This window comes from Streptomyces sp. NPDC046303, assembly GCF_055588085.1.
Genome location: NZ_JBVJFA010000033.1, coordinates 1 through 57,671, shown reverse-complemented (window position 1 = coordinate 57,671; position 57,671 = coordinate 1). Strand labels below are relative to the sequence as shown.

The 57,671-nt window shown below is 72.1% G+C and carries 43 protein-coding genes and 3 pseudogenes (1 of these 46 running past the window's edge); 28 read left to right on the top strand and 18 right to left on the bottom strand.

Translation table 11 applies throughout. The annotated features are described in order from the left end of the window. Together ACZ6I1_RS28095 and ACZ6I1_RS28090 are read left to right on the top strand one after the other, a co-directional pair. Positions 1-44, top strand: the end of a protein-coding gene (locus ACZ6I1_RS28095) for a cellulase family glycosylhydrolase (RefSeq protein WP_469291703.1). 1,489 nt of this gene lie to the left of the window's left edge; 44 of the gene's 1,533 nt are visible here — the last part of the coding sequence; its start codon lies beyond the left edge, outside the window; the stop codon is at positions 42-44. A gap of 15 nt (positions 45-59) precedes the next feature. Beyond that, positions 60-1,859 carry a glycoside hydrolase family 6 protein gene (locus ACZ6I1_RS28090; protein ID WP_469291702.1) on the top strand — a complete coding sequence of 600 codons (1,800 nt, stop codon included), beginning with the start codon at positions 60-62 and terminating at the stop codon, positions 1,857-1,859. Between the two features lie 51 nt (positions 1,860-1,910). Here the strand turns inward: ACZ6I1_RS28090 and ACZ6I1_RS28085 are convergent, their stop codons facing one another. Next, on the bottom strand, positions 1,911-3,113 hold the full coding sequence (locus ACZ6I1_RS28085) for a hypothetical protein (RefSeq protein WP_469291701.1): 1,203 nt from the start codon (positions 3,111-3,113) through the stop codon (positions 1,911-1,913). 178 nt (positions 3,114-3,291) lie between these two features. Here ACZ6I1_RS28085 and ACZ6I1_RS28080 point away from each other — a divergent pair, with 178 nt between their 5' ends. The 15 genes and pseudogenes from ACZ6I1_RS28080 (at position 3,292) to ACZ6I1_RS28010 (ending at position 21,501) form a co-directional block, all read left to right on the top strand. After that, positions 3,292-4,116: an NAD-dependent epimerase/dehydratase family protein gene (locus ACZ6I1_RS28080; RefSeq protein ID WP_469291700.1), complete on the top strand. Its 825-nt coding sequence runs from the start codon at positions 3,292-3,294 to the stop codon at positions 4,114-4,116. A 135-nt stretch (positions 4,117-4,251) separates the two neighbouring features. Next, positions 4,252-4,893 carry a GntR family transcriptional regulator gene (locus tag ACZ6I1_RS28075; protein ID WP_469291699.1) on the top strand — a complete coding sequence of 214 codons (642 nt, stop codon included), beginning with the start codon at positions 4,252-4,254 and terminating at the stop codon, positions 4,891-4,893. Next, positions 4,890-5,801 carry a dihydrodipicolinate synthase family protein gene (locus ACZ6I1_RS28070; protein WP_469291698.1) on the top strand — a complete coding sequence of 304 codons (912 nt, stop codon included), beginning with the start codon at positions 4,890-4,892 and terminating at the stop codon, positions 5,799-5,801. The genes ACZ6I1_RS28075 and ACZ6I1_RS28070 overlap by 4 nt, the downstream gene beginning before the upstream one ends. After that, positions 5,798-7,538 (top strand): annotated as a pseudogene (gene araD, locus ACZ6I1_RS28065) (L-arabinonate dehydratase). Before ACZ6I1_RS28070 ends, araD begins: the two are co-directional and overlap by 4 nt. A 78-nt stretch (positions 7,539-7,616) precedes the next feature. Then, on the top strand, positions 7,617-8,582 hold the full coding sequence (locus ACZ6I1_RS28060; RefSeq protein ID WP_469291697.1) for a carbohydrate ABC transporter permease: 966 nt from the start codon (positions 7,617-7,619) through the stop codon (positions 8,580-8,582). Further along, positions 8,531-9,406, top strand: coding sequence for a carbohydrate ABC transporter permease (locus ACZ6I1_RS28055; RefSeq protein WP_469291723.1), 876 nt, complete (start codon positions 8,531-8,533; stop codon positions 9,404-9,406). Before ACZ6I1_RS28060 ends, ACZ6I1_RS28055 begins: the two co-directional genes overlap by 52 nt. Further along, on the top strand, positions 9,403-10,584 hold the full coding sequence (locus ACZ6I1_RS28050) for a Gfo/Idh/MocA family protein (protein ID WP_469291696.1): 1,182 nt from the start codon (positions 9,403-9,405) through the stop codon (positions 10,582-10,584). Before ACZ6I1_RS28055 ends, ACZ6I1_RS28050 begins: the two co-directional genes overlap by 4 nt. Then, positions 10,581-11,420, top strand: coding sequence for a DUF6807 domain-containing protein (locus ACZ6I1_RS28045; protein ID WP_469291695.1), 840 nt, complete (start codon positions 10,581-10,583; stop codon positions 11,418-11,420). Before ACZ6I1_RS28050 ends, ACZ6I1_RS28045 begins: the two co-directional genes overlap by 4 nt. Further along, positions 11,417-13,081 carry a glycoside hydrolase family 43 protein gene (locus ACZ6I1_RS28040; protein WP_469291694.1) on the top strand — a complete coding sequence of 555 codons (1,665 nt, stop codon included), beginning with the start codon at positions 11,417-11,419 and terminating at the stop codon, positions 13,079-13,081. The genes ACZ6I1_RS28045 and ACZ6I1_RS28040 overlap by 4 nt, the downstream gene beginning before the upstream one ends. Then, positions 13,078-14,418, top strand: coding sequence for an ABC transporter substrate-binding protein (locus tag ACZ6I1_RS28035; protein WP_469291693.1), 1,341 nt, complete (start codon positions 13,078-13,080; stop codon positions 14,416-14,418). The genes ACZ6I1_RS28040 and ACZ6I1_RS28035 overlap by 4 nt, the downstream gene beginning before the upstream one ends. A 50-nt stretch (positions 14,419-14,468) precedes the next feature. After that, a complete protein-coding gene (locus ACZ6I1_RS28030; protein ID WP_469291722.1) occupies positions 14,469-15,218 on the top strand; it encodes a rhamnogalacturonan acetylesterase in 750 nt (249 codons plus the stop codon). A gap of 2 nt (positions 15,219-15,220) precedes the next feature. Continuing rightward, on the top strand, positions 15,221-16,528 hold the full coding sequence (locus ACZ6I1_RS28025) for a pectate lyase family protein (RefSeq protein WP_469291692.1): 1,308 nt from the start codon (positions 15,221-15,223) through the stop codon (positions 16,526-16,528). Positions 16,529-16,576: 48 nt separating this feature from the next. Then, a complete protein-coding gene (locus ACZ6I1_RS28020) occupies positions 16,577-17,719 on the top strand; it encodes a pectinesterase family protein (protein WP_469291691.1) in 1,143 nt (380 codons plus the stop codon). 26 nt (positions 17,720-17,745) lie between these two features. Further along, the gene (locus ACZ6I1_RS28015; RefSeq protein ID WP_469291690.1) at positions 17,746-18,873 is read left to right on the top strand and encodes a right-handed parallel beta-helix repeat-containing protein; all 1,128 of its coding nucleotides are present in this window, start codon (positions 17,746-17,748) and stop codon (positions 18,871-18,873) included. Positions 18,874-19,062: 189 nt separating this feature from the next. Continuing rightward, the gene (locus tag ACZ6I1_RS28010; RefSeq protein WP_469291721.1) at positions 19,063-21,501 is read left to right on the top strand and encodes a SpoIIE family protein phosphatase; all 2,439 of its coding nucleotides are present in this window, start codon (positions 19,063-19,065) and stop codon (positions 21,499-21,501) included. Between the two features lie 51 nt (positions 21,502-21,552). On the opposite strand, the gene ACZ6I1_RS28005 is transcribed toward ACZ6I1_RS28010, so the two are convergent. Together ACZ6I1_RS28005 and xylB are read right to left on the bottom strand one after the other, a co-directional pair. Then, a complete protein-coding gene (locus tag ACZ6I1_RS28005; protein ID WP_469291720.1) occupies positions 21,553-22,713 on the bottom strand; it encodes an ROK family protein in 1,161 nt (386 codons plus the stop codon). A 72-nt stretch (positions 22,714-22,785) separates the two neighbouring features. Continuing rightward, positions 22,786-24,216, bottom strand: a complete 1,431-nt coding sequence (gene xylB, locus ACZ6I1_RS28000; protein WP_469291689.1) for a xylulokinase — start codon at positions 24,214-24,216, stop codon at positions 22,786-22,788. A 94-nt stretch (positions 24,217-24,310) separates the two neighbouring features. On the opposite strand from xylB, the gene xylA reads away from it, so the two are divergent. Further along, positions 24,311-25,483 carry a xylose isomerase gene (xylA, locus tag ACZ6I1_RS27995; protein ID WP_469291688.1) on the top strand — a complete coding sequence of 391 codons (1,173 nt, stop codon included), beginning with the start codon at positions 24,311-24,313 and terminating at the stop codon, positions 25,481-25,483. A gap of 63 nt (positions 25,484-25,546) precedes the next feature. On the opposite strand, the gene yicI is transcribed toward xylA, so the two are convergent. The 4 genes from yicI to ACZ6I1_RS27975 form a co-directional block, all read right to left on the bottom strand. After that, positions 25,547-27,829: an alpha-xylosidase gene (gene yicI / locus ACZ6I1_RS27990; RefSeq protein WP_469291687.1), complete on the bottom strand. Its 2,283-nt coding sequence runs from the start codon at positions 27,827-27,829 to the stop codon at positions 25,547-25,549. Next, the gene (locus ACZ6I1_RS27985; RefSeq protein ID WP_469291686.1) at positions 27,826-29,226 is read right to left on the bottom strand and encodes a GH1 family beta-glucosidase; all 1,401 of its coding nucleotides are present in this window, start codon (positions 29,224-29,226) and stop codon (positions 27,826-27,828) included. The genes yicI and ACZ6I1_RS27985 overlap by 4 nt, the downstream gene beginning before the upstream one ends. 68 nt (positions 29,227-29,294) lie before the next feature. After that, a complete protein-coding gene (locus ACZ6I1_RS27980; protein ID WP_469291685.1) occupies positions 29,295-30,278 on the bottom strand; it encodes an acetylxylan esterase in 984 nt (327 codons plus the stop codon). A 99-nt stretch (positions 30,279-30,377) separates the two neighbouring features. Further along, positions 30,378-33,245 (bottom strand): glycoside hydrolase family 3 C-terminal domain-containing protein, encoded by a 2,868-nt coding sequence (locus tag ACZ6I1_RS27975; RefSeq protein ID WP_469291719.1) that lies wholly within the window; start codon positions 33,243-33,245, stop codon positions 30,378-30,380. A 210-nt stretch (positions 33,246-33,455) separates the two neighbouring features. On the opposite strand from ACZ6I1_RS27975, the gene ACZ6I1_RS27970 reads away from it, so the two are divergent. The 3 genes from ACZ6I1_RS27970 to ACZ6I1_RS27960 all read left to right on the top strand — a co-directional run bounded on the left by ACZ6I1_RS27970 (position 33,456) and on the right by ACZ6I1_RS27960 (position 37,224). Next, entirely contained in the window at positions 33,456-34,271 is an 816-nt protein-coding gene (locus ACZ6I1_RS27970) for an extracellular solute-binding protein (RefSeq protein ID WP_469291684.1), read from the top strand. A 462-nt stretch (positions 34,272-34,733) separates the two neighbouring features. Further along, entirely contained in the window at positions 34,734-36,242 is a 1,509-nt protein-coding gene (locus ACZ6I1_RS27965; protein ID WP_469291683.1) for a glycoside hydrolase family 43 protein, read from the top strand. Between the two features lie 223 nt (positions 36,243-36,465). Next, positions 36,466-37,224, top strand: a complete 759-nt coding sequence (locus ACZ6I1_RS27960; RefSeq protein WP_469291682.1) for a X2-like carbohydrate binding domain-containing protein — start codon at positions 36,466-36,468, stop codon at positions 37,222-37,224. Positions 37,225-37,362: 138 nt separating this feature from the next. On the opposite strand, the gene ACZ6I1_RS27955 is transcribed toward ACZ6I1_RS27960, so the two are convergent. The 5 genes from ACZ6I1_RS27955 to ACZ6I1_RS27935 all read right to left on the bottom strand — a co-directional run bounded on the left by ACZ6I1_RS27955 (position 37,363) and on the right by ACZ6I1_RS27935 (position 43,811). Further along, positions 37,363-38,454, bottom strand: a complete 1,092-nt coding sequence (locus tag ACZ6I1_RS27955; RefSeq protein ID WP_469291681.1) for an aldose epimerase family protein — start codon at positions 38,452-38,454, stop codon at positions 37,363-37,365. A gap of 109 nt (positions 38,455-38,563) precedes the next feature. Then, entirely contained in the window at positions 38,564-40,072 is a 1,509-nt protein-coding gene (gene araA, locus ACZ6I1_RS27950) for an L-arabinose isomerase (protein WP_469291680.1), read from the bottom strand. Beyond that, a complete protein-coding gene (locus ACZ6I1_RS27945; RefSeq protein WP_469291679.1) occupies positions 40,069-40,755 on the bottom strand; it encodes an L-ribulose-5-phosphate 4-epimerase in 687 nt (228 codons plus the stop codon). The genes araA and ACZ6I1_RS27945 overlap by 4 nt, the downstream gene beginning before the upstream one ends. Continuing rightward, the gene (locus ACZ6I1_RS27940; protein WP_469291678.1) at positions 40,752-42,578 is read right to left on the bottom strand and encodes a ribulokinase; all 1,827 of its coding nucleotides are present in this window, start codon (positions 42,576-42,578) and stop codon (positions 40,752-40,754) included. The genes ACZ6I1_RS27945 and ACZ6I1_RS27940 overlap by 4 nt, the downstream gene beginning before the upstream one ends. Before the next feature lie 243 nt (positions 42,579-42,821). Next, the gene (locus tag ACZ6I1_RS27935) at positions 42,822-43,811 is read right to left on the bottom strand and encodes a LacI family DNA-binding transcriptional regulator (protein ID WP_469291718.1); all 990 of its coding nucleotides are present in this window, start codon (positions 43,809-43,811) and stop codon (positions 42,822-42,824) included. 428 nt (positions 43,812-44,239) lie between these two features. On the opposite strand from ACZ6I1_RS27935, the gene chvE reads away from it, so the two are divergent. The 3 genes from chvE (at position 44,240) to mmsB (ending at position 48,221) form a co-directional block, all read left to right on the top strand. Then, on the top strand, positions 44,240-45,334 hold the full coding sequence (gene chvE, locus ACZ6I1_RS27930) for a multiple monosaccharide ABC transporter substrate-binding protein (protein ID WP_469291677.1): 1,095 nt from the start codon (positions 44,240-44,242) through the stop codon (positions 45,332-45,334). Between the two features lie 100 nt (positions 45,335-45,434). After that, positions 45,435-46,982, top strand: coding sequence for a multiple monosaccharide ABC transporter ATP-binding protein (gene mmsA / locus ACZ6I1_RS27925; RefSeq protein ID WP_469291676.1), 1,548 nt, complete (start codon positions 45,435-45,437; stop codon positions 46,980-46,982). Between the two features lie 3 nt (positions 46,983-46,985). Beyond that, positions 46,986-48,221: a multiple monosaccharide ABC transporter permease gene (mmsB, locus tag ACZ6I1_RS27920; protein ID WP_469291675.1), complete on the top strand. Its 1,236-nt coding sequence runs from the start codon at positions 46,986-46,988 to the stop codon at positions 48,219-48,221. Between the two features lie 53 nt (positions 48,222-48,274). On the opposite strand, the pseudogene ACZ6I1_RS27915 reads toward mmsB, so the two are convergent. Next, positions 48,275-48,854 (bottom strand): annotated as a pseudogene (locus ACZ6I1_RS27915) (phytanoyl-CoA dioxygenase family protein); the annotation flags it as partial. A gap of 268 nt (positions 48,855-49,122) precedes the next feature. Here ACZ6I1_RS27915 and ACZ6I1_RS27910 point away from each other — a divergent pair. The 4 genes and pseudogenes from ACZ6I1_RS27910 to ACZ6I1_RS27895 form a co-directional block, all read left to right on the top strand. Next, positions 49,123-49,449 (top strand): annotated as a pseudogene (locus ACZ6I1_RS27910) (AraC family transcriptional regulator); the annotation flags it as partial. 192 nt (positions 49,450-49,641) lie between these two features. Then, positions 49,642-50,586, top strand: coding sequence for an expansin EXLX1 family cellulose-binding protein (locus ACZ6I1_RS27905; protein ID WP_469291717.1), 945 nt, complete (start codon positions 49,642-49,644; stop codon positions 50,584-50,586). A 103-nt stretch (positions 50,587-50,689) separates the two neighbouring features. Next, complete coding sequence (locus ACZ6I1_RS27900) at positions 50,690-51,223, top strand: SigE family RNA polymerase sigma factor (RefSeq protein ID WP_469291674.1); 534 nt, start codon at positions 50,690-50,692, stop codon at positions 51,221-51,223. Next, positions 51,220-52,026, top strand: coding sequence for a hypothetical protein (locus tag ACZ6I1_RS27895; RefSeq protein ID WP_469291673.1), 807 nt, complete (start codon positions 51,220-51,222; stop codon positions 52,024-52,026). The genes ACZ6I1_RS27900 and ACZ6I1_RS27895 overlap by 4 nt, the downstream gene beginning before the upstream one ends. A gap of 82 nt (positions 52,027-52,108) precedes the next feature. On the opposite strand, the gene ACZ6I1_RS27890 is transcribed toward ACZ6I1_RS27895, so the two are convergent. The 5 genes from ACZ6I1_RS27890 to polX all read right to left on the bottom strand — a co-directional run bounded on the left by ACZ6I1_RS27890 (position 52,109) and on the right by polX (position 57,514). Continuing rightward, a complete protein-coding gene (locus tag ACZ6I1_RS27890; RefSeq protein ID WP_469291672.1) occupies positions 52,109-53,185 on the bottom strand; it encodes a ferritin-like domain-containing protein in 1,077 nt (358 codons plus the stop codon). A 45-nt stretch (positions 53,186-53,230) separates the two neighbouring features. After that, positions 53,231-53,731 (bottom strand): hypothetical protein, encoded by a 501-nt coding sequence (locus ACZ6I1_RS27885; protein ID WP_469291671.1) that lies wholly within the window; start codon positions 53,729-53,731, stop codon positions 53,231-53,233. Position 53,732: 1 nt separating this feature from the next. Further along, complete coding sequence (locus ACZ6I1_RS27880; protein WP_469291670.1) at positions 53,733-55,040, bottom strand: tyrosinase family protein; 1,308 nt, start codon at positions 55,038-55,040, stop codon at positions 53,733-53,735. A gap of 96 nt (positions 55,041-55,136) precedes the next feature. After that, positions 55,137-55,703, bottom strand: a complete 567-nt coding sequence (locus ACZ6I1_RS27875; protein WP_469291669.1) for a hypothetical protein — start codon at positions 55,701-55,703, stop codon at positions 55,137-55,139. Between the two features lie 83 nt (positions 55,704-55,786). Continuing rightward, complete coding sequence (gene polX / locus ACZ6I1_RS27870) at positions 55,787-57,514, bottom strand: DNA polymerase/3'-5' exonuclease PolX (RefSeq protein WP_469291668.1); 1,728 nt, start codon at positions 57,512-57,514, stop codon at positions 55,787-55,789. Positions 57,515-57,671 lie beyond the last annotated feature (157 nt).

Genomic DNA, 57,671 nt, shown 5'->3' with positions numbered 1-57,671 from the left:
CATTCGGCACCGGGCTGCGCGACCATCTGCGCGCCCTGAACTGAAAGGCACCCCACGAAATGAGCCGCACATCCGCACGCACGACCAGCCCCACGACCCCCCGCCGCACGACCCGCCGCAGCACCAGCCGCACCGCCTTGCTGGCGGCCCTCAGCCTCGTCACGGCCGCCGGAGCCACCGCCACCGTGTTCGGTACCTCCGCGGGCGCCGCCGCCGCGGGCTGCAAGGTCGAGTACCAGATCACGAACCAGTGGAACACGGGCTTCGGCGCCAACGTCATCGTCACCAACACCGGTGACCCGGTTGCCGCCTGGACGCTGGAGTGGTCGTACGCGGGCAACCAGCAGGTCACCCAGGGCTGGAACGCCGGCATCACCCAGTCCGGGGCGGCCGTGACCGCCAAGAACGCCTCCTACAACGGGTCGCTGGCCACGGGCGGTTCGACGTCCTTCGGCTTCAACGCCTCGTACAGCGGCACGAACGCCGTCCCCGCCACCTTCAAGCTCAACGGCGTCACCTGCAACGGTGCCACCGAGCCGACCACCCCGCCGACGACTCCGCCGACGACTCCGCCGACGACCCCGCCCACCACTCCGCCGCCCGCCGGCAGCAAGGTCGACAACCCGTACGCCGGCGCCAAGATGTACGTGAACCCCGAGTGGTCCGCCAAGGCCGCCGCCGAGCCGGGCGGCACCAAGGTGTCGAACCAGCCCACCGGCGTCTGGCTGGACCGCACCGCCGCCATCGCGGGCGCCAACGGCGGGATGGGGCTGCGCGCCCACCTCGACGCCGCCCTGGCACAGAAGGGCAGCGGCGAGCTCGTCGTCCAGCTGGTGATCTACAACCTGCCCGGCCGCGACTGCTCCGCACTCGCCTCCAACGGCGAACTGGGTCCCACCGAGATCGACAAGTACAAGACCCAGTACATCGACCCGATCGCGACGATCCTCGCCGACCCCAAGTACGCGGGACTGCGGATCGTCACCGCCGTCGAGATCGACTCCCTGCCCAACCTGGTCACCAACGTCTCCGGGCGGCCCACCGCCACCCCCAACTGCGATGTGATGAAGGCCAACGGCAACTACATCACGGGCGTCGGCTACGCACTGAACAAGCTCGGCTCGATCGCCAACGTCTACAACTACGTGGACGCCGGCCACCACGGCTGGCTCGGCTGGGACGACAACTTCGGCCCCTCCGCGGAGATGTTCAAGCAGGCGGCCACCGCCGAGGGCTCCACGCTGTCCAAGGTCCACGGTTTCATCGTGAACACGGCCAACTACAGCGCCCTGAAGGAAGACCACTTCAAGATCGAGGACTCCGTCAACGGCACCTCCGTGCGCCAGTCGAAGTGGGTCGACTGGAACCGTTACACCGACGAACTGTCCTACGCCCAGGCCATGCGGACCAAGCTCGTTTCCCTGGGCTTCGACGCCAACCTCGGCATGCTGATCGACACCTCCCGCAACGGCTGGGGCGGCACCGCCCGCCCGACCGCACCCGGGGCGCTGACCAGCGTCGACACGTACGTCAACGGCGGGCGCTACGACCGGCGCTTCCACCTCGGCAACTGGTGCAACCAGTCGGGCGCCGGGCTCGGCGAGCGGCCGCAGGCAGCGCCGGCGGCGGGCATCGACGCGTACGTGTGGATGAAGCCGCCGGGCGAGTCGGACGGGGCGAGCAAGGAGATCCCGAACGACGAGGGCAAGGGCTTCGACCGCATGTGCGACCCGACCTACACGGGCAACGTGCGCAACGGAAACAGCATGTCCGGGTCGCTCCCGGACGCCCCGCTCGCGGGCCAGTGGTTCTCGGCCCAGTTCCAGGAGCTCCTGAAGAACGCCCACCCGGCGCTGTGACGCACCGGCCGTGAGGGCGGAGCCGTACGGAACCTCCGGGTTCCGTACGGCTCACGCGCTCCGCAGGGCGGCGAGGAGGTCCCGCAGGCGGTCGAGGCCGGCCGGCGGGACCAGGCCCAGGTGGTAGAGGTGTGCCTCGCCGAGGCCCGCGGCCAGATGGCGGGTGGCCATGTGGCGGGCTGCCATGTGGCGGGCGGCCGGCGCGCCGGGGCTCGCGCCGTCCGCGGGCAGTGTCTCGGGGCGGAAGTAGCCGCCGACGGCGGTGGCCGGCGGCACCAGGTCGCGGAGGGCGGCGATCGGACCTGCGCCGGGCCCTGCTCCGGGCTCGGACCCGGCCGCCCAGCAGTTGGCGACCACCGCGTCGATCCCTTCGGCCAGGCTCCGCCCGAGGGGCGCGAAGGCCCCGGTGGCCCAAGGGGAGGCGGAGCCGTGCACGGTGATGCGGATCCCGGCCGCGACCGAACGCGCGGCGGCGACCAGGCGGGTGTGCAGAGCCGAAGCCGAGGTGTCGGCGCACTCGCGCAGCACGGCGGCCGTCTGTGCCCCGAGGGCGTCCTCCGGACTCTTCGGCGGCCGGGCCTGCCCGAGGGCCGCACGGACCTGGGCCGCGACGCGTTCGGGATCGAGGCCCGCTGCCCGCTGGACGCGCCGGCAGGAGGCGCAGAAGCACAGCGAGAGCAGCTCCCGCTGCACGGGGGTCCACTGCGCGAACTCGGTCTTGTCGTGGTGTCCGCCGTGATCGACTCCCAGCGGACCGGCAGCTTCCAGGATCAGGCCGTCGGCCTCACCGGTCAGGGCGACCTCGTGCACGAGGGTCGCGCAGTAGTCGGCGACCTCGGGTGCCTGCGGGCACAGGGCGTAGGGGTACGGCTCGTCGAAGGCGTTGCGCCGCACGAGGTCCGGATTCTCGCGCCCCAGCAGGCTGTTGTGGGTGAGGACGGTCCATGCGGAGACCCGTAGCCCTGCCGTGCCGAGCGCCTTCCTGGCCACGGCGAAGGAGTCGGGGGCCGTCCAGCCGGGAACGCGCGGCACGAGTCTCATGCCCTGCCAGGCGGCGGGGCGGATCGGGACGTAGCAGGCGGCGTGTTCGGCGTCCACCAGCCGGTGTCGCGGGTGGAGCGGCGTGGCGGCGCGGGTGCTGTGGTAGTTCGCGGCCACGGCCACGGTCTCCACACCGATCTCGCGGGCCCGGCCGACGGCCGCCGGATCACCGGCGAAGTCCCAGGGATACGCGTAACCGGTCGCCGTGACCATGGGAACCTCACCGTCTGTGCGGGGAATGCGAAAACGCTCGGACCGGTGAACTCGGGCCGTGGCCGGGAGCGTTGCGAACAGTAGGCAGCCGCCGGCGGCATCGTCAAGCAGCCGCCCGGCGGGACGCTCTTGCGGGAACGCTCCTCCATGCGTTCACATATGTGACTACGTTCTGCGTATGGAGACTTCACACACGCGCACGCCCCGCACCGTCCTGCTCACCGGCGCCGCCGGCGGCGTCGGCACCCTGATGCGGAATCTGCTGCCCGCCTACGGCTACGAGCTCCGGCTGCTCGACGTGGTGCCGGTCGACGGTGCACCGGACGCGATCATCGCCGACCTCGCCGACGGCGGGGCACTGCGGGAAGCCGTCCGCGGCGTCGACGCGGTCGTTCATCTCGCCGGGATATCCCTGGAGTCCACCTTCGAGAAGGTACTGGCCGCCAACGTCACCGGACTGCACCACCTGTACGAGGCCGCCCGCGAGGAGGGGGTGCGCCGCATGGTCTTCGCCTCGAGCAACCACGCCGTCGGCTTCACCCCGCGGCCGCGCGGGGCCGACCCGCTGGTCCCCGTCGACACCCCGCGCCGGCCCGACAGCTTCTACGGATTGTCCAAGTGCTTCGGCGAGGACCTGGCCCAGCTCTACTGGGACCTCCACGGGGTGGAGACGGTATCGGTGCGGGTCGGCTCCTGCTTCCCCGAGCCGACCACCGTCCGGATGCTGTCGCTGTGGCTGAGCCCCGGCGACTGCGCCCGGCTCCTCCACGCCGCGCTCACCGCGGAGAGCGTCGGGCACACCGTGGTGTACGGCTCCTCCGCCAACTCCCGGCTGTGGTGGGACCTTTCCTCGGCGCGGGCCATCGGATACGAGCCGCAGGACGATTCGGAGCGGTTCGCGGAGCGGCTCCTCGCCGAGCAGGGGGTCCCGGACGAGGGCGACCCGGACGACCTCTACCTGGGCGGCCGGTTCTGCACCGACCCGCCGCGCTGGCCGCACTGACGACCGCCGTCCGGTAAGCGCTTTCCACGACTCATGCGCGAAGCATTGACGTAACGCCAACTGCCGCTTAGCTTCTCGTCATTGCACTTCGTACATCATATATGAGACGCGATACACGAGATCTGAGAGTGCGTCATGGCCTTCGCCCCGAGCCCCATCCCGTCCCGCACCCAGTACGTTCTGGAGGCGATCAAGCACGACATCCTCACCGGCGTCCTGAGCCCTGGTCAGGCCCTCGTCGAGACCGAACTCGCCGCTCGTTTCGGGATGTCCAAGACCCCGGTCCGAGAGGCGCTCAAGACCCTCGCCGGCAGCGGGCTGGTGGTGGTGAGCCAGTACAAGGGCGTCACCGTGCGCATGGTGGACGCCGACATGGCCCGCGAGGTGTACGACGTACGACTGCTCCTGGAGCCCGAGGCGGTCCGCCGCACGGTGGCCTCGCGCGCCCCGCTCGACGCGGCGCGCGAGGCACTCCTGCGGGCCGCCGGCGCCGAGGACCCGGCCGAACGCTCCCTCGCCAACCGCGCGTTCCACCGGGCCCTCTACCTGCCCTGCGGAAATCCCCTGCTCGGCCGGATGCTCGACGAGGTCCGCGACCAGGCCGCCCTCGTCTCCACCGTCGCCTGGGCCGCCATCCCCTCCTGGGAGCAGGAGGCCGCCGAACACGAGGAGATCCTGCGGCTCGCGGCCGCCGGCGACGCGGACCGGGCCGGCCGGGCCCTCCACGACCACATCGCCTCCTTCGTCCGGCGCGCCTTCCCCCAGGACGGCGAGTGACCATGGCGACGTTCGAGCACCTGAAGACCGCACTGGCCGATGTCGTGGCCATCCCCGTCACGCCCTTCACCGCGGCCGGCGATCCGGACACCGCCGCACACCGCACCCTGCTCCGCCGGTTGATGGACGGCGGGGTGCGCGCGCTCACCCCGAACGGCAACACCGGCGAGTTCTACGCCCTCACTCCCGAAGAGCGCCGCCTGGTCACCGAGTTGACCACCGAGGCGGCGGCCGGACGGGCCGCGGTCCTGGTCGGCGTGGGCCACGACGTGCCGACGGCGCTCGCAGCCGCCCGGCACGCCCGCGCCTGCGGAGCGCAGATGCTGATGGTGCACCAGCCCGTGCACCCGTACGTCTCCGAGGACGGCTGGGTCGACTACCACCGGGCCATCGCCGAGGCGGTGCCCGAACTCGGCATCGTCCCCTACATCCGCGACCCCCGACTGGACGGAGCGCGCCTCGCGGAGCTGGGCGACGCCTGCCCGAACGTGATCGGCGTGAAGTACGCCGTCCCGGACGCGGCCCGGTTCGCCGGCTTCGCCCGTGACGCGGGGCTCGAGCGTTTCGTCTGGGTGGCGGGGCTCGCCGAACCGTACGCCCCCTCCTACTTCGCGGGGGGCGCGACGGGCTTCACCTCCGGCCTGGTCAACGTCAGCCCTCCGCTCTCCCTGGAGATGCTGTCCGCTCTGCGGGCCGGCGACTATCCGGCCGCCATGAAGGTGTGGGAGCGCATCCGCCGCTTCGAGGAGCTGAGGGCCGCCAACGGCAGCGCCGACAACGTGACCGTCGTCAAGGAGGCGCTCGCCTCGCTCGGGCTGTGCCGGCGCGACATCCGGCCGCCCAGCCGGGAGCTGCCCGTGGCCGCGCGCGCCGAGGTCGCCTCCATAGCCGCCGGATGGCAGTCATGAGCGGGCAACCCGACCAGCCCGACCGGCCCGACCGGCTGCGCAGCCACCAGTGGTACGGCACGGACGGACTGCGTTCGTTCAGCCACCGCGCCCGCACGCGCCAGCTCGGCTACCTCCCCGAGGAGCACATGGGCAAGCCGGTCGTGGCGATCCTCAACACCTGGTCCGACATCAACCCCTGCCACGTCCACCTCCGGGACCGCGCGCAGGCCGTGAAGCGGGGCGTGTGGCAGGCCGGGGGGCTTCCCGCTCGAATTCCCGGTCTCCACCCTGTCCGAGACCTTCCAGAAGCCGACGCCGATGCTCTACCGCAACCTCCTCGCGATGGAGACGGAGGAGCTGCTGCGCTCCTATCCGGTCGACGGCGCGGTTCTCCTCGGCGGCTGCGACAAGTCGACCCCGGCGCTCCTGATGGGCGCGGCCTCGGTGGACCTGCCGGCCGTCTTCGTGCCGGCCGGGCCGATGCTCCCGGGCCACTGGCGGGGCGAGACCCTCGGTTCCGGCACGGACATGTGGAAGTACTGGGACGACAAGCGGGCGGGCCTGATCGGGGACTGCGAGATGGCGGAGCTGGAGAGCGGGCTGGCCCGCTCCCCCGGCCACTGCATGACGATGGGCACGGCTTCCACGCTCACCGCCGCCGCCGAAACCCTCGGCGTGACCGTGCCCGGCGCCTCCTCCATCCCGGCGGTCGACTCGGGCCACGACCGGATGGCGGCCGCCTCCGGGATGCGGATCGTGGAACTGGTACGGCAGCAGCGGCCGCTGTCCACGATCCTGAGCCGGGACGCGTACGAGGACGCGGTCGCCGCCGTCCTCGCGCTCGGCGGGTCCACGAACGCGGTGATCCATCTGATCGCCATGGCCGGCCGTTCGGGGGTCAGGCTCACTCTGGACGACTTCGACCGCATCGCGCGGACCGTGCCGGTGCTGGCCGATGTCCGCCCCGGTGGGCGGTTCCTCATGGAGGACTTCCATTTCGCCGGCGGCATGCCCGCATTCCTCTCGCGCCTCACCGACGTGCTGCACCTGGACCGGCCGACCGTCTCCCACGACACGCTGCGCGAGCAGCTCGCCGGCGCTCGCGTGCACAACGGCGAAGTGATCCGGGAGCGCGAGCGGGCGCTCGCCCCCGAGGGCGGGGTCGCGGTGCTGCGCGGGAACCTCTGCCCCGACGGCGCGGTCATCAAGCACATCGCCGCCGAGCCGCACCTGCTGAAGCACACCGGTCCGGCCGTGGTCTTCGACGACTACCGGACGATGCAGCGGACCATCGACGACCCGGAGCTCGGGATCACCGCGGACCACGTCCTCGTGCTGCGGGGCTCAGGGCCGAAGGGCGGCCCGGGGATGCCGGAGTACGGGATGCTGCCGATCCCCGAGCAGCTGCTGGCGCAGGGCGTACGGGACATGGTCCGGATCTCCGACGCCCGGATGAGCGGCACGAGTTACGGCACGTGCGTGCTCCACGTCGCGCCCGAGTCGTACGTCGGCGGGCCGCTCGCCCTCGTCCGCACGGGTGACCTGATCACCCTCGACGTGGAAGCCCGGAGGCTCCACCTGCACGTTGCGGACGAGGAGTTGGCGCTTCGGCGGGCGGCCTGGACCCCGCCGCCGGTCCGCTACGAGCGCGGCTACGGGGCGCTCTACACCGAGCAGATCACCCAGGCCGACACGGGATGCGACTTCGAGTTCCTGGCCCGGCCGGGGACGACCCCCGACCCCTACGCGGGCTGATCTCCCTCCGCGGGCCGGTCCCCTTTCGCGCGGCCGACGCATCCGCCTGTCCGAAACACCGAGAACGGAGCCACCGTCATGGCCTCAGCTGTGACCCGACCCCCTCAGGCCCCGAAGGCCCCCCAGGTCTCCCGCGCGCGCCGGGTCCACGGCCCCCGCCGCACGGGAGCCGCCCCCCGCCGACTGCCGTACCTGCTGATCGCCCCCGCGGGGCTGCTGATGCTGGGCTTCATCGCCTATCCCGTCCTCAGCGTCTTCTACTACAGCCTCCAGCACTACAACCCCACCAAACCCTGGCGGAACGGCTTCGCCGGCTTCGACAACTTCGTGCGCGTCTTCACGGACGACCCGCACTTCTGGGGGACGCTGACCTTCAGCGCGAAGTGGGTCGCCGTCGAGGTGACCCTGCAGCTCCTGTTCGGCCTCGCCCTCGCGCTGATCGTCAACCAGACGTTCGCGGGCCGCGCCCTGGGCCGGGCGCTGGTGTTCTCCCCGTGGGCGGTCTCCGGGGTGCTGACCTCGGCCATCTGGGTCCTGCTCTACAACTCCCAGACGGGCATCACCCGCTACCTCGCGGACATGGGAATCGGCGAGTACGGCACGTCCTGGCTGTCCGACACCTCCACCGTGTTCCCGGCGGTGGTCCTCGCCGAACTGTGGCGGGGGGTCCCCTTCTTCGCGATCCTCATCCTCGCCGACCTCCAGTCCGTACCGCGGGACCTGTACGAGGCCGCCGAGGTCGACGGGGCCGGCCGGCTGCGGCAGTTCCTCCACATCACGCTGCCGCACCTGAGGGACGCGATCATCCTGTCCACCCTGCTGCGGGCGGTGTGGGAGTTCAACAACGTGGATCTCCTGTACACCCTCACCGGCGGCGGTCCCGCCGGTGAGACGACCACGCTGCCCCTGTACATCGCCAACACCAGTGTCGATGCCCACAACTTCGGATACGCCTCCGCCCTCACGACGGTGGCGTTCGTGATCCTTCTCTTCTGCTCGATGGTCTATCTGCGCCTGAGCAAGTTCGGAGGCGACAGCAAGTGAAACGGCGGCGTGCCTGGGACGAGGTCCCCCGGTGGCAGATCCATCTGCCGCTCGGCATCTATCTTCTCTTCACCCTGGTCCCCTTCTACTGGATCCTGCTGTTCGCCCTCCGGCCGGCCGGCTCCACCTCGCTGGTGCCGTGGCCCATGACCGGCGACCACTTCGAGAAGGTGTGGACCGAGCGGAGCTTCGCCACCTTCTTCCAGAACAGTCTGCTCATCGGCCTCGCGACTCTGGTGATGACCACGGTGATCGCGCTCACCGGCGGCTATGCGCTGGCCCGCTTCGATTTCCGGATCAAGAAGGGCTTCATGCTGGCCCTGCTGTGCTCGCAGTTCGTACCGGGCGCGCTGCTGCTCGTACCGCTGTTCCAGACCTTCGCCGGCCTGCGGATGATCAACTCTCTGGGCAGCGTCATCATCGCGGAGACGGTCTTCCAGCTCCCCTTGTCCATGATCCTCATCAGCGGCTTCATCAAGAACGTGCCGTACTCCCTGGAGGAGGCGGCCTGGGTGGACGGCTGCAACCGCTTCGCCGCGTTCCGGATCGTCGTCCTGCCGCTGCTGCGGCCGGGTCTGGTCGCGGTCGGCTCCTTCGCCTTCGTCCACGCCTGGAACCACTTCCTCTTCGCGCTGATGTTCCTCAGCAGCCAGGACAAGCAGACCATCCCGGTCGGCCTCAACACCCTCATGGGCGCGGACAGCGTGGACCTGGGTGCGCTCGCCGCGGGCGGCGTGATCGCGGCGGTGCCCGTCGTGATCGTGTTCGCCTTCATCCAGAAATGGCTGGTCACCGGCTTCAGCGCAGGGGCGGTGAAGGGATGAGCGACGCCCCCGGCACCCCACGCACCCGCACCCCCCTGCCCGTGGTCCTGGCGGGTGCCCGCGGCCACGGCCGTGCGCACCTGCGGGGGATCCGCCGGCTCGAGCGCCTGGGCCTGGTCCGCCTCGCCGGCGTCTGTGAGCTGCGGCCGCTCGACGCGGATGAGCTGGACGGGTTCGCCGCTCCCGAGCAGTCCTCGGACTTCGACGCGCTGATGGCCTCCACCGGCGCCCGGATCGCGGTGTTGTCCACGCCGATCCAGACCCACACCGATCTGGCCCTGACCGCCGCCCGCCACGGCGCGCACATCCTGCTGGAGAAGCCTCCGGCGCCGTCGTACGCGGAGTTCCGCCGGATGGCGGACGGAGTGGCGGCGGCCGGCGTGGCCTGTCAGATCGGCTTCCAGTCCCTCGGCTCGCATGCCGTTCCCGCCATCAGGCGGCTCATCGAAGAGGGTGCGATCGGCGAACTCGCCGGGATCGGTGCGGCCGGCGCGTGGGTCCGCGACGAGGCGTACTTCCGGCGCGCGCCCTGGGCCGGCCGCCGGCGTCTGGACGGCGTCGACGTCGTCGACGGAGCCCTGACCAACCCGCTGGCCCACGCCGTCGCCACCGCTCTGGCCCTCGCCGGCAGCACGCGGGCCGAGGACGTCGTATCCGTCGAGGCCGAGCTCGTGCGCGCCAACGCCATCGAGTCCGACGACACCTCCTGCGTCCGGATCGTGACCACGGCGGGCGGCCGGCTCACCGTCGCGGCGACCTTGTGTGCGGAGACGGACGCCGAGCCGTACGCGGTGGTCCACGGCAGCCGGGGGCGCATCACCTTCTGGTACCGGCAGGACCGGGTGCTGCTCCAGCGGGCCGGCCACGGCCCGGAGGAGACCGTCCACGGAAGGACCGATCTCCTGGAGAACCTCGTCGGCCATGTGACCGGCGGCGAGGCACTGTGCGTACCGCCCGTGGAGACCGGCGCGTTCATGCGGGTGGTGGAGGCGGTCCGGCTGGCGCCCGACCCCGTGGCGCTGCCGGACGCGTACTGGCACACCGAGCCGGGCCCGGGCGCTCCGCGCCGGGTCGTCGACGGGATCGACGCACTCGTCGACACGAGCGCCCTCACGCTCAGCCTCTTCTCCGAGCTGGGCGCCCCCTGGGCGCCGGCGCACAGGGCGGGGAGCCGATGAACGCGGCGTTCGTCCTGCGCTGCGCCGGCCGCCCGGTGGCCCGCTACACGGCCCGCCCGGACCTGGCACCGGACCACTCCCCCCGGCCCTTCCTGCATCCCGTCACCACCCTGGAAGGGGTCCGGGTCACCGAGCTGATGCCCGAGGACCACCCGCACCACCTCGGTGCGGGCGTGGCCGTGCCCGATGTGGCGGGCCACAACTTCTGGGGCGGGCGGACCTTCGTCCGCGACCGGGGGCCGACCGCGCTCGACAACCACGGCGTGCAACGGCACGACGGCTTCACGCTCCGCGCCCCGGACCGGTTCGCGGAAGACCTGAGCTGGACGGCCGGCGGCCGGGTGCTCCTGCGCGAACGCCGCACGGTGACGGCGGTGGCCCTGAGCGCATCGGCCTGGGCCCTGGACTTCACCTTCGCCCTCACCGGGGTGCCGGGCCGGGGTCTGTCCCTCGGCAGCCCGGCCACCAACGGACGACCGGGCGCGGCCTACGGCGGCTTCTTCTGGCGCGCACCCAAGGAGGCGGCGGCGCCCGCGGTCTTCAGTGCGGACGCGGACGGCGAGGAGGCCGTACACGGCTCCCGTGCCGACTGGGTCGCGGTGGCCGGCCAGGGCTGGAGCCTGGTCTTCGCCGGCGCGACCGAGGAGACCCGGCGCGATCCCTGGTTCCTGCGTGCCGCCGAGTATCCGGGCGTGGGCTCCTCCCTCGCGCATGACCGGCGGCTGGCCGTCGCGGCCGCAGACACCGTCGTACGGCGGGTGGTCACCGTCGTGGCCGACGGACGCCTGGGGCGGGCCGAGGCCGCGGCGCTGGTGCGCGAGGCGGTCGGGTCATGAGCCGTACCGCGCCGGACCCGTCGCGCACCGGGGATCTCGGAGACGGGACGTACCGCAATCCCGTCCTGGCCGCCGACTGGTCCGATCCCGACGTGCTGCGGGTCGGCGAGGACTACTACCTCACCGCGTCCAGTTTCGGCCGTGCGCCGGCCCTTCCCCTGCTGCACTCCCGCGACCTCGTCGGCTGGACGCTCATCGGACACGCCCTGGACCGGCTGCGCCCGGAGGCCGCGTACGCCTCGCCCCGGCCCGGCGGGGGCGTGTGGGCACCCGCCCTGCGCCATCACGACGGCCGGTTCCGGATCTTCTGGGGGGATCCGGACCACGGTATCTGGCAGGTCGACTCCCCGTCCGTGCACGGCCCGTGGAGCGCTCCGCACCTGGTGAAGGCGGGCCGGGGACTCATCGATCCCTGCCCGCTGTGGGACGAGGAGACGGGCGAGGCGTACCTCGTGCACGCCTGGGCGAAGTCCCGCTCGGGCGTCAGCAACCGGCTGACCGGCCACCGGATGAGCCCGGACGGCAAGGAGCTCCTGGACGGGGGAACGGTGATCGTCGACGCCGACCGGATCCCCGGCTGGTTCACCCTGGAGGGGCCCAAGCTCTACCGCCACGACGGGTGGTTCTGGATCCTCGCCCCGGCCGGCGGCGTGGCCACCGGCTGGCAGGGCGCCTTCCGGTCGCGTTCCTTCTTCGGCCCGTACGAGGAGAGGGTCGTCCTGCAGCAGGGGGACACGGACGTCAACGGGCCGCACCAGGGCGGCTGGGTCCGCACCCAGAACGGCGAGGACTGGTTCCTGCACTTCCAGCAGCGCGGGGCGCAGGGGCGGCTCGTCCATCTGCAGCCGATGCGCTGGGACGCCGACGGGTGGCCGGTGCTCGGCAGGGCGGGCGTACCCGTCCGCGTACACGCCAAGCCCCGCCTTCCCCGGCAACCGCCGTCGTCGCCGGCCGGTGACGACGCCTTCCCCGGCGGGCGGTACGGACTCCAGTGGCAGTGGACCGCCAACCCGGCGCACGGCTGGACCACCCGGCACTCCGGCGACGGGCTGCGGCTGGCCTGCGTCCGCACGGAGCAGGTCGAGGACCTGCGGGCGCTGCCGCATGTGCTCACCCAGCGCATGCCGGCCCGTGCCTGCACCGTCGAGGTCGATCTGCGGCTCGACAGCCGGGAACCCGGCGCCCGGGCGGGTCTCGTGGTGCTGGGCGGGGCGTACGGCTGGATCGGACTCCAGCGCGACACCGACGGCAGGGAAAACACCGACAGCACTGGCAGCACCGGCAGCACGGTCCGGCTGGTGCACCGGTTCGCTCCGGCCGACGCCGGGCGGGAGCGGGACGCGGCACGGGCCCGGCCGGCGCCCGGCGGCCGGGCGCGGCTGCGCATCGAGCTCACCGCGGACGCGCGCTGCCGGTTCTCCTTCGACACGGGCACGGGCTTCACCCCCTCCGGCGAGGTCTTCGCCGCCACCCCCTGGGGGTGGACCGGTGCGCTGCTCGGCCTGTTCGCCGGCGCCCCACCGGGCTCCGGCCCCGCCGGGACGGCGGTGTTCACCGCGTTCCGCATCACCCCTGGACCCCCCACTCCCCCACCGCATGACCTCCCCGCGAGACCCCGCGCGACCCCGCGAGACCCCTCGAGAGAAGAGAGCCGACGATGACCAGCTTCCGTGAAGTGCGGCGCAGAGCCGTCCGCGCCCTGGCCCTGACCACCGTGCTCGCCCTGACCGCGACCGCCTGCGGAGACGACGGCAGCGGCGCGGCGGGCGACAAGGGCGGCGAGGGTCCGGGCAAGGGAGAGATCACCTTCTGGGACAACAACGGCGGTGTCCGCACCGACGTCTGGAAGGCGATCATCGAGGACTTCGAGAAGCAGAACCCCGAGATCACGGTGAACTACGTCGGGATCGCCTCGACGGAGGTGCAGTCCAAGTACGACACGGCCATCCAGGGCGGCGGCCTGCCGGACGTCGGCGGTCTCGGAGCGGCGATGCTCGCCGGTATCGCCGCGCAGAACGCCTTGGAGCCGCTCGACGAGCGGGTCGACGGCAGTGCGCTCAAGGGCAAGCTCAACGCGGGCATGGTCGAGAGCGTGAAGTCCGCGGGGGGCAAGGGCACGCTCTTCACCGTTCCCACCTCCGCCAGCAACGGTGTCCTCTACTACCGCACCGACCTGTTCGAGGCTGCCGGCCTGCCGGCGCCCGACACCTGGTCGGCGTTCTACGCGGCAGCCGACAAGCTGACCCGGAAGGACGCGAACAAGTTCGGCTACACCATCCGCGGCGGCGCCGGCTCCATCGCCCAGGCGCTGGACGCCATGTACGGCCAGAGCGGGGTCACCAGCTTCTGGAACGGCGACACGACCACGGTCAACGACCCGGCGAACGTGGCCGCGTTGGAGAAGTACGCCGGCCTGTACAAGAACAACACCCCGGCGGCCGACGTCAACAACGACTTCACCAAGATGGTCGCCCAGTGGGACAGCGGCGAGATCGGCATGCTGAGCCACAACCTGGGCTCCTACAAGGATCATGTGAAGGCGCTCGGCCCGGACAAGTTCCGGGGCGTCCCGAACCCGACCACCGACGACGGCAGGCGGGTGCAGGTCTCCCACCCGGTCGACGGTCTCGCCCTGTTCTCGTCGAGCAAGAACAAGGCGGCGGCCTGGAAGTTCATCGAGTTCGCCGCCTCCCACGCCTCCAACAGCAGGTGGAACGAGTCGGCGGGCGCGATCCCGGCCAACACCGAGGCGGCCCGGGACGCCTGGATCCAGAAGGCCGAGCCGACCAAGCTCGCCGCGGAGGTCCTCTTCAGCGGCAAGGCCACGATCGTGCAGCTGCCGTACTACCTGCCCGACTGGAACACCATCTCCAAGGCCGACAACGAGCCCGCCTTCCAGAAGGTCCTGCTCGGCACGTCCACGCCGAAGGAGTTCCTGGACGGGCTCGCCGAGCAGCTGAACGCGGCGCAGGCCGAGTGGAAGGCGCAGAACCGGTGACCCTCACCCGCCGCCGGGCGGTCACGGCCGGGACGGGCCTCGCGCTCGCCCTGGCCGCCGCCCCCGCCACGGCCGCCCCCCGCCACGACAGGCGCATGCGCACCCTCCACATCGCCGGCGACTCCACGGCAGCGCAGAAGTACGCCGATGCCGCCCCGGAGACCGGGTGGGGCATGGCACTGCCCTTCTTCCTGCACCGGCACCTGACGGTCGCCAACCACGCGGTCAACGGCCGCAGCACCAAGAGCTTCATCGACGAGGGCCGGCTGACCGCGGTCCTGGACGTGATCCGGCCCGGAGACCTCCTGCTGATCCAGTTCGGCCACAACGACCAGAAGGCCGCGGACCCCACGCGCTACACCGAGCCCTGGACCACCTATCAGGAGAACCTGGGCCGGTACGTCGACGGCGCGCGCGAGCGCGGGGCGCTGCCGGTCCTCGCCACGTCCGTCGAGCGGCGCAGGTTCGGCGCCGACGGCACCGCCCTGCGCACCCACGGGGAGTACCCGGCCGCGATGCGGCAGGTGGCCCGGGAGGAGGACGTGGCCCTCGTCGACGTCCAGGAGCTGTCCTTGGCGCTCTGGCAGGAGCTCGGCCCGGAGGCGACGAAGGCGTACTTCAACTGGACGCCGACGGAGCAGGACAACACCCACTTCAACCCGCCGGGTGCGATCGCCGTCGCCCGGATGGTCGCCACGGGACTCCTGCGCACCCGCGCCCTCGCCCCGCACGACACCCGCCGCCTCGACGAGGAAGTCCCCGCGCGATGGATCACCTGGCCCGATTCCGAGGAGAGCTGAGCATGCGACACACACGGGTATGGGCGGTGGGCGCCGCCGCCCTCGTCCTGGGCGTCACCGGTCCCGCCTCCGCCGCGCACGCCGGGCCTGACGGGCCTGCCGGGCCTGCCGCGACCGACCCGGCCCGCCAGGTCCTTCCGGCCGGTGACGGCTGGGCGTCGGACGGGACGGGAACCAGCGGCGGCGCCGCGGCCGCCGCCTCCCGCGTCTTCACCGTCACCACCTGGGAGGAGTTCCGTGCGGCGCTCGCCGTCCCGGGCACCGAGCCGCGGATCGTCAAGGTGGTGGGAACGCTGAACGCCACCGCTGCCGGCTGCGCGGCCTTCGAGGCTCCGGGGTACGGACTCGAGGCGTACCTCGCCGCCTACGACCCCGCGGTCTGGGGATACGAGACCGAGGTCAGCGGGGAGCAGGAGGACCTGCGCGCGGCCTCCGCCACGGCGCAGGGGAAGGCCGTCAAGGCGTACGTCCCCGCCAACACGACGATCATCGGGGTGGGCAGGGGCGCCGGCATCACCGGCGGCAGCCTCCAGATCCAGGGCGTCGACAACGTCGTCGTGCGCAACCTGACCGTGGAGAGCCCGCTCGACTGCTTCCCGCAGTGGGATCCGACGGACGGGCCGAGGGGGGCGTGGAACTCCGAGTACGACAGCGTGGTCGTGTACGGCTCCACCCACGTGTGGATCGACCACAACACGTTCACCGACGGCGCCCACCCGGACAGTTCGCTGCCCTCGTACTACGGTGAGCCGTACCAGCGGCACGACGGCGAGCTGGACATCGTGCGCGGAGCCGACCTGGTCACCGTCTCCTGGAACGTCTTCGCCGACCACGACAAGACCCTGATGATCGGCAACAGCGACGGTGCGGGCGCCACCGACCGCGGCAGGCTGCGCACCACCCTCCACCACAATCTCTTCGAGAACGTCGTCGAGCGGGCGCCGCGGGTCCGCTTCGGCAAGGTCGACGCGTACAACAACCACTTCGTCGTGCCGGGTCCGGCCTACTCCTACAGCTTCGGTATCGGAATCGAGTCCCGGCTCGTCGCGGAGAAGAACGCCTTCACGCTCGCCGGGGGCGTCCAGGCCGGAAAGATCCTCAAGAAGTGGAAGGACGCCCCGGTCACCACTGCGGGGAACGTCGTCAACGGCCGGCGGGTCGACCTCCTCGCGGTCCACAACGCCCAGTTCCCCGGCGAGGTCCTGCGCGCCGACGCGGGCTGGACGCCGTCCCTGCGCACGCGGGTCGACGTGCCGCAGGCCGTGCCGGGCCTCGTCGGCCACCGCGCGGGCGCGGGCCGACTGCGCTGACCCGTCCGGCCGCCCCTCTCCCCCTTTCCGCAGCGAAGGAGCTCCCCCATGCCCTCGCACCACCCGCGGGCCGTCCTCGGCCGCCGTTCCCTGCTCACCGCCGGCGCCGGCGCGGCGTTCGCGCTCGCCCTGGCCGCCGGTCCGGCCGCCGGTCCCGCCGCCGCCCTCGCCGGGGGCGGTGCCTTCGGCCGGTTCGGTTCGCCCGCCGCCCGGCTCACCGAGCGCACCCTGTACGTCCACCCGGGCGGTCTCGGAGACCACACCACCGTCCAGGCCGCGGTGAACGCGGCGGACGGGCCCGGCTGGACGCTGGTCCTCGCTCCGGGCACGTACCGGGAGACCGTCGCCGTCAGCCCCGCCCGCACCGCCATGACCTGGATCGGCGCGAACGAGAACCCCCGCGACGTGGTCGTCGTGTACGACAACGCGGCCGGCACGCCCCGGCCCGGCGGCGGCACGTACGGCACGACCGGATCGGCGACCACCACCGTCCAGGCGGACGGTTTCACCGCGCAGTGGATCACCTTCGCGAACGACTTCCTGCGCACGGACCTGCCCGGGAACCCCGGCACGCAGGCAGTGGCGATCAAGGTGCAGGGCGACCGCTCGGCCTTCTTCCACTGCCGGTTCCTCGGACACCAGGACACCCTGTACACCGACTCGATGGCGTCGGCCACCGTGGCCCGCCAGTACTTCGCGCACTGCTACGCGGAGGGCGACGTCGACTTCGTCTTCGGCAGGGCCCGGGCGGTGTTCGAGCACTGCCACTTCCGTACCCTGCTCCGCACCGATCTGGCGGGCGCCCCGTACGGCTTCGTCTTCGCGCCCTCCACCGCCCGCGGCAACCCGTACGGTCTGCTGGCCGTCCGCTGCCGGGTGACCAGCGAGGCACCGGACGGCTTCTACAAGCTGGCCCGGCCCTGGGTTCCGGGCTCGGACCCGACCGCCTGGCCGGCCCTGGTGGTCCGCGAGAGCGTTCTCGGTCCGGGCATCGACGCCACCGCCCCGTACGCGAACATGCGGGACGCCCATCCGTGGCAGGCCCAGCGCTTCGCGGAGTACCGCAACACCGGTCCCGGCGCACAGACCGGCGTCCCGCAGAACCGGCCCCAACTCACCGCCCTGCAAGCCCGGTCGGCCACCCGGGAGAACCACCTCGACGGCTGGCGGCCCCAGCCCGCCCATTCCTGACCACCCCACGAGAGGACCCGCACGTCATGTCTCGCGACGGAACCAAGCGCAGCGCCCTCATCATCGCCCTGTCCCTCCTCGCGGCCACCGCCGGTCTCGGCGCGCTGGCCGCCCCCGCCCATGCCGCGACCGTCGTCGTCGACACCTCGACGGAACTGGCCGGTGCGCTCAAGAACGCGACGCCCGGCACGGTCGTCCAGGTCCGCGGCGGCACCTACTACCCGACCGCCACCCTCCAGTCCACCGCCAACGGCACGGCGAGCAGCCGCATCCGGCTCCAGCCCTACGGCTCCGAGACGGTCAAGATCGACGGCTCGAAGCTGCCCGCCGGGTCCTGGATCTTCAAACTGTCCGCCGACTACTGGAGCGTCTCCGGCATCACGTTCCAGAACTCCCCCGATAGCGCCGTCGTCTGCACCTCCTGCACCGGCACCGAGTGGTCCGGGATCAGGACCATCAACGGCGGCGACTCGGGCTTCACGCTCACCGGCGCGGACACGAACAACAACACCGTCAGGAACCTTGATTCGTACGGTCATTACGATGCGGCCAACCACGGCGAGAACGCCGACGGGCTCGCCGTCAAGTTCGGTTCGGGCACCGGCAACCTGATCACGGGGGCACGGCTCTTCAACAACTCCGACGACGGCATCGACCTGTGGTCGTGGTCCAGCCCGGTGAGGATCGAACACACCTGGGCGTACGGGAACGGCAAGAACCGCTGGTCGGACTCCGCCTTCGCGGGAGACGGCAACGGCTACAAGCTGGGGGGCGACGGCGAGGTCGTCGCGCATGTCGTCAACAACGCGGCGGCCTGGGACAACGCGGGCAACGGGTTCACCGAGAACAGCAACAGGGGCGCCATCGTCCTGAACCGTACGACCGCCTACGCCAACGGGAAGTGGGGCTACTACTTCGCGACGGGGGCGGCCCGGCTCGCCCGGAACCTGGCCGTGGACAACGGCTCGGGGCTCGCCAAGCGGGGCTCCTCCGTCGTCTCGGCGGCCAACAACTGGGACGCGGGGGTCGTCACCCCGCCCTTCCTCGGCACGGACGCCACCAGCGCGTACGGCGCCAGGAAGTCCGACGGTTCGCTGCCGGCGACGACGTTCCTGACGACGGGTTCGACGACGATCGGCTCCACGATGAACTGACGGGCGCGGGAGGGAGCCGTACGAAGGCATCCGGCCCCGTACGGCTCCCGGCCGCGGCCCCCCAGGCACCCTCCGGCGCTGCGGACGCGCTGCGGCTGCTGTGGGGCCGCGGCGGATCTAGGCTGGAAGCAGGCGTTGGAAACCGGCCTGGCGAGCACGGCCGTCCGGACGGAGGCGTGGCGCGTGGAGATGCCCGGCGAGCAGGACGCCCCCGTGGCCGCTGTGGTGGTGGACCCGGACGGCGTGGTGAGCGGCTGGAGCGAGGGCGGGCGGCTGTTGCTGGGCTGGACGGCGGAGGAGACGGTCGGGCGCCCCGTGAGCGACCTGTTCGCCGATCCGCCGCCCGGCTTTCCCGAAAGCCCTGGCAGCGGGCCCGATCCCACGGGATTCGTTCCCCTGCGCCACCGGGACGGTTCCACGGTGGACGCCGTGGTGACGGCTCACCCGCTGCACGGCGGCGACGGCCGGCCGCTGGGCCACGTGGTGACCGTCCAGCGCTGGGGGCGCCGCCCGGTGATCGCCGACCGGGCCTTCGAGCAGTGCCCCTTCGCTCTGGGTGTGTACGACCCCGAGCTGCGGTTCCTGTGGGTCAATGCCTCCGCGTGCCGGGTGATGGCGCATTCCGAGGAGCAGGTGCTCGGTGAGAAGTACCGCGAGCTGTTCCCCGAGCTGGACGACAGGGCGTACACCGACCGGCTCGCCGAGGTGGCCAGGACCGGCGAGCCCGCGCGTCTCATCACCGTCTTCCGCCCGCTCGGCAGCGCCCATGCCCATGCGTGGGCCACCAGCATGTGGCCCGTGCGGGACGCCGAGGGCACGGTCCGGGCGGTCGCCAACTGGGGATTCGACATGAGCGCCGAGTACTGGGCCCGGCAGCGGCTGCTCACCCTCAACGAGGCCAGCAGCGGGATCGGCCGGACGCTGGACGTGCTCGGCACCGCCCGGGAACTGGCCAGAACCCCGGTCCCGGGATTCGCCGACCTCGTCACCGTCGACCTCTTCGACGAGGTGCTGCGCGGAGAGGAACCGCCGCCCGCCCCCGTTTCCGCCCCCGTTTCCGGCCCCGGCGAGGCCATCGCGCTCAGCCGTGCCGCCCGGCACGGTGCGGAGGAGGACACCGGCCGGAGTCCCGGGCCCGCGATGCCGGTCGGTCACGCTCCCGATTCCGTCGCCGCGCGCTGCATGGCCACCGGCAGGTCCACGGTCGAGCTCGCCGCGGAACCCAGCCAGGGCGGCGAATGGGCCTTCGGGCCGGGACTCGCCGCCGACCCGGCCCACTGGCCGCCGGGCAACCCGTTGATCGACGAGTCCATCGCCGCGGAGGGGCTGACGGGCCGGATCACCGTGCCGCTCCGGGCGCGCGGCGCACTGCTCGGCGTCGTCGCGTTCGCCCGCGGGGCCCGGCCCGAGCCCTTCACCGCCGATGACCTGATCCTCGCCGAGGAGCTGACCGCGAAGGCGGCCGTCGCCCTCGACAACGCCCGCCGGTACTCGCGCGAGCGCACGACCGCGCTGACCCTGCAGCGCAGCCTGCTGCCGCAGCGGCTGCCGAGCCAGGAGGCGATCGAGGTGGCCTCCCGCTACCTGCCCGCCGGAACGGGCGCGGGAGTGGGCGGTGACTGGTTCGACGTCATTCCGCTGTCCGGTGCCCGGGTCGCCCTGGTCGTCGGCGATGTCGTCGGCCACGGCCTGCACGCCTCGGCGAGCATGGGCCGGCTGCGCACGGCGGTCCGTACCCTGGCCGACGTGGACCTGCCGCCGGACGAGCTGCTGACCCACCTGGACGACCTGGTCATCCACCTGTCCGGCGATCTCCAGCCCGGCAGTCACATGGAGACGACCGGCGAGTCCGGGGCCACCTGCCTGTACGCCGTCTACGATCCGGTCTCCCGGCGCTGCACGCTGGCGAGCGCCGGCCATCCGCTGCCGCTGGTCATCTCCCCGGACGGCACCGTGATCCCGGTGTCCGCACAGCCGGGACCGCCGCTCGGCCTCGGCGGGCTGCCGTTCGAGGCGACCGAGTTCGAGCTGCCCGAGGGCAGCCTGCTCGCCCTCTACACCGACGGACTGGTGCAGAGCCGCGAGCGCGACGCCGACCAGGGGACCACCGAACTGCAGCGGGTCCTGAACCGGCCGGCCGCCTCCCTGGAGGCCCTCTGCGATACGGCGGTGGACGCCCTGCTCCCCGACGGCCGCACCGACGACGCCGCCCTGCTGCTCGCCCGTACGCACGCGCTGGATCCCCGTCACGTCGCCGACTGGGACGTCGAGCCCGATCCCGCGCAGGTGCCGCGCATCAGGAAGTCCGCCGTCGATCAGCTGGACGCCTGGGGCCTGGAGGAGGCGGCGTTCGTCACCGAGCTGGTCGTCAGCGAGCTGGTCACCAACGCCATCAGGTACGGCGAGCCGCCGATCAGGCTGCGGCTGATCCGCGACACCTCGCTGATCTGCGAGGTCTCCGACGCGAGCAACACCGCTCCGCACCTGCGCCGGGCGCGCATCTTCGACGAGGGCGGCCGGGGCCTGCTGCTCGTCGCCCAGCTCACGCAGGGCTGGGGCACCCGGCAGACCACGAAGGGCAAGACGATCTGGTGCGCGCAGACCCTCACCGGGCCCGTGCCGCGCTGAGTCCGCGACCGGCGCGCCGCCGCCCCCTGCCTGTCGGCCGGGCGGCTCCGTTCAGCGGACGGGCAGACGCGTGGGGTCGGCCATGATCTTCTGGACGGTCGACAGTGCCGCGCCCAGGACCGGTCCGCGCCGCCCCAGGGCGGAGGGGCGCACCGACTCCGGGGTCCAGGGCCGGACGGTGACCCGGGCGGCCAGTTCGGCGCGTACCGGCGGGAGGAGCCAGTCGGCGAGTTCGGCGTAGGCGCCGCCCAGGACGAGTCCGTCCGGGTCGATCAGGTTCACCGCCGAGGCGAGGGCGAGGCCCATGGCCCGCCCCGCGCGGTCCAGGGCGCGCAGGGTGGCCGGGTCACCGGCGGCCGCCCGCCCGGCCAGCAGGGCCACCGGGTCGCCGTCGTCCCCGATCCCGGCTTCGCGCAGCACGGCCGCTTCGCCCGCGTACTGCTCCAGGCAGCCGCGTGCTCCGCAGGCGCAGCGGGGGCCCTCCGGATGGACGGGCAGGTGGCCGAGTTCGCCGGCGAAGCCGCGGGCGCCGCGGAACAGCTGCCCGCCGATGACCAGGGCGGCTCCGATTCCGGCCTCGGCGGAGACGTGTACGAAGGTCTCGGCGGAGTGTCCCTGGTTCCACTGCTCGGCCAGCGCCCCGAGGTTGGCCTCGTTCTCCGGTTCGGGCACGGTGCCGGGGTCGGGCCAGTGGTCGGCGGGGCGGACGGCATGCCAGCCGAGGTTGGGCGCGTTCTCGATCAGCCCGCCCGTCCCGCTCGTCCCGTTCGGCACGACCCCCGGTACGGCCAGGACGCGGCCCTCGACGCGCAGTCCGAGGGCTGCTGCGCCGGCCTCCGCCTCGGCGGCCAGCGCGGCGGCCTCCGCCAGCACCTGCCCGGCCGGCCGGCCCGCGTTGGCCCGTTCCACCCGGTGCCAGACCCGGGGTTCCCCGCGCAGGTCCACGACGCAGGCGGCGAGGTGGGTGACGCCGATCTCCAGGCCGAGGCCGGCGGGACCGCGATCGCTCAGGGCGAGCGCCCGACCGGGGCGGCCGACCCGTCCGCTGGGCGCGGTCTCCGTCTCGGTCAGGGCTCCGCGGCCGATGAGCTCGTCGACCATGGAGGAGACGGCCGGCCTGGTCAGGCCCGTGTGGCCGGCGACGTCCGCCCGGGAGAGCGGGCCGTGCGCGGCGACCGCGCCGATGACCACCGCGAGGTTCTGCCGGCGCATCCCCTGCTGCGAGGCGGGCGCGACCTCCTGGCTCCCGCTCGCCCTGCCGATCCCCGTCACGAACCGACCCTCCTATCGCTGTGTCGGCGGGACTTCCTGCAAGGTCCGCGCCCGACGCAGCGTATCGGTGATCCGTTCGAGCGCGTCGTCGTCCCGGGGCACGGGCTCCAGCACCCGGCCTTCCGCGGTGCGCCAGCGGCGGGCGACGGCGTCGGCGGGCTCCCCGGTGAGCAGTGCGGCGGCCTGGGCGGCGGCCCCGAGTGCGACCAGTTCCCGGGCCTCCGGCACCTGCACCGCCCGGCCGGACAGCCGCAGGACGGTCCGCTGCCAGGCCCGGCCGCGGGCTCCGCCGCCGATCAGCAGCAGTGGTTCGTCGGGGGCGGGGTTCTCGCCTCCGGCACGCAGTACGCCGTCCAGGGCCGCGAGCAGGGCGTGGGCGGCGCCGTCGTAGGCGGCCTGGAGCAGCTGGCCGGGCGTGGTGTCGTGGCGCAGCCGGTGGACCAGGCCGGAGGCGCCGGGGAGGTCCGGAGTGCGTTCGCCGTCCAGGTAGGGAAGCACCACCACCGTGCCGCCTTCTTCGACGTCCTCGCGGTCGCGGCCGATCAGGGCGGCGAGGCGGTCGACGGCGAGGGTGCAGTTGAGGGTGCAGGCGAGCGGCAGCCAGCCGCCGAGGGCGTCGGCGAAGCCGGCGACGGTTCCGCTCGGGTCGGCGGGCCGGGTCCGGCCGACGGCGTAGACGGTGCCGGAGGTGCCGAGGCTCAGTACGGGTCGTCCGGGTGTCAGGCCGAGCCCGAGGGCGGCGGCCATGTTGTCGCCGGTCCCCGTGGCCACCAAGGCGCCCTGGGGCAGGGGCATCCCGGCGCGGACGACGCCGGCCCGGGCACCCGGCGCGAGGACCGGGGGCAGCAGTGCGGGGTCGAGTCCGATCCGGCCGAGGATGTCCTGGTCGTAGCCGTCCGGGCCCCACCAGCCGGTTCCCGACGCGTCACCGCGGTCCGTGACCGCCTCACCGGTCAGGCGCTCCGTGAGGTAGTCGTGGGGGAGCCGGACGGCTGCGACGCGGTCGGCGGCGGCGGGTTCGCCGGCGCGCAGCCAGGCCCACTTGGCGGCGGTGAAGGCGGCCGTCGGAACGCTGCCGGTGCGCCGGGCGAGTTCCGGCGTACCGAACGCGGCCCGGAGTTCGGCGGCCTGCGGGGCGGAGCGGACGTCGTTCCACAGCAGCGCCGGGCGCACCGGGCGGCCGGCCGTGTCGAGGGTGACCAGGCCGTGCTGCTGGCCGGCGATCGAGCAGGCGGCGGCGCGGTCCGCCCAGCCCGTGCCCGCCACCGCCTCCCGCAGCGCCCGCCACCACTGCTCGGGGTCGCTCTCCCGTGCGGCGCCCGCGCTGACGTCGTGCGCGGCGCGGCCCTCGCCCAGGACGGTGCCGTTTTCCAGGTCGACGGCGAGGGCCTTGGTCGACTGGGTCGAGCTGTCGACACCGATCACGACACGCTGAGCGGACATGCGTTCCTCCGGTGGGGTTCCTTCTTGCGTCTCGGCATACTAATTTGTTTTCTGCCATAACAAATAGCCCCTCGGCATGGATCCGGAGCGCCTCATGACCAGCGACCCGCTCGTCCCCACTCCCGCGCACAGGTTCACCTTCGGCCTGTGGACCGTCGGCTGGCAGGGCCGGGACCCGTTCGGCGACGCCACCCGGCCCGCCCTCGACCCGGTCGAGACCGTGCAGCGGCTGGCCGAGCTCGGCGCCTACGGCGTCACCTTCCACGACGACGACCTGATCCCCTTCGGCGCCGGCGACCTCGAACGCGAGCAGGCCGTCAAGCGCTTCCGCACCGCCCTGGACACGGCCGGGCTGAAGGTGCCGATGGCCACCACCAACCTGTTCACCCACCCGGTGTTCAAGGACGGGGCGTTCACCGCCAACGACCGGGACGTGCGCCGCTACGCGCTGCGCAAGACGATCCGCAACATCGACCTGGCCGTGGAACTCGGCGCCTCGGTCTACGTGGCCTGGGGTGGCCGCGAGGGTGCGGAGTCGGGCGCGGCGAAGGACGTCCGCACGGCGCTGGACCGGCTCAAGGAGGCCTTCGACCTGCTCGGCGAGTACGTCGAGACCCAGGGCTACGATCTGCGCTTCGCCATCGAGCCGAAGCCCAACGAGCCGCGCGGCGACATCCTGCTGCCCACCATCGGCCATGCCCTGGCGTTCATCGACTCGTTGGAGCGGCCCGGCCGGGTCGGCCTCAATCCCGAGGTGGGCCACGAGCAGATGGCCGGGCTGAACTTCGCGCACGGCATCGCCCAGGCCCTGTGGCACGGCAAGCTGTTCCACATCGACCTCAACGGCCAGTCCGGCATCAAGTACGACCAGGACCTGCGCTTCGGCGCGGGCGACCTGCGGCAGGCCTTCTGGCTGGTGGACCTGCTGGAGTCGGCCGGCTACGACGGCCCCCGCCACTTCGACTTCAAACCCGCGCGGACCGAGGACTTCCACGGCGTGTGGGCCGCCGCCGACGCCTGCATGCGCACCTACCTGATGCTCGCCGAGCGCGCCCGGGCATTCCGCGCGGACCCCGAGGTCCAGGCCGCGCTGTCCGCTTCCGGGCTGCCCGAACTCGCCGTGCCCACCGCAGCGGACGGTCTGGGCGGCCTCCTGGCCGACCGCTCCTCGTTCGAGGACTTCGACGTCGAGGCCGCCGCCCGCCGCGGCATGGCCTTCGAACGCCTGGACCAGCTCGCCCTCGAACACCTCCTCGGCGCCCGCTGAGCCGGTGCGCCCGCGAGCCGGGCCGTGACGCACCCACGGCCCGGCCGGCGTCCTGACCGGCCCTCAGGCCCGGTACGGAAGGTCGGCCTCCAGGGTGCCGGCGGGCTGGGCGTGGACGGCTCCCGCCGGGCCGCCGATCCGCAGCTGCCAGGGATGCGGGCTGTCGGTGGACACGCGGAGGCGGTCGCCCGCGCGGCGCACGTGGAAGCGGGCCGTCTCCCCGGTGCCTTCGGTGCGCGGGATCCCGACGGTGCGCTCGGCGCCGTCGGCGAAGGCGTGCACCCGCAGCTCGACTCCGTCCGCCCAGGCGGACACCGGGTGCTGGTCGTCGGCTGCGAACGGGATGACGGAGCCGGGGCGGGCCAGCAGCGGCAGGGTGTGGAAGCCGTGCCGTTCGCGGACCCATCGCGGACCGGTGATGCGGGCCCCGGTCAGGACGTTCGTCCACGTGCCCGGCGGCACGTAGTACTCGACCGTGCCGTCGTCGGTGAAGACGGGGGCGACGAGCAGGTCATCGCCGAGGAGGTACTGCCGGTCCAGGGTGGCGGCGGCGGGGTCGTCGGGGAATTCCAGCACCATCGCCCGCATGACGGGGATCCCGGTGGCGTGCGCCTGCTGGGCGGCGCACTGGAGGTAGGGCGCGAGGCGGTGCTTGAGCAGGGTGAACGCGCGGGTGACCTCGACGGCCTCCTCCCCGTAGTCCCAGGGGACCCGGTAGGACGTGCTGCCGTGCAGGCGGCTGTGCGAGGAGAGGAGCCCGAACTGCACCCAGCGTGTGAAGACGGTGGGGGTCGGGGTGCCCTCGAAGCCACCGATGTCGTGGCTCCAGAAGCCGAAGCCGGACAGGCCGAGGGAGAGCCCGCCGCGCAGTGACTCGGCCATGGCGTTGAAGTGCGACTCGCAGTCCCCGCCCCAGTGCACCGGGTACTGCTGGCCGCCCGCGGTGGCGGAGCGGGCGAAGAGCAGCGCCTCGCCCTCGCCCCGTACCTCGCGGAGCAGCTCGAAGACGGCCCGGTTGTACAGGTGGGTGTAGTAGTTGTGCATCAGCTCCGGGTCGGAGCCGTCGTGCCAGACCACGTCGGTGGGGATGCGCTCGCCGAAGTCGGTCTTGAAGCAGTCGACGCCCTGGTCCAGCAGGGTGCGCAGCTTTCCGGTGTACCAGTCGCGAGCCGCGGGGCGGGTGAAGTCCACCAGTGCCATGCCGGGCTGCCACAGGTCCCACTGCCACACGCTGCCGTCCAGGCGGCGCACCAGGTGGCCCTCGCGCATGCCCTCCTCGAACATGGCCGACTTCTGCGCGATGTACGGGTTGATCCACGCGCTGATCCGCAGTCCCTGCTCCTTGAGCCGCGCGAGCATGCCCGCCGGGTCGGGGAAGGTGTCCGAGTGCCACGCGAAGTCGCACCACTGGTACGCGCGCATCCAGAAGCAGTCGAGGTGGAAGACGCTCAGCGGGATCCCGCGCTCGGCCATGCCGCCGACGAAGCGGTTGACGGTGGCTACGTCGTAGTCGGTGGTGAAGGAAGTGGTCAGCCACAGGCCCAGCGCCCAGGCCGGGGGCAGGGCGGGGCGGCCGGTGAGCGCCGTGTAGCGCTCCAGGACCTGCTTGGGGGTGGGGCCGTGGATGATGAAGTACTCCAGCGACTGGTCCTCGACACTGAACTGCACCTGCCCGACCGACTCGGAGCCCACCTCGTAGCCGACCCTGCCGGGGTGGTTGACGAAGACGCCGTAGCCCCGGTTGGTCAGGTGGAAGGGGATGTTCTTGTAGGCCTGCTCGCTGCTGGTGCCGCCGTCGGCCTGCCAGATGTCCACCACCTGCCCGTTCCTGGTGAACGGCGTGAACCGCTCCCCCAGCCCGTACACCAACTCACCGACACCCAAGGAGAGTTGAGCCAGCATGTGGTGACCGCCGGCGGGGTCGGTCACGAAGCCGGTGCCGCGCTCGCCCACGGCGGTCAGCAACCGCCCGCCGGCGGTGAACTCCAGGCACCACGGCGCGGAGGTGTCCACCCGCAGCGTCAGCTCACCGGTGCTGAGCTCGACCACCGCACCCTCGCGGTGCACCTTTCCGGCGTCCTGCTCCGCGCCGGGCAGCGCGTACCGGGGCCCGCGGCGCACCGAGCCGGCGTGGTGGGTGGTGCGGACCCCGATCACGCCCTCGGCCGGCGACCAGCACTCGACGGTCAGCAGCGGGCTGTTCAGCGTGTCACCTCGCCCGCGTACGTGCCTCACGGGCGCGTAGAGGGTCAGCCGGTGCTCGTCGGCCCGGACCTCCGCGACCTCGGCGGCGTAACGCGCGGTGACGCCGGGGCGCATCAGCCAGTAGCCGTCGGTGAACTTCATCGTGCGGGTTCCTCCGTCCGCGCGCGGTGTGCGGTGATCAGGCCCCGGTACCAGTGGTAGCTGTCCTTGGGCGTGCGGGTCAGGGTGTCGTAGTCGACGTGGACCAGGCCGAAGCGCCGGCCGTAGCCGCGCGCCCACTCGAAGTTGTCCAGCAGGGACCAGACGTAGTAGCCGCGGACGTCCACTCCGGCGGAGATGGCGTCGGCGACGGCGGCGAGGTGGTCCGCGAGGTAGTCGATCCGCGCGGTGTCGTGGACCTGGCCGTCGGGGCCGACCTCGTCGTCCTCGGCGGAGCCGTTCTCGGTGATCCAGATCGGCGGAAGGTGCGCGTAACGGGCGTGGAGCTCGCGGAGCAAGGCGGTGAGCGCGTCCGGGACGACGGGCCAGCCCATGGTGGTGTGCCGGGTGCGGTACGGGTCCCGTTCGCAGACGCCGATGTCCACGGCGGTGCGGAGTTCGGGGTCCTGAGACCGGTGGGGGGCGGCGCCGACGGTGATCGGCCGGTAGAAGTTGATGCCGAGGAAGTCCAGCGGGGCGCCGATCAGTCCGAGGTCGCCCGGCAGCCGCCAGGGGCCGTCGGCGAGGCCGGCCCAGGTCTCGGCCTCGTGCTCGGGGTAGCGTCCGGCGAGGAGCGGCTCGGTCCACACCTCGTTGTGGAGGACCTTGGCACGGCGCAGTGCGGCCCGGTCCTCGGGGAGGGCGGAGGCGAGATGGATGCGCTCGAGGTTGAGGGCGATCCCGGCCTCGCGGGCGCCCGCGGCGCGCAGCGCCCGTACGGCGAGGCCGTGGGCGACCAGCAGGTGGTGTGCGGCCGCCAGCGCTCCGCGGCCCTCCTCGGCACCGGGTGCGTGGCGTCCTTCGGCATAGCCCGCGAAGGCGGAGCAGTACGGCTCGTTGAGGGTGATCCAGCGCTCCACCCGGTCCCCGTAGCGCTCGGCCGCGAGGGCGGCGTACTCGGCGAACGCCTCGGCGGTCCCCCGGGCGCGCCAGCCGCCGCGGTCCTCCAGGGCCTGCGGCAGATCCCAGTGGTAGAGGGTGACGGCGGGGGCCACTCCGGCGGCCAGCAGCTCGTCGATCAGGCGGTCGTAGAAGTCCAGGCCCTTGGGGTTGGCCGGTCCCGTGCCCTGGGGCAGCAGGCGGGGCCAGGCGATCGAGAAGCGGTAGCCGTCGACGCCGAGCCCGCGCAGCAGGGCGACGTCCTCGCGGTAGCGGTGGTAGTGGTCGCACGCCGTGTCACCGGTGGCGCCGCCGAGGGTGCGGCCGGGGGTGTGGCTGTAGGTGTCCCAGATGGACGGGCCGCGGCCGTCCTCGTCGTGGGCGCCCTCGATCTGGTAGGCGGCGGTGGCGGCGCCGAAGCGGAATCCGGCGGGCAGTTCCGGGAAGGCCGGGGTGCTCACGGGCGGTACCTCATGGGTCTCCTGGGGTGGGGTGCGGGCTCGGCCGGGGCCCGGCGGTGCAACGCCGGTCAGGACTCCGGTGCCAGGCCGCGCTCGTGCAGCCAGGCCAGTTGGACGGGCGGGTTGGAGCCGTAGCCGCCACCGTGGTCGCCGAACGGCCACACGGTCATGGTGCGGTCCTCGCCCGTGTAGTGGTTGAAGGCGGCGTAGACCGTGGAGGGCGGGCATACGGGGTCCATCAGGCCCACGCTGAACAGCGCCGGGGCGGTGGCCCGTCGGGCGAAGTGGACGCCGTCGAAGTGGTCGAGGGTGGCGAAGGCCGGGTCGACGCGGTGGCGGCTGTGCCAGCGCAGGTACTTGGCGATCTCCTGGTACGGGCCTTCGCCGCAGATCGCGGTGGCGCGGCGGAAGTGGCACAGGAACGGGACGTCCGGCATCGCCGCCGCCACCCGGTCCCCGGCGAGACCGGCGACGGCGAGCGCCAGGCCGCCGCCCTGGCTGCCGCCGGCCACCACGACCCGGCGGCGGTCGAGTCCGGGCAGCTCGGCGACGGCGTCCACGGCTCGCACGCAGTCGGTGACCAGTCGCCGGTAGTAGTAGGTGTCGGGCGAGTCGATGCCGCGGGTCATGAAGCCCTCCGCCCACTGCGTGCCGTCGCCCACGCCCCGGTCCGGGGTGTCGTGGCCCTGGCCGCGGGTGTGGACGACGAGTTGGGCGTATCCGGCGGCGGACCAGAACAGGTGGTCGGTGGGCAGTCCCCGGCCGCCGCTGTAGCCGATGTACGTGACGACGACCGGCAGCGGTCCGGCCGCGTCGCGCGGGCGCAGCAGCCAGGCGGCCACCGGCTCGCCGTTCCAGCCGGGGAAGCGCACGTCGTCGACGTCCACGGTGCGCAGCAGGTGCTGGGGCGTGACCCGTACGGCCTTGACCGTCCCGGCGTGGGACCGGGCTTCGTCGAGGGTCCGCTGCCAGAAGGCGTCGAAGTCCGCCGGGCCGGGCAACTGTGGGCGGTAGCCGATGAGGACGTGTATGCCGAAGTCGGTGAGCGGCATGGCGTATTCCTCCGGTGGGAGAGGTGGCGAGGGGTGACGGTGCGGGGAGGGGTGGCGGCCCGCCCCCCGACGGGCCGCCGGTCTCACCGGGGCGGGGTCTCAGCCGGTCCCGCCGGACGTGGTGGACGTGGTGGACGTGGTGAACCGGAAGGCGGCCAGACGGAACCCGCCGTGCAGGGTCAGGTGCAGGTCGTGGATGCCGTCCAGCGGGCCGGCGGCGAGCTCGGCGGCGATGGTGGTCCACCTGTAGCGGTCGCCGGTGACCGGTACGCCGATCTCCGCGAGCAGCCGGTCACCTGCCCGGAGCTCCAGCTTCGCCTCGACGCAGCCCGCTTTTTCGAGGGCGGTCTCGGCCTCCACCCGGACCGCCCCGGAGAGGTCCGCGTCGCGGAAGAGGAGCGTCGCGGGCCGCTCCGGATCGGCCGGAGTGACGGCGTCGCCGCTGGTGCGGGTGGCGTCGACGAGGGTGGTGTCCGCGTGGTCGTCGAAGTCGGCGGTCAGGGTGCGTCGGTCGACGACCACGCGGGGAGCGGGGGCCGTCCCGGTCACGGCCAGCGGTGCGGTGAGGACGGGGTGTTCGGCGGAGCGGCCGGCGGTGATCTCGTATCCGCCCGGGTCGACGGTGAAGGCGCCGGTGGCGGTGTCCCAGTGGGCGAACCGGTCGGCGGGGAGCGAGAACGTCAGTTCCCGGCTCTCGCCCGGCTCCAGGCGGACCTTTCGGAAATCGGCGAGGCGCCGCCGGGGGGCCTCGTAGCGGGCGTCCAGCGCCCGGACGTAGAGCTGGACCACCTCGCTGCCGGTCCGCCGGCCGGTGTTGGCCAGGGTGACCGTGACGTCGACCGAGCCGTTCCGTCCGATCACCGGCTGCGACAGGCGCAGGTCGCGGTAGGCGAAGTCGGTGTAGGACAGCCCGTGGCCGAAGGGGTAGAGGGGTGCGGCCCGGTGGTACTGGTAGGTCCAGCCGGCCTTGATGATGTCGTAGTCGAGCCGAGCCGGCAGCGGGTCGTCGCCCCGGTACCAGGTCTGCGGCAGGCGGCCGGCGGGCTCGGCCTCGCCGAGCAGCACGTCGGCGAGCGCGTGGCCGGTCTCCTGCCCGCCGTGGGAGGTCCACACCACGGCGGGCAGGTGCGCGTCGGCCCAGTCGACGGCGTACGGGTAGCTGCTCATCAGGACCAGGGCCGTCTCGGGGCGGACCGCCGCGACGGTGCGCAGCAGCTCCTGCTGTGCCGGGGGCAGGTCGAGGTCCGTGCGGTCCTCGGCCTCGCGTCCGTTGATCATCGGGTGGTTGCCGAGCACGACGACCGCCGCGTCGGCCGCTGCGGCGGCGGCCCGCGCCTCGGCCGCGCCGTCGCGCAGGAGTTCGCGCTGCCAGTGTTCGGCGACGTCCGCGGTCAGGGCGGTGACCGTCACCCCGCCGCCGGTCGGGTCCACGACGGCGTAGCGTCCGGTGAGCACCGAGCGCAGCAGCACGGTGCCGTCGGCGGCCGGCTCCAGGCGGAAGGTCTCGTGGATCTCCCAGCTCTTGAGCACCTCCTGGTCCGCCGCCAGTGAGGCGTCGTCCTTGAGGCTCAGGTAGCGGCCGGTGTCGGCGGCGCGCAGGGTCAGGGTTCCCCGGCCCCAGTCGGCGACGTCGAACGCGGTCTTGCCCAGTGGTTCGCCGGTGGTGCGCGAGCGCAGCACGATCCGGTCGGAGCCCTCCGCGCGGACCACCTCGCCGCCGTGTGCGGCGAGCGCCGCGGCGAGTCCGGTGGCGACGCTGACCTGGTAGGGCATGGTGCCGCTGTACCAGTCCTCGCACAGGGTGTCGGCGAGCGGGCCTATGACGGCGATCCGCGGTGTCCGCGCCGGTTCGAGGGGCAGCAGGCCGTCGTTCTTGAGCAGCACCACCGACTCGGTCGCGGCGCGCCGCGCCAGGGCGCGGTGTTCCGGGCAGTCGATCACCTCGGGGCCGATGCCGGCGTACGGATCCAGCTCGGGGTCGAACTCGCCGAGCCTGAAGCGCAGTTCCAGCTGGCGGCGCACGGCGCGGTTCACGTCGGTCTCGTCGATCAGGCCGCGTTCCAGGGCCTCGCGCAGTCGGCCGACCGGTGTCGCGCTGTCCTCGCCGTGGTCGGTGAAGCTGTCGATGCCTGCCTTCAGCGCCGCCGCGTGGGACTCGGCGTGGTCGTCGAAGTACTCCTCCAGATCCACCAGGTTGGACGGGGCTTCGGCGTCGCTCACCACGAACAGCTCGTGGCCGGTCGGCTCCGCCCAGCGGCGCAGTTCGGCGTCGATGAGCGGGGTCACGTGGCAGGGGCGGCCGTTGACGAGGTTGTAGCCGGCCATGGCGCCGGTCGCGGCGCCGGATGCGACGGCGGGGCGGAAGGCGGCCAGGTCGTACTCGTGCAGGACGCGGGGGCGCAGCCCGGAGGAGGTGGTGCAGCGGTCGTCCTCGTTGTTGTAGGCGAGGAAGTGCTTGAGCACCGGGGCCGCCCGCAGGTACGTCGGGTGGTCGCCGGCGAGCCCCCTGCAGAAGGCCTCGCCGATCCGGCCGGTGTGTGCGGGGTCCTCGGAGTAGCCCTCCTCGTTGCGGCCCCAGCGCGGGTCGCACAGCAGGTTCAGCACGGGCGCCCAGGCCTGGAGGCTGGGGGCGCCGCTGCCGGTCGCGGGCGGACGGTGGTGGCGGAAGGCGCGCAGTTCGACGGAGACGGCCTCGGCGACCCGGCGCACCAGCTCCTCGTCCCAGGTGGCGCCGAGGCCCACGGCCTGTGGGAAGACCGTCGCCTCGCCGAGCCAGGAGACGCCGTGCAGGGCCTCGCTGCCGGTGCGGAAGGGGGCGAGGCCGAGGCGGGGGATCGCCGGCGCGTACTGGTGCAGCATCGCGAGCCGTTCGTCGAGCGTGAGCCGTTCGAGCAGGTCGTCGACTCGCTTGCGCAGCGGTAGTGCGGGATCACGGAAAGGGGGCGGACCGGCTGCGATCGCGGACAGGGAACTCAACGTGGGCAACCCCTCGGCAGGCGGGACGCTATGACCATTCGTCGAATCGCTTCGACGCTGACAGGAAGCAGCCGAGCTGTCAATTACCCATACTACAGCGCGATGTGGATTTGTTCAGGCTCTTGCCTAACTACTGACGCATCGTTAGCCTCGCCGCGACATCCAAGCGCTTCGACCCTTCGATGGGGAAGGCCGTCCACCATGAGAACCGAGTTGAACCGCAGAGCCCTCATGAGCGCCGCCGCCTCGATCGCGGGGGTCGCCGCGATGACGCCGCTGGTGTGCGCCTGCGGCGGAGGCTCCCCGAAGCGGACCGACGCGAACAGCAAGGACGGCCTCCAGGCCGCGCTGCCGGCCCACACGTCCCACACCTCCCTGACGGCGGACATACCGTCCGTCCGGGGCGGCGCCGATGTCGCAACGGATCCCGCCTTCCTCTCCTGCCCCGCATCCCCGGCCGCCACCGTCCCCGGCGTCCCGGGCAAGGGCGGCAGCTATACGGCGGTCACCCCGCTGTGGGGCACCGTCCCGCCGCCCGGCAACACCTTCTACCAGGCCATGAACAAGGCACTGGGCGTCGAGCTCACCGTGAAGCCGGCGGACGGGACCCACTACAACACCATTGTCCCGACCATGACCGCAGCCAAGAAGCTGCCCGACTGGATCCAGCTGCCGAGCTGGTGGAACCCCAACGTCAACCTCGGGGGGCTGACCGGCACCCAGCTCGCGGACCTGACGCCGTACCTGTCCGGCGACAAGGTCAAGGAGTACCCCAACCTGGCCGCGATATCCCCCGGCGCGTGGCAGGTCGGCGTGTGGGGCGACAAGCTGTACGGCATCCCGTGCCTCTCCGGCAATTTCGTCGTCTCCGGCGTCACCTACTACCGTCGGGACATCCTGGAACCGCGCGGGATCGACGCCGGCCAGGTCAAGTCCGCCGACGACCTGATGAGCCTCGGCAAGGAGCTGACCGACGCCAAGCGCGGCGTCTGGGCCTTCGGCGACGTGTGGACGTAGCTCGTCCTGGCCCCGGCCCTGTTCCTGCTCGCCGACGCGGGCGCCGCGAACCTGCGCCCTCGACGATGTCGCCTTCACCATGGCCAACGCCCTCCTCGGCCGCATCCACCTCTCCGGGCTCCTCACCGCGGGACGACCCCGGGATCGCGCTGGCCCTGCGCACCCCCCGCGACCGGCTACCTCACGGTCTGGCGCCGCCCCGGAGCGGAGGCCGCCACGGTCCTGCGCCTCCCCCACCTGCTCGGCACCGACATCCGTGCCGACGTGCTCTACCCGGCCGCCACACGGGCCGGCTCCGTCTGGCATCCGGACACGGCCGAACTCACCGTGACCCTGCCGACGGCACCCTCCGCCGTCCTCTTCCGCCTCACCAGCCTTCGTACACACAGGAGTTGACGAGGCGAAGCCCGACCGGCCGGCGGCGGTCCCCCACGACAACGCAGAACGAGAGGAACCGATTCAGTGCCAGACCAGCAGGCGGCGGACAACACCGTCGCCAACCCCGTCATCCCCGGATTCCACCCCGACCCCAGCGTCTGCCGCGTCGGCGACGACTACTACCTCGTCTGCTCCAGCTTCGAGTACTTCCCCGGCATACCCGTCTTCCACAGCCGCGACCTGGTGCACTGGACGCAGATCGGCAACGCCCTGGACCGGCCGGGCCAGCTGCGCCTGCCGCGCGACATGCCCTCCTCCGCCGGGATCTACGCCCCCACGCTGCGCCACCACGACGGCCGCTTCTGGCTGATCGTCACCAACGTCAGCGACGGCGGCAACATGCTCTTCACGGCCACCGACCCGGCCGGCCCGTGGTCCGACCCGGTCCGGCTCCCGGGGGTGCCCGGCATCGACCCGGACCTCGCCTGGGACGAGGACGGCACCTGCTGGTGCACCGTCGCCGGAATCTCCCAGGTCCGCCTCGACCCCCACACCGGCGAGACCCTGGGCGAGCCGGAGCGGACCTGGTCCGGCACGGGCGGCCAGCACCCGGAGGCTCCGCACCTGTACCGGATCGGCGACTACTGGTACCTGCTGATCGCCGAGGGCGGCACCGAGCGGGGCCACTGCGTGTCCATCGCCCGCGGCCGCACGCCCACCGGCCCCTTCGAGCCGTGCCCGGCCAACCCGATCCTGTCCCACCGCAGCACCGGCCACCCCATCCAGAGCACCGGCCACGCCGACCTGGTGCAGGCACCCGACGGCTCGTGGCGGATGGTGCTGCTCGGCACGCGACCGCGCGGCGGCACCCCCGGCTGGCACGTGCTCGGCCGTGAGACCTTCCTCGCTCCGGTGGACTGGGTGGACGGCTGGCCGGTCGTCGGCGCGCTCGACACCGCATCGCCCGCACCCGCCTGGCCGCTGCACCCCGGGCCCGCCGAGCCGGTCCGGGACGACTTCGAACACGCCGAGCTGCATCCCCGCTGGATCTCGCTGCGCGAGCGCCCCGCCCACCTGTGCACCACCACGGAGCGCTCGGGCTGGCTGACCCTCCGCGCCGCCGGCGGGTCCCTCGACGAGACCGACGCGGTGTTCGCCGGCCGCCGCCAGCAGCACCCCTCCTGCCGGGTGCGCACGCTGGTCGACCCCGCCGAGGGGCGCGGCGGCCTGGCCGTCCGCCTGGACGAGCTGCACCACTACGAGATCGAGGCGGCCGCCGGCGAGGTGACGCTGTACGCCCGCATCGGGCCGCTGCGCACCGGGGTGGCGTCCCGGCCGGTACCCGCAGGACCGGTGGTGCTGGGCCTCGCCGTCGCCCCGCGGCCCCCGCAGGACGCCCGGACCGGACCCGACGACCTCTCCTTCGGCATCGAGGAGCCGGACGGCACGTTCACCGTGCTCGGCACGCTCGACGGCCGGTACCTGTCGACCGAGGTGGCGGGCGGCTTCACCGGCCGGGTGATCGGCATGTACGCCGCGGCCGGCACCGTCCGCTTCGACTGGTTCGACTACGAGCCGCAACCGGCCGCATGACCCCCGTCCGCATCCGCACCACCCGCACGCACGAGAGGGACGACACGTGAAAGCAGAGGACATACGGCACTAGGCACACGGGCGCGTCCGGAACCCCGGACGCCTGGCCGCCCTGCTGCTGGCGCTGGCCGTCACGCTGGGGCTGTCCGCAGGCACCACGTTCGCCGCGCCCGACGACCACGGGCGACCGCCGTGGCCGACCGTCCGGGTTCCGGACAACCCCATGGACGCCGTCGCGCAGAAGCACCTGGACGACACCTTCGACAACATCCGCACCACCTTCGTCGCCCGGGGCATCCCGGTCTACATCGGTGAGTACGGCCTGCTCGAGTGGCCCAATCACTTCCACCCCTCCCGCGTCGAGCGGGGCGAGGCCCTGAAGTACCACGAGCACCTCGGCCACAAGGCGCGCGCCGCCGGTGTCACCACCGCGCTGTGGGACCCGTTCGGCTACCTGGACCGTGACACCCTCCAGTGGCGCGACCAGGCCCTGTTCGACTGGATCAAGTCGAGCTGGACCACCCGCTCGGGCACCGCCTCCTTCGACAAGGTGTCCGTGCCGAAGTCCGGTGCGATCACCGCCAAATCGCTGACCCTGAACCTGAACGGCATCAGCTTCCTGGGGCTGTGGCAGGGCAGCACCAAGCTGGTCCCGGGGCGGGACTACACCGTGTCCGGCACCAAGCTCACGCTCACCGCCAAGGCGCTGACCCGGCTGGTCGGCAACCGCGCCTACGGCGTCAATTCCACGCTCACGGCCCGGTTCACCAGGGGGCTGCCCAGGCACATCGACATCGTCACCCAGGACAAGCCGGTACTGGCGAACGCCACCGGTACCACCGCGTCGTTCACCGTCCCCACCCCGTACCGGGGTGACGACCTGGCGGCCATGCACTCCACCTACGCCGACGGCACCAACGCCGGCCCGCTGTACTGGAACACACCGCCACCTACCGCGTCACGAAGTCCGGCACCACGGTGACCGGCACCGCCGGCTGACCTCGGCCATCCGCTCCCCGGCCGCCGGATCCGGATCCCGGCGGCCGGTTCGACCCGGACTGGCCGGAGCCCAGCGGCTCGGGGCCGGCCGGCCGGGCCGGCGGCGCCCGGGTCCCGGCGTTCACCGCTCGGCGGAGAAGCGGTACACCGTGGTCGAGCGGTACTCCTGACCGGGGCGCAGGAGGGTGGAGGGGTACTCGGGCCGGTGGGGTGAGTCCGGGAAGTGCTGGGTCTCCAGCGCGATGCCCGCGTACGCGACGTAGGGGCGGCGGGAGCGGCCGGTCAGCGAGCCGTCGAAGTGGTTTCCGGTGTAGACCTGGAGCCCCGGCTCCGTCGTCAGGCATTCGACGTGCCGGCCGCTGGCCGGGTGGCTCAGGACGGCTGCCCGCCTGAGCCCGGTGCCGTCGAGCACCCAGTTGTGGTCGAAGCCGTCCCCGGCCCGGCGGATCTGCGGGTGTTCGCCGCTGATGCGGGCCCCGATGGTGCGGGCCTCGCGGAGGTCGAAGGGTGTGCCGGTGACGGGCTCGGTGGGACCGAGCGGGATCAGCTCCCCGTCGACGGGGGTGTAGCGGGCGGCTTCGACCCGCAGCAGGTGGTCGAGTACCGTCCCGCAGCCCTCGCCCGCCAGGTTGAGGTACATGTGGTTGGTGAGATTGACGACCGTCGGGGCGTCCGCGGTCGCCAGGTAGGTGAGGGAGAGTTCGCCGTCGGGGTCGAGCAGGTAGGTCACCTCGGCCATCAGGGCGCCGGGGAACCCCTGATCGCCGTCGGGGCTGTGGAGGCGGAGGCGGACACCGGCCCGCCTGCCGACGCGGACCGGCACGCCGTCCCAGAGGCGGGTGGCGAAGCCGTCCGGTCCGCCGTGCAGGGTGTGGCCGTCCGGCTGGGTGGCCAGCCGGTGCGTCGTGCCGTCGAGGGGCAGTGTTCCGCCGGCGATTCGATTGGCGTAGCGGCCGACCGTCGCGCCGAAGAAGGCGCCTGCCCCGAGCAGGTCCCCGGCGCTCTCGCCGCCCAGGACGACGTTGGCCCGCCGCCCGTCCCGGTCCGGCGCGTGCAGGGCCTGCAGGCGGGCGCCCAGGTTGAGGACCTCCGCCGTCACGCGATCCGGGGAACCGAACGTCCAGCGGGTGATGCGCCGCCCGTCCGGGAGCTCCGTTGCGGTCTCCTGGGTCACCGTGAGTTCGCCGTGGGATACGAGACCGTGGTTCGACACGCGACCACTCCGTTCGACACTGGGGGAAAGGGCGACGCCCGCCGTCCGGGCGGGCGTCGTCGGTTCGGGATGGGGCGGGATGGGGCGGGACGGGACGGGACGGTCGAGGTCACATTCCCTGGGCCAGGCGGTGGTAGGCCTGGTTCCAGCGCAGTTCCTTGGTGAACCGGCGGATGGAGGTGTCGGCGTCGATCACCAGGAGTTCCACGCCGAGCATCTCGGCGAGGTCGTCGAGCTCCTCGGCGCCGATCGCGCTGGAGAGCACGGTGTGGTGCGGCGCACCGGCCGTCAGCCAGGCCTCGGTCGAGGTCCGCAGGTTCGGGCGCGGCTTCCAGACGGCGCGGGCGACGGGCAGGCTGGGCAGCGGCTCGGGCGGTTCGACCACGTCGACCTCGTTGGCGACCAGCCGGAAGCGGTCGCCCATGTCGGCCAGGCCGACCACCACCGCCGGGCCGGGTTCGGCGTCGAAGACCAGTCGGACCGGGTCCTCACGCCCGCCGATGCCGAGCGGGTGGATCTCGCAGGCGGGGGTGGCGGCCGCGATGCTCGGGCACACCTCCAGCATGTGCGCGCCGAGGATCAGCTCGTGGCCGGGCTGCAGGTGGTAGGTGTAGTCCTCCATGAAGGAGGTGCCGCCGCCCAGGCCGGTCGCGGCCGCCTTGAGGGTGCGCAGCAGGGCGGAGGTCTTCCAGTCCCCCTCGCCGCCGAAGCCGTATCCGTCGGCCATCAGCCGCTGGACCGCCAGACCGGGCAGCTGGCGCAGCCCGCCGAGGTCCTCGAAGTTGGTGGTGAAGGCGTTGAACCCGCCCCGCTCCAGGAAACCGCGCAGGCCGAGCTCGATCCGCGCCGCATAGCGCAGGGACGGATGGCGCTCCGCGCCCGCCCGCAGCTCGGGCGCGAGGCGGTAGACGTCCTCGTACTCCTTGACCAGCGCGGTGACCTCGGTGTCGGCGGCGGCGTCCACGGCGGTGACGAGGTCGTTGACTCCATAGGTGTTGACGGATACCCCGAAGCGGAGTTGGGCCTCGACCTTGTCGCCCTCGGTGACGGCGACGTCGCGCATGTTGTCGCCGAACCGGGCCAGCCTGAGGCTGCGCAGTTCGGCGCGGCCGGCGGCGGCGCGGGTCCAGGAGGCGATCCGTTCGACCACGGCCGGGTCGGTGACGTGTCCGGCGACGGTCTTGCGGGGGACGCCGAGACGGGACTGGATGTAACCGAACTCGCGGTCGCCGTGGGCGGCCTGGTTCAGGTTCATGAAGTCCATGTCGATGGAGTGCCAGGGCAGGTCGATGTTGGCCTGGGTGTGCAGATGGAGCAGGGGCTTCTGCAGGGCGTCCAGGCCGGCGATCCACATCTTGGCCGGGGAGAAGGTGTGCATCCAGGCGATCAGGCCGATGCAGCGGTCGTCGGAGTTGGCCTCCAGGCAGACGCGGCGGATCGCGTCCGCGTCCGTGAGCACCGGCTTCCAGACCACCGTGGCCGGAACGGGGCCGGCCGCGTCGATCGTCTCGGCGATCTGCCGCGACTGGCCCGCGACCTGGCGCAGTGTCTCCTCGCCGTACAAGCCCTGACTTCCCGTCAGGAACCAGATGTCACGTCCTGCGAGCGGCGTGGTCATTCGGTGACTCCTTGCCGGTCCACGGGCTTTTGGCCGTAGACGTTCTGGTAGCGGTGGTTGAGGCTGTCGATGTCCGCCTGGGCGATCGGCAGCGGTTCGCCGAGCTGGCGGGAGATGTGGACGGAGCGGGCCACGTCCTCGCACATCACGGCCGCCTTGACGGCGGCCCTGGCGTCCTTGCCGATGGTGAACACACCGTGGTTCTGCATCAGGACGGCGGGCGAGCGGTGGCCCTTGAGGGTGTCCACGATGCCCCGGCCGATCGAGTCGTCGCCGATCAGCGCGAACGGGCCCACCGGGATCTCCGCGCCGAACTCGTCGGCCATGGCGGTCAGGACGCAGGGCACGGCCTCGCCGCGGGCCGCCCAGGCGCAGGCGTAGGTCGAGTGGGTGTGCACCACTCCCCCGACGTCGGGCAGGTGGCGGTAGACGTAGGCGTGTGCGGCGGTGTCGGAGGAGGGCGAGTGCTCGCCTTCGACGACGTTCCCGTCGAGGTCGCAGAGGATCATGTTCCGGGGCGACAGCTCGTCGTACGAGACGCCGCTCGGCTTGATCACCAGCAGGTCCTCGCCGGGGACGCGGGCGGAGACGTTGCCCGCCGTCCAGACCACCAGGCCGTAGCGGACGAGTTCCTGGTGCAGGTCGCTGACCTGGCGGCGGACCAGGTCGATGGTCGCGTTCACAATGCCTCGCTCGGGTCGCTCGGGTCGCTCGGGTCGCTCGGGTCGGTCGGGGCCGTGGCGGTCGGGGTGCCAGGGGTGGCAGGCGCGGTCAGGGCGGCGTTGCGGATGCGGCGCAGCCGGTGGAGCAGCTTGTCGGCACCGGTGCCGAAGTGGTCGTGCAGGGCGCGGTATTCGCCGTACAGCGCGTCGTAGGCGTCGGCCCGGCCGGGGTCGGGCCGGTACGCCCCCTGGCGCACCCGGCCCATGGCCGCCGCCGCGGAGCGCACGTCCGGATGGGCCCCGGCGGCGACGGCGGCGTGTATCGCCGAGCCGAGGGCCGGGCCCTGCTCCGAGTCGGCGAGCGAGACGGGACGGCGCAGTACGTCGGCGTAGATCTGCATCAACAGGGCGTTCCTCTTCAGGCCGCCCGTGACGATGAACTCGGTGACGGGCACGCCGCCCTGCTCCAGGGCCTCGACGATGACGCGCGTGCCGAAGGCGGTGGCCTCCAGCAGGGCGCGGTAGACCTCCTCGGGGCGCGTGGCGAGGGTGAGGCCGGCGATCACACCGGAGAGGTGGTGGTCGACCAGGACGGAGCGGTTGCCGTTCATCCAGTCGAGCGCCACGAGGCCGTGCCCGCCGACGGGTTCGGCGGCGGCCTTGCGGCTGAGGAGCTCGTGGAGGTCCTCACCGGCCTCCTCGGCCTCGGCGAGGTAGTCGGCCGGGAGTCCTTGGCTCAGCCACCAGGCGAAGATGTCGCCGACGGCGCTCTGGCCGGCCTCGTAGCCGTAGGAGCCGGCGACGATGCCGTCCTCGACCACGCCGCAGATGCCCGGGACCTCGGCGAGGGTGGCGCCGTTGACGACGTGGCAGGTGGAGGTGCCCATGATGGCGAGGAGTTGGCCGTTCTCCACGGCCCGGGCGGCCGGCGCTGCCACGTGCGCGTCGACGTTGCCGGCGGCCACCGCGATACCGGCGGGCAGACCGGTCCACTCCGCCGCCAGCCCACTGAGCGAGCCGACCCGGGAGCCGAGCGGGGCGAGCGGGTGCTCCAGCCGGGTGCGGGCGAAGTCGGCGAACCCGGGGTGCAGGGCTGCGAGGTACTCCTCGCTCGGGTATCCGCCGTCCTGGAAGATGCCCTTGTATCCGGCGGTGCAGGTGTTGCGGCTCTCGGCGCCGGTGAGCTGCCAGACGATCCAGTCGGCGGCCTCGATCCACCGCGCGCACGCGGCGTAGACGGCCGGGTCCTCCTCCAGGACCTGGAGCGCCTTGGCGTACTGCCACTCGGCGGAGATCCTTCCGCCGTAGCGGGAGATCCACTTCTCGCCGCGGGCGTGGGCGAGGGCGTTGATGCGGTCGGCCTGGCCCTGGGCCGCGTGGTGCTTCCAGAGCTTGGGCCAGGCGTGCGGGTGAGCGGCCCACTCGGTGGTTTCGGAGAGCGGGGTGCCGTCGGCGAGGACCGGCAGCACGGTGCAGGCGGTGAAGTCGGTGGCGACGCCGATGACATGGGCCGGATCGACGCCGGAGACGGCGAGCGCGGCGGGCACGGCGGTGCGCAGCACCTCACGCCAGTCCTCGGGGTGCTGCAGGGCCCAGTCGGGCGGGAGCGGACGGCCGGTGCCGGGCAGGGTGCGCTCGATGACGGCGTGCGCGTACTCGTGGACGGCGGTTCCGAGCTCCTCCCCGTCATGCACGCGGACCACCACGGCACGGCCGGAGAGGGTGCCGAAGTCGACACCGACGACGTAGCTGTCCGAGCCCCGGACGGCAGGGATCACGGTCACTTCTTCATCCTTCGCACGGGAGGCCGGCGTGTGGTTGCCTGCCGCCGGTGCGGTCCTCATCGGGGGGCGGGCGGGCGCACTGGCGGCAGGCTCTGTTCCGCCGGCAGACGGACGGACCCGAGCGGAGGGTGTCAGCGCTCGGCCGGCGGCGTTGGGGGTGCGTCTCTGTGGACACCCTCCCAGATTGTTAGCGTTAACATTCTGGGTGTCAAGGGAACGGCGGAGCGGCCCCCCGGACGAGTTCGGCCGGTGCGCCGGAGCAGCGGGCCGCCCGGGCCCTTCAGCCCCGGCCGCGGCAGCCGCTCAACGGCGGGCGGCGGGGCCCACGCTGCGGCGCAGCACCATCTCGGGCGAGATCCGCATGCGCGTGCGGGTGTGCCCGAGTCCTTCCAACTCCTCGACGAGCAGTTCCAGGGCCCGGCGGCCGAGCTCGCCGAAGTCCTGCCGAACGGTGGTCAGCGGCGGGGTGAAGTACGCGGCCTCGGGGATGTCGTCGAAGCCGACCACGCTGATGTCGCCCGGAATCGACCGGCCGGCCTCGTGCAGGGCGCGCAGCAGGCCGAGGGCCATGTGGTCGTTGGCGCAGAAGACGGCGGTGACGTCGTCGAGCCCGGCGATCCGCAGGCCCGCCTGGTAGCCGGAGCGGGCGCTCCAGTCCCCCCGCTCGACGTGCGGCACGGGCGCTCCGGCCGCCTCCAGCGTGCCGCGCCAGCCCTTCTCGCGGTCCTGGCTCTCCAGCCAGCTGGACGGGCCGGCCAGGTGGTGCACGGTGCGGTGGCCCAGGTCGAGCAGGTGTCCGGTGGCCGCTTCGGCGCCGGAGCGGTTGTCCACCGAGACCATGGGAACCCGCGACTGGCTGCCCGATCCGACCGCGACGACCGGTACGGAGCTGGAGAGCGTGGCCACCGCGCTGACGGCGGAGATCTGCGGCGCGATCACGACGACGCCTTCCACGCCCTGGTCGCGCAGCCGGTCGACGGCCTCCTGGACCGAGCGGCCGTCCAGGGAGCGCAGGCTGGTCACGCTGACGAAGTAGCCCGCACTGCGCGCGGCCTGCTCGATGCCGTCCAGCATCGACGCGGGACCGTAGAGGGTCGAGTCGAAGCTGACCACGCCGAGGGTCTGGGAACGGCGGGTGACCAGGGCGCGGGCCGCGGAGTTGGGCCGGTAGTCCAGCTCCCGGATGGCGGCGAGCACCCGGTCCCGGGTGCCGGGCCGGACGTGCGGCGCGCCGTTGAGCACGCGGGACACCGTCTGGTGGGACACGCCGGCCAATTTCGCGACGTCCGCCATCACGGGGTGGCGCTGCTCGGTCCCGGTGCTGTCGGTTCCCACTCGCACTTCCCTCCTCGACTGCGGACCACGGTACGCGACCGGCTGCGGACCGCCCCGCCGCCCGGGATCGGTCCGGCGGCCCGTCTTCCCACCAGCCTTCCAGGCCTCCCGCGGCGACGGCAACAGGGGTGTCGGCGGTCGCCGGCGCACCCGAAGGGCGCCCCGGCAGGGGGCGGAGCACCTGCGCCGTTGGTGACCCAACGGTGATCCGGCGACCCTTGACGGCACTCTTGTGAGCGTTAACACTCTGGTAACACCAGGCCGGAGCGGCCGCAGCACCGACGTCCCACGACGCGCGTGACCGCTCCCGGCCGGTCCCGCTCGACCGCTCCCGGTCGCCCAACCGGGTCGCACTGTGCCGGTCGCGGAACATCACTGGAGGAACTGTGCGGAAGCTTTCAGCCGGCCTCGTCACGGTGGGCCTGACCCTGTCGCTGGCAGCCTGCGGCCAGAGCACCAGCGGAGCCGGCGGCGGCGCGGCCGACGGGGACGCCAAGGGCGGGCTCATCGGCATCGCGATGCCCACCAAGTCGTCGGAGCGCTGGATCAACGACGGCAACAACATGGTCAAGGAGTTCCGGGCCAAGGGCTACAAGACCGACCTCCAGTACGGCGACAACGTCGTGGAGAACCAGGTGTCCCAGGTGGAGAACATGATCACCAAGGGTGCCAAGCTCCTGGTGATCGCCGCCATCGACGGCTCCTCGCTCACCAACGTGCTGCAGAAGGCCGCCGACGCGCACATCCCCGTCATCTCCTACGACCGGCTGATCCGCGGCACCGGGAACGTCGACTACTACGCGACCTTCGACAACTACAAGGTCGGCGTCCTCCAGGGCAGTTACATCGTCGACAAGCTCGGCCTCAAGGACGGCAAGGGCCCGTTCAACATCGAGCTGTTCGCCGGCTCGCCGGACGACAACAACTCCACGTTCTTCTTCAACGGTGCGATGAGCGTCCTGAGCCCGTACGTCGACAACAAGAAGCTGGTCGTGCAGAGCGGCCAGACCTCCTTGAACCAGATCGCCACGCTGCGCTGGGACGGCGGTCTGGCCCAGTCCCGGATGGACAACCTGCTGAGCAAGTCGTACACCGCCGCCCGCGTCGACGCCGTGCTCTCGCCGTACGACGGCATCTCGATCGGCATCATCTCCTCGCTCAAGGGCCTCGGGTACGGCACCGGCCGGCCGCTGCCCGTCGTCACGGGCCAGGACGCCGAACTGGCCTCGGTGAAGTCGATCATCGCGGGCGAGCAGACCCAGACCGTCTACAAGGACACCCGCCAGCTGGCCAAGGTCACCGTCCAGATGGGCGACGCGCTGCTGACCGGCGGCAAGCCCGAGGTCAACGACACCACCCAGTACGACAACGGCGTGAAGGTCGTCCCGACCCACATGCTCCAGCCGGTCAGCGTCGACAAGGACAACTACCAGAAGGTCCTGGTGGACAGCGGCCAGTACACCGCGGACCAGCTCAAGTAGCCGCCGGGCCCGTCCCCGGGCCCGGAGCCGAACCGGCGGTGCGATGCCGGGGGTGATCACCCGCGCACCGCACCGCCCCGAACGATACGGATGCACAGCCATGGCCGGACCCGTTCTCGAAATGCGGTCGATCAGCAAGTCGTTCCCCGGTGTGAAGGCGCTCTCCGAGGTCAATCTGAGCGTCGCCGCCGGTGAGGTCCACGCCGTCTGCGGTGAGAACGGCGCCGGCAAGTCCACCCTGATGAAAGTGCTCAGCGGGGTCCACCCGCACGGCAGCTACGAGGGCGAGATCCGCTTCGAGGGCGCCCCCTGCCGGTTCCGGGACATCCGGGCCAGCGAGCAGCACGGGATCGTGATCATCCACCAGGAACTCGCGCTGGTGCCGTACCTCTCCATCGCCGAGAACATCTTCCTCGGCAACGAGCACGCCACCCGGGGCGTCATCAGCTGGCACCGGACGATGACCCACGCCGCCGAACTGATCCGCCAGGTCGGACTCGACGAGAGCCCGCACACCAGGATCGCCGACCTGGGCGTGGGCAAGCAGCAGTTGGTGGAGATCGCCAAGGCGCTCGCCAAGAGGGTCAAGCTGCTGATCCTGGACGAGCCGACGGCCGCCCTGAACGACGAGGACAGCCGCAAGCTGCTCGACCTGATCCTCGAGCTCAAGGCGCAGGGGATCTCCTGCATCCTCATCTCGCACAAGCTGAACGAGATCGCCCGGGTCGCCGACTCCGTCACCATCCTGCGCGACGGACGGACCATCGAGACCCTCATGATCGGTTCCGAGGGCATTTCCGAGGAGCGGATCATCCGCGGCATGGTCGGCCGCGACCTGGAGCACCGCTACCCCGAGCGCACCCGGGAGATCGGGGAGGTCGCCTTCGAAATCGAGGACTGGAGCGTCCGGCACCCGATCGACCACCGGCGCAGCGTGGTCGACGGCGCCTCGCTGAACGTCCGCCGCGGCGAGATCGCCGGCATCGCCGGCCTCATGGGCGCCGGCCGCACCGAACTGGCCATGAGCGTCTTCGGCCGCTCGTACGGACGGTGGACCGGCGGCCGGGTGCGGCTGCACGGCCGGGAGATCCGTACCCGGACGGTGCCGGAGGCGATCGGGCACGGCATCGCGTACGTGACCGAGGACCGCAAGCAGCTCGGCCTCAACCTCATCGACGACATCAGCCGGAACATCTCGCTGAGCGCCCTCGGCAAGGTCGCCCGGCGGGGCTGGGTCGACCGGCACGAGGAGACCCGGGCCGCCGAATCCTTCCGGCGGACCATGAACATCAAGGCCCCCTCGGTGTTCGCGGAGACCGGCAAGCTCAGCGGCGGCAACCAGCAGAAGGTCGTCCTCAGCAAGTGGATCTTCGCGGAGCCGGAGGTGCTGATCCTCGACGAGCCCACCCGGGGCATCGACATCGGCGCCAAGGCGGAGATCTACACCGTCATCGCCGAACTCGCCGCCCAGGGCAAGGCGGTACTCGTCATCTCCTCCGAACTCCCCGAACTCCTGGGGCTGTGCGACCGCATCTACACCATGGCCGAGGGCCGGATCACCGGTGAGGTGAACCGCGCGGACGCCACCCAGGAATCCCTCATGCGACTCATGACCATGAGCGCGGCACTCCCCGACAAGCAGGTGTGAGGCATGGCCACGACCGAGACCACCCCAGAGACCGAGCCCGGCACGCCGATGCCCGGGCGACGCCCGTCGTCCGGCGCCGTACTGGGCCGTGCGCTGCGCGGCAACGTGCGCCAGTACGGCATGCTCGTCGCGCTGGCGCTGATCGTGCTGCTGTTCCAGTTCTGGACGGACGGCATCCTGCTCCAGCCGCTCAACATCACCAATCTGATCCAGCAGAACGGCTACATCCTCATCCTGGCCATCGGCATGATGATCGTCATCATCGCCGGGCACATCGACCTGTCGGTGGGGTCGCTCGCCGCCTTCGTCGGCGCCGCCGCGGCGGTGTTGATGGTCGAGCACAAGGTGTCGTGGCCCGTGGCGCTGGTGGCCGCGCTCCTGCTCGGGGCCCTCGCCGGAGCCTGGCAGGGCTTCTGGATCGCCTATCTCGGGATCCCCTCGTTCATCGTCACGCTGGCCGGCATGCTGCTGTTCCGCGGGGGGACCCAGATCCTCCTGCAGGGCCAGTCGGTGGCCCCGTTCCCCAAGGACTTCCAGAACATCAGCAGCGGCTTCCTCCCGGAGGTCGGCCCGCACACCGACTACCACAACCTCACCCTGCTGCTGGGCCTCGCCGTGCTGGCCGTCGCGATCCTCCAGGAGGTGCGCGGGCGGCGCCGGGCCGTCTCGTACGGGCTGCAACCGCTCCCGGTGGGGCTGTTCCTGGCGAAGCTCGGCGCGATCACGGCGGCCGTGACGGTCTTCACCCTGCTGCTGGCCAGCTACCACGGCGTGCCGATCGTGCTGCTGATCCTCGGCGCCCTGCTGGTCGGCTTCGGCTACGTGATGCGCAACTCGATCCTCGGCCGGCACACGTACGCCATCGGCGGCAACGAGGCGGCGGCGAAGCTGTCCGGGGTGAAGAGCAAGCGGGTCGTCTTCCTCGCCTTCGTGAACATGGGCGTCCTCGCGGCCCTGGCCGGTCTGGTCTTCGCGGCACGCCTCAACGCCGGTACGCCGCAGGCCGGCATCAACTTCGAACTGGAGGCCATCGCCGCCGCCTTCATCGGCGGCGCCTCGGCGAGCGGCGGTGTGGGCACCGTCCTCGGCGCGATCATCGGCGGTCTGGTGCTGGGCGTGCTGAACAACGGCATGTCGCTGGTCGGCGTGGGGACCGACTACCAGCAGGTGATCAAGGGCCTGGTCCTGCTCGCGGCCGTCGGCTTCGACGTCTACAACAAGCGCAAGGTGGGTGCCTGACCTCGCTCTCTCCCTCGCGTGCCGCTCAGCGGACCGGAAGACCTCGCAGGTCGACGTTGTTGGCGCACCCTCGGATCGAAACGGATCTTGAACATGTAGCGCATCGTGGCGCTGTCGTTGCGCCGGCCGCCGTGCCAGAGGCCGTGGTGCAGAAACACCACGGTCCCGGCCGGCCAGACCAGCCGGTCCTGGCCCCGCAGGTTCTGGTAGCGGCCGGTGTCGGACTCGTTGATCCGCCGGAGGTGGCTGCCCGGCACGCTGAGCGTTCCGCCCATCTCCAGCGTCACCGCCTGCGGACAGTACATCAGCTGCACGTCGAAGGCGTCCGGCCGGACGTCGATGATGGCATCCCCGTGCAGCGGCTGAGCATCGCCGCCATGGGGTTCGCGGGTGTGCACGAAGTGGTGGTCCACCCATGGCTCCGGGCCCACCAGGCTGCGCAGGGCCCCCTGCCACCTGCGGAAGCTCCAGCAGCCTGCGGACGAAGGATCCTTCCCCGTAGGCCTCGGACAGCGGCGTCCCGTACGGCACCGGTGGCACCCCGTCGGCCAGTACCGCCAAGCCCTCGGCGTTCATCTCCGCCGGGACCACCGCGTCCAGGCGCACCGACCCGCGGGCCACGAACCGCGCCATCCGCACCGAGTCCAGCAGTTCCTGGCTGTTCTCCATGGCGGCCACGCCAGGCCCGCCGGCCGCGCGCCGCGTGGGCCGCACACGGCCCTCGCCCACCTTGACGAGCCCCCGACCCTCGCCGCCGTCGGCATCGGCGTGCACGGGCCTGCCGGGCACGTGGACGTGTTCTCCCTGCCGGACCTCTGGCAGCTCCATCTGTACGGTTACCAGGCCGACTTGACGGTGAACCGGCACCGCGCATGAGATCCGCCTCGGCCGGGTCAGCCTCGTGCCGCCCGGATCAGAGGTCCGCTCTCGCTACCGGGGCCGCTCCCAGCACCTGTACGTCCACCTCCGCCTGGGCTCGTCCGGAACCCCCCGCAGCGTTCCGGTGATCCTGCACGCCGGTCGCGAACTACCTTTGCTTACCGCTCAGTTGCAGCAGGCACTGACCGCTTGGCCTGCCGTTCATCCGGCGGTCGCAGCCGCAGTGGCCCTCATCGAGGCGCGACTGGGGGGACCCCTGACGGTACCGGACATCGCGGCGGCGGCCGGCGTCTCCCCCAACCACCTGACCCGGCTCTTCCGCGCCGCCACGGGAGAGACGGTCGTCGGCTACATCCGGGCCCGGCGCATGGAACGGGCCCGCCATTTCCTGCAAGCCACCACGCTCTCCGCATGTCCCCGCCGTAGCCGGGGCGCCGACCGGGGTGCCTCGCAGGAACCCGTACGAAACCGGCGGCAACCTTTTTCGCGTGCAGCGGCAACCAAGCAGTGCACCTCGACCCGAACCCTCGAACGGACGGACATGCAGACTGCACGGCAGGCCGCGCGGCAGCGCAGGCGCAGACACAGGCTGATGGTGGCATCGGCGGCGACCCTGACGACCGCGGGCGTCCTCGTCTACCTGGTGATGGCCGTGATCCCCGGCACCACGACCGAGGTTCCGGCGGCCGCGGCCTCCCCCGTCGCCGCCCAAGGGGAAGCCGCGCCCCCGGCCCCCACGAGCCCGGCGACGCCCCCTTCGGACGCACCGCAGACGGCGGGAACCCCGTCCGCGACCGCGGGTACGCCCGGCGCGACGCCAGAGCCCTCGGCATCGAAAACCGCGGAGGCGAAGTCCGCCACGGCGGCGTCGGCAGGACGCATCCAGCCCAAGACCACCTACAAGGGCGTCGCCACCGCCTACAAGGCCGAGGACGGCAACGGCGCCTGCCTGTTCGGCCCGAGCGCCGATCTCATGGTCGCGGCGATGAACACCACCGACTACGAGACGTCCAGGGCGTGCGGCGCGTACGTGCTCGTCCGCGCCGCGAACGGCGCCTCGATCACGGTCCGGATCACCAACGAGTGCCCGCTGCCCTGCGCGCCCGGCCAACTGGACCTCAGCCAACAGGCCTTCGCGAAACTGGCCGACCTCAAGGCCGGCCGCATCCCGATCACCTGGAGCCTGCTGAGCCCCAGCACGTCCGGCCCGCTCTCCCTCCGGTACAAGACCGGGTCCAGCCCCCACTGGTGCGGGATCCAGGTGATCGACCACCGGAATCCGGTCGTGCGGCTCGAGGCCCGCACGACCAAGGGCTGGCGGCAGCTGCCCCGTACCGACTACAACTACTTCCTCTCCACCGACGGCAGCGGGTGCGGCCGCGCGGTGAGGATCACCGACATCTACGGAGAGCAGCTGACGGTCGAGGGCACCGCACTGCTGCCCGATGTCATCCAGCCGACCCGTGTCCAGTTCGCCCGTCGCTGAGCACACGTACCGGCCCGGGCACCGCGTGGGGCCGTGCGGCGCGCTGGTACGCTGCCGCCGGAATGTGAACGTTAAACAATGGCGGAAGGGCCGACCGACGGACATGGTCCTCGACAACGCGTCCGCGGAGTTCCACGACTTCTTCGAACGCCACTACACCGAACTCGCCCGGTTCGCCCATCTGTTGACGGGCGAGACGGACGCCGCCGACGATCTGGCCGCGGACGCCCTGATCGCGCTGTGGCAGCGCTGGGACCGGCTGCGCAAGGCCGAGTACCCGCTCGCCTACGCCCGTGGCGTGGTCGCCAACCTGGCGCGCTCACGCATCCGCAGCGCGGTGCGCGAGCGCCGCCGGATCGCCCTGTTCTGGTCCCGAGGCCCGGAGCCGGCGGACGGTCCGGACGTGGCCGCGGTGGTGGACGTACGCACCGCCCTGGCCCGGCTGCCGTTCCGGAAGCGGGCGTGCGTGGTCCTCCGGCACGCCTTCGACCTCTCGGAGAAGGACACCGCGCTCGCGCTCGGAATATCGGTCGGTACGGTGAAGAGCCAGACCTCGAAGGGGATGGCCGAACTGGAACGGATGCTGGGCAGCACGGGAGCATCCGGGAAACTGCTGGCGGGGAGGAGGAACCGTTGAACGAGGAGCTCACCGAGCGGCTGCGCGGAGCCGCCGAGGCCCACCGGCCCGACCGCGCCCGGATCCTGGCACGCGTGGAACGCGGTATGTCCGGCGCCCCCGCCCGACACCGTGAGCGGTCGGGCGTGAGGTCATGGCCCGGGGTCGCCCTCGCCTCCCTCGCCACGGCCGGCATCCTGGCGGTCGGCGGCTTCGCCGTCGCCGCCATCGTCCGGTCCCCGCCGCCGCAGCCGGTCCCCGCCGCCACCCCCTCCGCGCCCTCCGCGCCGTCCGCGACCGGCTCCCCCCGCGCCACGCAGCCGGCGCCCGCCACCGGCAGCCCGGCCACGCCGGACCGCTCGCCCTCGACGAGCCCCGGCCCGGCGGCATCGGGCGGCGCGGGCCCGGCCCGGCCCGGCGGCGCCCGCGTCCAGGACGGGCCGCTGTGGTCGGCCGGCTCCCTGGCCGCGAGCAGCAGCATCTACTGGGCACAGAGCAACGTCACCCTCAAGACCACGCAGCCGCTCACCGCGCTCACCCTGGAACTGCGGATCGCGCAGACCGGCGGGGTGCAGAGCACCGGTGGCTGGCGGACCCTGCCCCCCGAGGACTTCACCGTCACCGTGCAGGACGAGGGCGCGGCAGTGGTCTACCGCTGGACCCTCAAGCCGGGCCGCACGGTACCGGCCGGACAGCACGTCTTCGCCGGCCAGTACAACCACGCCACCGGCGAGCGCGAAGCCAGGAACGACACCTACCGCGTCGACGCCACCGCGCCCCGTGGCGCCCACGCGGTCTGGGGCGGCTTCGTGCCGTCCCGATGACCGCGACCGGCACCGGGCGCGGCGGCCTCGACGGGGCTGTCCGCGTCCCGGGGCGGCTCCCGGAACCCCCATCGGTGCCCGGTCAGCCCGGGACGTACAGGAACTCGGGCCCGTACGTCTGCCCGCTGCCGTCCGGCAGCTCGTGCTGCATCAGCGACCGGGCAGGATGCGCCAGGCTCCGCATCGTCGCTTCGGCTTCCGCGAGGGCGTCGTTCGCCTCCTGCGGATCGTCCGTCTGCCACGTCCTCTCCAGCCATCGCAGCAGTTCGCTGTAGCGCTGGTTGAATCGTGTGAGCAGGTTCTGCACCGCCGTATCGGGGCGGTACGCCGGCTCCTGTGCCCAGCCGCCCTTGGGCACGGTCCCCATCCGGTGGACCTCGGGCATCACGATGGCATCGCCCTGGTAAGCCCACCCTTCGGGAGCCGTCGGCACCTCTACCAGCTTCTTGCCGAGCAGGATCTGGCGGAACTCGTAGTAGTGGGCGAGTTCGCCTTCCCTGCCGAAGAAGGGGTTCCTGGGTGAGCTGTGGCTTCCCTCGCCCTGCTCCATGATGACCTGGAGGGCGTCGTCCACGGCCTTCGGTGTGGAGAGCGGGACGAGGCTGTTTCCCGTGCCGTGAGCGTTCGCCATCTCCCGTTCGAGCTGCCGGTGGCCTTGGATCAGGCCGGGGCTCTGCTTGAACGCGTGCCGGATGGCGCTGTAGAAGGCCCCGATCGACGTGGTGGGTTCCTCGAACTCGGCGACGGGGTCCTCGGGCCGTTCGATCTGGCAGTACATGTCGAGGGAAACGCTGTTCAGCCCGGTGAGGAACACCGAGAGCAGGGGTCGGACGCCCCCGGGCAACGGGCCGGGATATTTCGGAACCAGGTCGGGGTGGGCGATGCGCGGAGTCCCGCCGATGGTGGTGAGCATGTTGCACACCAGCCCCATGTGCGACATCTCGTCCATGACGATCGTCAAGACGGCATCGTGGACGGCCTTGTCCCTCTCCGGGTCCTTGAGCGACCACAGGCCGCAGAGGTACGGAGGGAGGGTCGCGAGCTCCAGCATGATCGCCTGTTGCAAGGCGTCCTGCAGCCACTGTCCGTCTCGCTGCGTCTCGGGCAGGCCCATCAAGGCGACGATCGCCTTGCTCTCGTAGGCGAGAGCTTGAGTCACGGGACACTCCTTCTCCTCGCGGCCGCATCACAAGAGACGGCCGTTTCAGTGCAGTTGCCGCAGACCCGTCGCATCGCGGACGAAGACGGACCGGGTGTCGGTGGCGCGGTAGCGTTCCTTGAGGGTGAAGGCGGCCGGCGTGCCGGACACCGGGGCGTCGGGCCGTTCCACGTACAGGCCGTAGGTCTTCGCCGAGTCCGTCTCGCTGTCGAGCTGCAGCCAGCCCTTGCAGCCGGCGGCCGGGAAGGTGCCGGCCGCCGCGATGGTCACGGCGATCGGCGTCTGGTTGAAGGTGTAGGTCGCCGTGCCGAGCTCGAGCCGTTTGCGGGCGCCGTCCTTCCAGCGTCTGAACAGATCGATCCACTCCTGGGGCCACAGTCCCCCGTGGCTGACGGGTGGCATGTCGTTCTCCAGGCGGGTCAGGATGTCGTCGGCCTGGGCCACCACGGCCTCGTAGTCCCAGAGGTCGACGCTGGACATCATGTGCTCGCGGTCGGTGGCCCGGAACATGGGGCGGATGTGGAGTTCGAAGACGGGCGTGCGCATGCTAGCCGTATACCTCCATCAGCACGTCCCTCAGCTTCACTTCCGTGACGAGGTCCGTCGGCGGCTGGGTCGGGGCGGGATTGAACCGGGACGGGACGTACTGGAGCGTCAGCACATGGTTCGCGGCCGCATCGGGTGCGGAGGCGAGCACGGACGTCACGTCGAAGCGGACGGTGGAGGACGTCGGGTGCAGCGGCCGCGTTCCGTGGCCACCGGGGCCGTGGTGGCCCCCGTGGCCGCCGTGGTGGGAGTCCTCGTGGCTGCGCCACATGGACACGTAGCCGACGCCGAACTTTTTGGCGAAGTCCTCGTCGTCACGGCGGAATTCCACGTCGTCGGGATGGACGAAGCCCCGCAGCAGGTAACTTCCGGTCACCGGTACCTTCAGCTGCTCCAGTCGTACGACGATCCTTCCGTCGGACTCGGGCGGCCTCGCGAGGCGGAACTGCACATGCCCGTGCCGCCGCAGTTCCGTCGTGAGGCCGGCGTCGGAGACCGCCGCCAGGGACTGCGCCCGTACCAGGTCGCCGGCGGGCGGGAGCGGCGGCGACGGCACCGCGAACGCGGCCTTGAGCTGGTCGGAGTACGCGTAGGTGTAGCCCAGGTCCTCGGTCTTCTGGAACTCCGAGACGTGGTGCAGGGGCTTGTCCAGGAACCCGCGGAGCTCGTTGTCCGGCGAGGTGGCGGCCGGGTACCCGTTCCGGTGCTGCCACTGCGCCCAGAGCAGGTCGATGAAGCAGTGGAAGCTGAAGTAGAGGGGGTCCAGGGCCGCTTCGGAGGGATGCCCCATCAAGCCGCCGATGAAGTGGGTGTGCATGTAGTTGTGGGGGCCGATTTCCAGATCGCCGTAGTCGCCCGTCGGGTGGTCCTCGGGGTATCCGCCGAACTGGTTCGGATCGGTCACCGTCGTGACGATCTTCAGGGTGTCGGGCGGCAGGGCGGTCGCCGGGTCCGTGTTGCGGTCCGGGGAGAACAGCTCGGGCTCGTCGAAGGGCGGCGGGAACAGTCCGCTCGCCTGGGGGTGGATCCAGTCCCAGTAGGGGATGGTGACGTTCGTGGTCCTGGGCGGGTCGGCCTCCTGCAGGAGCTTCTCGAAGTAGTGCAGGTGGGCCCGGTGCCACGGGAGGAACATGTCGTTCCCGTGTTCGCATCCGCCGACGAGGAGGTCATTGTGCAGAGCGGCCTGGAATGCGTAGCCCGCGGGATCGTCGGGGTTCGCGGCCGACCGCGCGCGCAGGATGCCGAGGGCGTGGACGTAGTCGTTCAGTTGCGTGGAACCCAGCGCATTGATGTCCTGGCGCTTGTTCATCACCGCTGCCTCCGTTTCTTGGGCGAAGGTAGAGGAGGCGGCGGCGGACCGGGGGGACGTCAGCCCGAACGTGGGCGCGCCGCCGGCCCGCGGCCTTCACCGCCCCGCCGGCGCCCCGCCCGATCGCGCTGCCGATGAGCAGGCGGACGCCGGGGTCAGTGCCGCGATGCTGCTGACCGGGATGTCGACGCTCCGGCCCGCCACGCTCAGCCGGACCACGCCGTCGCCGCCGGAGCCCAGCCTTCCGCACCAGGTGCCCGCCGAGGTCGTGACGTCGACCAGCCCCTCCGTGCCGCCGGCGCCCGCGCCCGGCTCCGCGGGCCACCAGGACGACGTGGCCGCCACCGCCACCAGCCCCACCGCCACGAAGGTGAGCGCGATGCCCGTGCGCAACCGCCGTCCGCTCCGGTCCGTACCGGCCCCTGCCTCCGGCTCCAGCGGCCAGGCGACCCGCGCCACCAGCCACGTGGCGAAGCAGGCGAGGGCCAGCGCGAGCAGGATCAGCACGCCCGCCAGCACCTCGATGCCCCTCGGCGCGGTGGACGCGCCACCGCCCTTCAGGGCACCGCACAGCCCCACGAACCCCAGCACCGACAGCTGAACGGTGAGCCACCCTCGTGCGGAGCCCGCCAGGTGCGCGCCCCTGTCAACCATGTCGTCCATGGAAAGCCAGCATTCCCCTCTCGGCCGGCCGGAGGGCGCGACGCACTCAACGGCCGGGGCGGTGCTCCCCCTACGGACCACCGTCATGCGGCCTTCTGGGCCAGGAACCTGCGCAGCCTCGTCAGCGGCCACGTGTTGACGACGTCGTCCTTGGTGAGCCAGCCGCGCTGGGCCGTGGCCACCCCGTAGCGCATGTACGGCAGGTGCGTGGTGGCGTGCGCGTCGGAGTTCACGGCGAACTTCACGCCGTGGCGCTTCGCGCGCAGGATGTCCTCGTCGCACAGGTCGAGCCGCTCGGGATGCGCGTTGATCTCCAGCACCGTGCCGGTGCGGGCACAGGCCTCGAAGACGGCGTCGAAGTCCGCGTCGATGCCCGGGCGCTTGCCGATCCGGCGGGTCGTGGGGTGGCCGATGACGGCGACGTGCGGATTCTCGCAGGCGCGGACGAGGCGGCGGGTGAGCTCCTGCCTGCTCTGGTTGAAGTGGGAGTGGACGGAGGCCACGCAGAGGTCGAACTCCGCGAGGAACTCGTCGGGCCAGTCCAGGGTGCCGTCCGGGCCGATGTTGAGTTCCGTGCCGTGCAGCAGCCGCATCGTGTGGTGCGCGCCGTCCAGGGCGCGGACCCGCTCGCGCTGGGCGAGGATCTTTTCGCTGGTCATGCGCTGCATGTACAGGTTCGGGGCGTGGTCGGTGACCGCGTAGTACGCGTAGCCGCGGGCGGCAGCGGCTTCGATCATGTCCTCGAGCGGCGCCAGCCCGTCGGTGAGGTCGGTGTGGGTGTGCAGATCGCCGCGGATGTCCTTCTCCGTCAGCAGGTCGGGGAGTTCGCCGCGCAGCCCGGCCGCGATCTCGCCGCGGTCCTCGCGCAGCGCCGGCGGGATCCAGGGCAGCCCGAGCCGGGCGTACACCGCCTCCTCGGTCTCGGAGGTGAGGCTCTCGCCGCTCTCGGCGTCGAAGAGCCCGTACTCGGACAGCTTGAGGCCCTGGCGGACCGCGAGCTCCCGGGTGCGGATGTTGTGGGCCTTGGAGCCGGTGAAGTACTGCAGTCCGGCGCCCCAGGAGGCGGGCGGCAGGACCCGCAGATCCACCTGGAGGCCGGTGGCGGTGCGGACGGAGGTCTTCTTCTCCCCGTGGGCGATGACCTCGGCCGTGCGCGGGTGGGCGGTGAGGGCGTCCATGAACGGGGCCGAACGCCGGGCCGCCACCAGGATGTCGATGTCTCCGATGGTCTCCCTCATGCGGCGCAGGGACCCCGCGTACGTGCACCGGACGCAGCCGCGGATCGCCGACAGCTCGGCGACGAGCTGCTCGGCCACCTCCATGGCCGCGCTGACCAGGATGCGGCCCTCGCCGGCCTTCTGGAGCACCGAGATGCCGTGCAGGATGTTGGCCTCGGTCCGCTCGCCGAAGCCCTTCAGATCGCGCAGCCTCTCCTGCCCGATGGCCTCGGTCAACTGGTCGACCGAGGTGATGCCCAGCTCCTCGTACAGCAGCATGGCCTTGCGGGGGCCGAGCCCCGGGATCGCGACCAGCTCGCGCACCCCGGCCGGTACGGAGGCCCTGGCCTCGTCGACGGCGGGCATGCGTCCGGTGCGCAGGTACTCGATGATCTTGTCGGCGACGGACGTGCCGACGTGGGGGATCTCCCGCAGGCCCTTGGCGTCGAGCGTCGAGACGTCCTGCGGGTAGCCCCCGACGGCGCGGGCGGCCTTCTCGTAGGCGCGCGCCTTGAAGGCCTCCCCGCCGCGGATCGCGATGAGGTCGGCGTACTCCTGGAGGAGCGCCTCGACCTCGTCGTTGGCTCGGGCCATGTCTCCAGGGTGCCCCCGCGGGCCCCGGGCGTCGCGACGGGCAGACGTTGCGGGACCCGGCACTAGGGGGTGTCTGACGGAGGTCCGCGGCGTCGCGATGCCCGGCACGCACTCTCGCCGCACCGGCCGAAAGCCCACGTACGTCCAGTACGCGGGC

Coding starts and splice junctions, on each gene's coding strand:
- ACZ6I1_RS28090 (WP_469291702.1), top strand. CDS start 60: ATGAGCCGCACATCCGCACGCACGACCAGCCCCACGACCCCCCGCCGC.
- ACZ6I1_RS28085 (WP_469291701.1), bottom strand. CDS start 3,113: ATGGTCACGGCGACCGGTTACGCGTATCCCTGGGACTTCGCCGGTGAT.
- ACZ6I1_RS28080 (WP_469291700.1), top strand. CDS start 3,292: ATGGAGACTTCACACACGCGCACGCCCCGCACCGTCCTGCTCACCGGC.
- ACZ6I1_RS28075 (WP_469291699.1), top strand. CDS start 4,252: ATGGCCTTCGCCCCGAGCCCCATCCCGTCCCGCACCCAGTACGTTCTG.
- ACZ6I1_RS28060 (WP_469291697.1), top strand. CDS start 7,617: ATGGCCTCAGCTGTGACCCGACCCCCTCAGGCCCCGAAGGCCCCCCAG.
- ACZ6I1_RS28050 (WP_469291696.1), top strand. CDS start 9,403: ATGAGCGACGCCCCCGGCACCCCACGCACCCGCACCCCCCTGCCCGTG.
- ACZ6I1_RS28045 (WP_469291695.1), top strand. CDS start 10,581: ATGAACGCGGCGTTCGTCCTGCGCTGCGCCGGCCGCCCGGTGGCCCGC.
- ACZ6I1_RS28040 (WP_469291694.1), top strand. CDS start 11,417: ATGAGCCGTACCGCGCCGGACCCGTCGCGCACCGGGGATCTCGGAGAC.
- ACZ6I1_RS28035 (WP_469291693.1), top strand. CDS start 13,078: ATGACCAGCTTCCGTGAAGTGCGGCGCAGAGCCGTCCGCGCCCTGGCC.
- ACZ6I1_RS28025 (WP_469291692.1), top strand. CDS start 15,221: ATGCGACACACACGGGTATGGGCGGTGGGCGCCGCCGCCCTCGTCCTG.
- ACZ6I1_RS28020 (WP_469291691.1), top strand. CDS start 16,577: ATGCCCTCGCACCACCCGCGGGCCGTCCTCGGCCGCCGTTCCCTGCTC.
- ACZ6I1_RS28015 (WP_469291690.1), top strand. CDS start 17,746: ATGTCTCGCGACGGAACCAAGCGCAGCGCCCTCATCATCGCCCTGTCC.
- ACZ6I1_RS28010 (WP_469291721.1), top strand. CDS start 19,063: ATGCCCGGCGAGCAGGACGCCCCCGTGGCCGCTGTGGTGGTGGACCCG.
- ACZ6I1_RS28005 (WP_469291720.1), bottom strand. CDS start 22,713: ATGCGCCGGCAGAACCTCGCGGTGGTCATCGGCGCGGTCGCCGCGCAC.
- xylB (WP_469291689.1), bottom strand. CDS start 24,216: ATGTCCGCTCAGCGTGTCGTGATCGGTGTCGACAGCTCGACCCAGTCG.
- xylA (WP_469291688.1), top strand. CDS start 24,311: ATGACCAGCGACCCGCTCGTCCCCACTCCCGCGCACAGGTTCACCTTC.
- yicI (WP_469291687.1), bottom strand. CDS start 27,829: ATGAAGTTCACCGACGGCTACTGGCTGATGCGCCCCGGCGTCACCGCG.
- ACZ6I1_RS27980 (WP_469291685.1), bottom strand. CDS start 30,278: ATGCCGCTCACCGACTTCGGCATACACGTCCTCATCGGCTACCGCCCA.
- ACZ6I1_RS27970 (WP_469291684.1), top strand. CDS start 33,456: ATGAGAACCGAGTTGAACCGCAGAGCCCTCATGAGCGCCGCCGCCTCG.
- ACZ6I1_RS27960 (WP_469291682.1), top strand. CDS start 36,466: ATGGACGCCGTCGCGCAGAAGCACCTGGACGACACCTTCGACAACATC.
- araA (WP_469291680.1), bottom strand. CDS start 40,072: ATGACCACGCCGCTCGCAGGACGTGACATCTGGTTCCTGACGGGAAGT.
- ACZ6I1_RS27940 (WP_469291678.1), bottom strand. CDS start 42,578: ATGAGGACCGCACCGGCGGCAGGCAACCACACGCCGGCCTCCCGTGCG.
- ACZ6I1_RS27935 (WP_469291718.1), bottom strand. CDS start 43,811: ATGGCGGACGTCGCGAAATTGGCCGGCGTGTCCCACCAGACGGTGTCC.
- mmsA (WP_469291676.1), top strand. CDS start 45,435: ATGGCCGGACCCGTTCTCGAAATGCGGTCGATCAGCAAGTCGTTCCCC.
- mmsB (WP_469291675.1), top strand. CDS start 46,986: ATGGCCACGACCGAGACCACCCCAGAGACCGAGCCCGGCACGCCGATG.
- ACZ6I1_RS27905 (WP_469291717.1), top strand. CDS start 49,642: ATGCAGACTGCACGGCAGGCCGCGCGGCAGCGCAGGCGCAGACACAGG.
- ACZ6I1_RS27900 (WP_469291674.1), top strand. CDS start 50,690: ATGGTCCTCGACAACGCGTCCGCGGAGTTCCACGACTTCTTCGAACGC.
- ACZ6I1_RS27885 (WP_469291671.1), bottom strand. CDS start 53,731: ATGCGCACGCCCGTCTTCGAACTCCACATCCGCCCCATGTTCCGGGCC.
- ACZ6I1_RS27880 (WP_469291670.1), bottom strand. CDS start 55,040: ATGAACAAGCGCCAGGACATCAATGCGCTGGGTTCCACGCAACTGAAC.
- ACZ6I1_RS27875 (WP_469291669.1), bottom strand. CDS start 55,703: ATGGACGACATGGTTGACAGGGGCGCGCACCTGGCGGGCTCCGCACGA.
- polX (WP_469291668.1), bottom strand. CDS start 57,514: ATGGCCCGAGCCAACGACGAGGTCGAGGCGCTCCTCCAGGAGTACGCC.